44 protein-coding genes and 1 pseudogene (2 of these 45 cut by a window edge) are annotated in these 57671 nt (G+C 63.5%); 23 read left to right on the top strand and 22 right to left on the bottom strand.

All coding sequences use genetic code 11. The features are described 5' to 3' along the window. Positions 1–778: the 5' portion of an SUMF1/EgtB/PvdO family nonheme iron enzyme gene (locus RTCK_RS15785; protein ID WP_142593494.1), read on the bottom strand. It extends 131 nt beyond the left edge of the window; 778 of the gene's 909 nt are visible here — the first part of the coding sequence; its start codon is at positions 776–778; its stop codon lies beyond the left edge, outside the window. Between the two features lie 93 nt (positions 779–871). After that, positions 872–2002 (bottom strand): copper-containing nitrite reductase, encoded by a 1131-nt coding sequence (gene nirK, locus RTCK_RS15780; protein ID WP_142522526.1) that lies wholly within the window; start codon positions 2000–2002, stop codon positions 872–874. 182 nt (positions 2003–2184) lie between these two features. On the opposite strand from nirK, the gene RTCK_RS15775 reads away from it, so the two are divergent. Continuing rightward, positions 2185–3399: an NnrS family protein gene (locus RTCK_RS15775; protein WP_142593493.1), complete on the top strand. Its 1215-nt coding sequence runs from the start codon at positions 2185–2187 to the stop codon at positions 3397–3399. 62 nt (positions 3400–3461) lie between these two features. On the opposite strand, the gene RTCK_RS15770 is transcribed toward RTCK_RS15775, so the two are convergent. Genes RTCK_RS15770 through RTCK_RS15755 form a run of 4 tightly spaced genes read right to left on the bottom strand, consistent with a single transcriptional unit; the run spans position 3462 to position 5917 of the window. Continuing rightward, complete coding sequence (locus RTCK_RS15770; protein ID WP_142522528.1) at positions 3462–3752, bottom strand: metal-sulfur cluster assembly factor; 291 nt, start codon at positions 3750–3752, stop codon at positions 3462–3464. Further along, positions 3742–4275, bottom strand: a complete 534-nt coding sequence (locus RTCK_RS15765; protein WP_142522529.1) for a DUF2249 domain-containing protein — start codon at positions 4273–4275, stop codon at positions 3742–3744. The genes RTCK_RS15770 and RTCK_RS15765 overlap by 11 nt, the downstream gene beginning before the upstream one ends. A 2-nt stretch (positions 4276–4277) precedes the next feature. Further along, positions 4278–5633, bottom strand: a complete 1356-nt coding sequence (locus RTCK_RS15760; protein ID WP_142593492.1) for a hypothetical protein — start codon at positions 5631–5633, stop codon at positions 4278–4280. 11 nt (positions 5634–5644) lie between these two features. Further along, on the bottom strand, positions 5645–5917 hold the full coding sequence (locus tag RTCK_RS15755) for a DUF2249 domain-containing protein (protein WP_142522530.1): 273 nt from the start codon (positions 5915–5917) through the stop codon (positions 5645–5647). Between the two features lie 201 nt (positions 5918–6118). On the opposite strand from RTCK_RS15755, the gene hemN reads away from it, so the two are divergent. Further along, positions 6119–7471, top strand: a complete 1353-nt coding sequence (gene hemN / locus RTCK_RS15750) for an oxygen-independent coproporphyrinogen III oxidase (RefSeq protein ID WP_142593491.1) — start codon at positions 6119–6121, stop codon at positions 7469–7471. A gap of 82 nt (positions 7472–7553) precedes the next feature. Here hemN and RTCK_RS15745 read toward each other — a convergent pair whose 3' ends face one another. The 6 genes from RTCK_RS15745 to RTCK_RS15720 form a co-directional block, all read right to left on the bottom strand. Continuing rightward, the gene (locus tag RTCK_RS15745; RefSeq protein ID WP_142593490.1) at positions 7554–9452 is read right to left on the bottom strand and encodes a nitric oxide reductase activation protein NorD; all 1899 of its coding nucleotides are present in this window, start codon (positions 9450–9452) and stop codon (positions 7554–7556) included. Between the two features lie 7 nt (positions 9453–9459). Further along, positions 9460–10272: a CbbQ/NirQ/NorQ/GpvN family protein gene (locus tag RTCK_RS15740; protein ID WP_142522533.1), complete on the bottom strand. Its 813-nt coding sequence runs from the start codon at positions 10270–10272 to the stop codon at positions 9460–9462. A 60-nt stretch (positions 10273–10332) separates the two neighbouring features. Next, positions 10333–11676 carry a nitric-oxide reductase large subunit gene (locus RTCK_RS15735; protein ID WP_142593489.1) on the bottom strand — a complete coding sequence of 448 codons (1344 nt, stop codon included), beginning with the start codon at positions 11674–11676 and terminating at the stop codon, positions 10333–10335. 23 nt (positions 11677–11699) lie between these two features. Next, complete coding sequence (locus RTCK_RS15730; RefSeq protein WP_142593488.1) at positions 11700–12152, bottom strand: c-type cytochrome; 453 nt, start codon at positions 12150–12152, stop codon at positions 11700–11702. Between the two features lie 241 nt (positions 12153–12393). Then, on the bottom strand, positions 12394–12678 hold the full coding sequence (locus RTCK_RS15725) for a cytochrome C oxidase subunit IV family protein (protein WP_142593487.1): 285 nt from the start codon (positions 12676–12678) through the stop codon (positions 12394–12396). Between the two features lie 5 nt (positions 12679–12683). Continuing rightward, entirely contained in the window at positions 12684–13235 is a 552-nt protein-coding gene (locus tag RTCK_RS15720) for a cytochrome c oxidase subunit 3 (RefSeq protein WP_142593486.1), read from the bottom strand. Between the two features lie 119 nt (positions 13236–13354). On the opposite strand from RTCK_RS15720, the gene RTCK_RS15715 reads away from it, so the two are divergent. Together RTCK_RS15715 and RTCK_RS15710 are read left to right on the top strand one after the other, a co-directional pair. Beyond that, positions 13355–13510 carry a hypothetical protein gene (locus RTCK_RS15715; protein WP_172972370.1) on the top strand — a complete coding sequence of 52 codons (156 nt, stop codon included), beginning with the start codon at positions 13355–13357 and terminating at the stop codon, positions 13508–13510. Positions 13511–13537: 27 nt separating this feature from the next. Further along, positions 13538–14227, top strand: coding sequence for an NnrU family protein (locus RTCK_RS15710; protein WP_142522538.1), 690 nt, complete (start codon positions 13538–13540; stop codon positions 14225–14227). 4 nt (positions 14228–14231) lie between these two features. Here RTCK_RS15710 and RTCK_RS15705 read toward each other — a convergent pair whose 3' ends face one another. Beyond that, positions 14232–14693: an Lrp/AsnC family transcriptional regulator gene (locus RTCK_RS15705; RefSeq protein WP_142522539.1), complete on the bottom strand. Its 462-nt coding sequence runs from the start codon at positions 14691–14693 to the stop codon at positions 14232–14234. A 127-nt stretch (positions 14694–14820) separates the two neighbouring features. On the opposite strand from RTCK_RS15705, the gene putA reads away from it, so the two are divergent. Both putA and RTCK_RS15695 read left to right on the top strand, forming a co-directional pair. Beyond that, positions 14821–18522: a trifunctional transcriptional regulator/proline dehydrogenase/L-glutamate gamma-semialdehyde dehydrogenase gene (putA, locus tag RTCK_RS15700; protein ID WP_142593485.1), complete on the top strand. Its 3702-nt coding sequence runs from the start codon at positions 14821–14823 to the stop codon at positions 18520–18522. Positions 18523–18619: 97 nt separating this feature from the next. Further along, a complete protein-coding gene (locus RTCK_RS15695; protein ID WP_142593484.1) occupies positions 18620–19777 on the top strand; it encodes an iron-containing alcohol dehydrogenase in 1158 nt (385 codons plus the stop codon). 1 nt (position 19778) lies between these two features. Here the strand turns inward: RTCK_RS15695 and RTCK_RS15690 are convergent, their stop codons facing one another. The 3 genes from RTCK_RS15690 to RTCK_RS15680 all read right to left on the bottom strand — a co-directional run bounded on the left by RTCK_RS15690 (position 19779) and on the right by RTCK_RS15680 (position 23283). After that, positions 19779–20150: a YqaA family protein gene (locus RTCK_RS15690; protein WP_142593734.1), complete on the bottom strand. Its 372-nt coding sequence runs from the start codon at positions 20148–20150 to the stop codon at positions 19779–19781. A 131-nt stretch (positions 20151–20281) separates the two neighbouring features. Beyond that, positions 20282–22822, bottom strand: a complete 2541-nt coding sequence (gene secD / locus RTCK_RS15685) for a protein translocase subunit SecD (RefSeq protein ID WP_142522542.1) — start codon at positions 22820–22822, stop codon at positions 20282–20284. A gap of 83 nt (positions 22823–22905) precedes the next feature. Beyond that, positions 22906–23283: a hypothetical protein gene (locus RTCK_RS15680; protein WP_142522543.1), complete on the bottom strand. Its 378-nt coding sequence runs from the start codon at positions 23281–23283 to the stop codon at positions 22906–22908. A 243-nt stretch (positions 23284–23526) separates the two neighbouring features. Between RTCK_RS15680 and RTCK_RS15675 the strand changes: the two genes are divergently transcribed. The 9 genes and pseudogenes from RTCK_RS15675 (at position 23527) to pbpC (ending at position 40498) form a co-directional block, all read left to right on the top strand. Continuing rightward, entirely contained in the window at positions 23527–24333 is an 807-nt protein-coding gene (locus RTCK_RS15675) for an SDR family NAD(P)-dependent oxidoreductase (RefSeq protein ID WP_142593483.1), read from the top strand. A gap of 298 nt (positions 24334–24631) precedes the next feature. Further along, entirely contained in the window at positions 24632–26488 is a 1857-nt protein-coding gene (locus tag RTCK_RS15670) for a TRAP transporter large permease (RefSeq protein WP_142593733.1), read from the top strand. Positions 26489–26532: 44 nt separating this feature from the next. Next, the gene (locus RTCK_RS15665; protein ID WP_142593482.1) at positions 26533–27552 is read left to right on the top strand and encodes a TRAP transporter substrate-binding protein; all 1020 of its coding nucleotides are present in this window, start codon (positions 26533–26535) and stop codon (positions 27550–27552) included. Between the two features lie 20 nt (positions 27553–27572). Then, positions 27573–28454, top strand: a complete 882-nt coding sequence (locus RTCK_RS15660; protein ID WP_235988718.1) for an IclR family transcriptional regulator — start codon at positions 27573–27575, stop codon at positions 28452–28454. 12 nt (positions 28455–28466) lie between these two features. After that, positions 28467–29636, top strand: coding sequence for an acetyl-CoA acetyltransferase (locus RTCK_RS15655; RefSeq protein WP_142593481.1), 1170 nt, complete (start codon positions 28467–28469; stop codon positions 29634–29636). Beyond that, positions 29633–31276: pseudogene (locus RTCK_RS21065) on the top strand (acyl-CoA synthetase); the annotation flags it as partial. The gene RTCK_RS15655 and the pseudogene RTCK_RS21065, both read left to right, overlap by 4 nt. Positions 31277–32133: 857 nt before the next feature. Continuing rightward, on the top strand, positions 32134–32889 hold the full coding sequence (locus RTCK_RS15645) for an SDR family NAD(P)-dependent oxidoreductase (RefSeq protein ID WP_142593479.1): 756 nt from the start codon (positions 32134–32136) through the stop codon (positions 32887–32889). 81 nt (positions 32890–32970) lie between these two features. Next, positions 32971–38412 (top strand): alpha-2-macroglobulin family protein, encoded by a 5442-nt coding sequence (locus tag RTCK_RS15640; protein WP_142593478.1) that lies wholly within the window; start codon positions 32971–32973, stop codon positions 38410–38412. 1 nt (position 38413) lies between these two features. Next, on the top strand, positions 38414–40498 hold the full coding sequence (gene pbpC / locus RTCK_RS15635) for a penicillin-binding protein 1C (protein WP_142593477.1): 2085 nt from the start codon (positions 38414–38416) through the stop codon (positions 40496–40498). On the opposite strand, the gene RTCK_RS15630 is transcribed toward pbpC, so the two are convergent. From RTCK_RS15630 to RTCK_RS15610, 5 genes are all read right to left on the bottom strand, one after another. Further along, positions 40499–41347 (bottom strand): dipeptide ABC transporter ATP-binding protein, encoded by an 849-nt coding sequence (locus RTCK_RS15630; RefSeq protein ID WP_142593476.1) that lies wholly within the window; start codon positions 41345–41347, stop codon positions 40499–40501. Beyond that, a complete protein-coding gene (locus RTCK_RS15625; protein WP_142593475.1) occupies positions 41344–42198 on the bottom strand; it encodes an ABC transporter ATP-binding protein in 855 nt (284 codons plus the stop codon). Before RTCK_RS15625 ends, RTCK_RS15630 begins: the two co-directional genes overlap by 4 nt. Before the next feature lie 2 nt (positions 42199–42200). Beyond that, the gene (locus RTCK_RS15620) at positions 42201–43055 is read right to left on the bottom strand and encodes an ABC transporter permease subunit (RefSeq protein WP_235988743.1); all 855 of its coding nucleotides are present in this window, start codon (positions 43053–43055) and stop codon (positions 42201–42203) included. 83 nt (positions 43056–43138) lie between these two features. Further along, positions 43139–44143, bottom strand: coding sequence for an ABC transporter permease subunit (locus tag RTCK_RS15615; RefSeq protein WP_142593473.1), 1005 nt, complete (start codon positions 44141–44143; stop codon positions 43139–43141). A gap of 152 nt (positions 44144–44295) precedes the next feature. Next, positions 44296–45891, bottom strand: a complete 1596-nt coding sequence (locus RTCK_RS15610) for an ABC transporter substrate-binding protein (protein WP_142522555.1) — start codon at positions 45889–45891, stop codon at positions 44296–44298. Positions 45892–46357: 466 nt separating this feature from the next. On the opposite strand from RTCK_RS15610, the gene RTCK_RS15605 reads away from it, so the two are divergent. The 7 genes from RTCK_RS15605 (at position 46358) to RTCK_RS21060 (ending at position 54444) form a co-directional block, all read left to right on the top strand. Then, entirely contained in the window at positions 46358–47797 is a 1440-nt protein-coding gene (locus RTCK_RS15605) for a M20 family metallopeptidase (RefSeq protein ID WP_142593472.1), read from the top strand. Positions 47798–47880: 83 nt separating this feature from the next. Beyond that, positions 47881–49239: an aspartate aminotransferase family protein gene (locus RTCK_RS15600; RefSeq protein WP_142593471.1), complete on the top strand. Its 1359-nt coding sequence runs from the start codon at positions 47881–47883 to the stop codon at positions 49237–49239. 69 nt (positions 49240–49308) lie between these two features. Beyond that, positions 49309–50769, top strand: coding sequence for a cardiolipin synthase (gene cls / locus RTCK_RS15595; RefSeq protein ID WP_142593470.1), 1461 nt, complete (start codon positions 49309–49311; stop codon positions 50767–50769). A gap of 57 nt (positions 50770–50826) precedes the next feature. After that, complete coding sequence (locus RTCK_RS15590) at positions 50827–51669, top strand: endonuclease/exonuclease/phosphatase family protein (RefSeq protein ID WP_142593469.1); 843 nt, start codon at positions 50827–50829, stop codon at positions 51667–51669. A gap of 69 nt (positions 51670–51738) precedes the next feature. Further along, positions 51739–53172, top strand: coding sequence for an aldehyde dehydrogenase family protein (locus tag RTCK_RS15585; RefSeq protein WP_142593468.1), 1434 nt, complete (start codon positions 51739–51741; stop codon positions 53170–53172). A gap of 40 nt (positions 53173–53212) precedes the next feature. Continuing rightward, the gene (locus RTCK_RS15580) at positions 53213–54184 is read left to right on the top strand and encodes a threonine ammonia-lyase (protein WP_142593467.1); all 972 of its coding nucleotides are present in this window, start codon (positions 53213–53215) and stop codon (positions 54182–54184) included. A 137-nt stretch (positions 54185–54321) separates the two neighbouring features. Continuing rightward, complete coding sequence (locus tag RTCK_RS21060; protein WP_268963141.1) at positions 54322–54444, top strand: hypothetical protein; 123 nt, start codon at positions 54322–54324, stop codon at positions 54442–54444. A 48-nt stretch (positions 54445–54492) separates the two neighbouring features. Here RTCK_RS21060 and RTCK_RS15575 read toward each other — a convergent pair whose 3' ends face one another. Beyond that, complete coding sequence (locus tag RTCK_RS15575) at positions 54493–55668, bottom strand: M20 aminoacylase family protein (protein ID WP_235988717.1); 1176 nt, start codon at positions 55666–55668, stop codon at positions 54493–54495. A 316-nt stretch (positions 55669–55984) separates the two neighbouring features. Here RTCK_RS15575 and RTCK_RS15570 point away from each other — a divergent pair, with 316 nt between their 5' ends. Then, on the top strand, positions 55985–57671 hold the start of the coding sequence (locus RTCK_RS15570) for a GH36-type glycosyl hydrolase domain-containing protein (protein WP_142593466.1). Its footprint extends 6824 nt past the window's final position; 1687 of the gene's 8511 nt are visible here — the first part of the coding sequence; it begins with the start codon at positions 55985–55987; its stop codon lies beyond the right edge, outside the window.

The following is a 57671-nucleotide window of genomic DNA, read 5'->3' as shown; positions in this document are numbered from 1 at the left end:
TGAACGTGCTTATCGGCGAACGGTGCGGCCCGACAGTGACATTGACGCCGCAGATGGTCTCAACCCCCTCCTGCGAGCCGTTGGCATAGAGGTGAACCCGCCGGTGGCACGTGGTGGTCCATTCCCAGACATTGCCTCCGAAGTCGGAGAGGCCGTATTCGTTCTCTCCGAAGCTGCCGATGGGCCGGGGAGAAGGATCGCGCTTGGAGCGCGATGCCGCCTCCCGTTCGTAGTCGGCGATCCACTTCAGCGCGGGGTTCTTGTTGTCCGGATCGAGACCCGAGGCATCGTCAGGGAAGCGCTTGCCGGCGGCAAAGGCGAGATCCTGGTCCGAGGGGAGAGTCCAGTATTCCCCGGTTTTCTGCGAAAGCCAGCGGGCATATGCGAGCGCATCGTCATAGTTGACCCCCGTCACGGGAAGGGTAGCGTCGGGTGCGGCCGGTCCGGCCGAGGGAGCGCAGGCGCCTTCCATGACGCAAGCATCGTATTCCGAGACCGTCACCTGGTATTTCATCATGGTCAGGGGGTCGGTTCGCCGGACCGTGGACATGGGTGCGTCGACGGGATGAACACCGCGGATGAATTCGCCATCCGCCCGGTATTGGAAGGTACGAGGAGCAACGACGATGGTCTGGGGCTCGTAAAGAGCGGCAGTGGGGGGCGTTGCAGCGAGGAAACCGACCTGATGGGCAACCCCGACGGCGAGCGTGGCGATCAAAGCTATGGGAAGGGCAGTCTGAAGAAACGGGAAAGCCGGCTTGTTTTCTACGGCGGACATGATCGCCTCCTTGGGCGAAACCCGGGCACCTGCCCGTCAGCATGTCATGGAGAGTGGAGGCGCGGGCCGAAGCCCGCGCCTCGCGCTTCAGGCTCAGCTGCCAGTCGGCGAGACGATGGCGGTCATGAGGTCGTCGTTCCAGTCCCCCGTGACCTTGAAGTGAGCTGCTGCACCCAGTTCGAAGGCTTCGATCAGGTTGTGGTTCACGTAGGCGTAGATGCCGGGCTGCTCGAAGGTGTAGAAGGCTGCGCCAGCGGTACCGCCCGGTATGAACCAGGTTTCCTGGTCACGGTCGGGAATGTTGTTGAACTTGCCGGTTGCCCAGACATAGTCGCCGTGGCCGCCGATCAGGTGCGGACGGGTGTCGCGGTTCGCCTGCGAATGGACGATCAGCACCTTCTCGCCGACGGCGGCGGTCATTGCATTCTCGCCCGTCAAGGCACCGACTGCACCGTTGAACACGATGTGCGTCGGAGTGAGTGTCCGCATGACCTCCAGGGTGTCGGCGTAAGATTCGCCGACGCTTTCGTACTTCTTGAAGTTGCCGGCTTCATCGCGGGGTACATAAAAGTCCTGTTCCCCGACGTAGTAGACCTTGTCGTAGACAAGTTCTTTGCCCTGGCCGTCGGTCAGGCCTTCGCGCGGAAGGACCATGATCGCACCGTTCATGCCCGAGGTCACATGCCACGGAACCATGCCGGGAGGTGCGCAATGGTAGACGAAGACGCCTGCCTTGGTGGCCTTGAAGCGCAATACGGCCTTTTCGCCGGGATTGACGATGGTCAGGGCGCCGCCGCCCAGCGCACCCGTCGCCGAGTGGAAGTCGATGTTGTGCTGCAGTTCGTTGGTATCGGGGTTGATCAGCGTCAGCTCGACATAGTCGTTCTGGTGGACGACCATCATCGGTCCGGGTACCGACCCGTCAAAGGTCATCGCGTTGATCTCGGTTCCCTTGTCGTCGATGACCATCTTCTTTTCCTGGATGGTCATCGTGAACTCGACGATCTTCGGCGGGCCGTCGGCCTTCTGCGTGTGGGCATGAACGAAGGGCGGCTTGACGAGATCGACCTTGACGCGCTTCAGCGTCGAAAGATCAGTCGGGTTGGTTACGGGGGCAACTTCTTCGTTCGCCTTGGCAAAAGAAGCCTGGACGAGCGGACCGATGGCGCCGGCAATGGCAGCACCGGCCAACATCGAACGTCTGGTCAAATTAAACTGTGTCATCGTCTTTCTCCTAGACCGAGTGGCGGAGCCATCTCCGTCTCTCTGTGCTGGAAGTTAATAGTGCTTCGCAAAAGCATCTTTGACCCGGGACAAATATTGCCAGCGATTTTCCTTGCGCATTCGCAAAGACCCCCGAGCACCTGCGGAATAGACAAAGGTCAAAATACAGAAGGAGCAAAATCATGACCTTAGGTTCCGTCGATCAACCCCGGAAGGGCGGAATTCCGCGGGGATTGTCGCCAACCGCGCCGGTGCTTTTTTCCTATGGCTTCCGGCCCTTCTTCCTGGGCGCGGCTTTCTGGGCCGTCATTACGATGATCCTGTGGATCTCCAGCCTCGCCGGGCTCGCCACCGTGGCAGAAGATTACGGTCCCGCGCACTGGCATGCACACGAGATGCTCTTCGGCTACTCATCGGCGGTGCTTGCCGGCTTCCTGTTGACGGCCGTCCCGAACTGGACCGGAAGGCTACCGGTTTCAGGCTGGCCGCTCTTCTGGCTCTTCGGGGTCTGGGTCGCCGGAAGAGTGATATTCCTGGCGCCGGGCGTTGTCGGCGCGTCTGCGATGGCTGCCGTCGATAGCCTGTTTCTTCCTGTCCTGCTGCTGATCTGCGTGCGGGAAGTTGTTGCCGGGCGCAAATGGAAGGACCTGAAGGTCATCGGGGGCCTGCTTGCGCTGACGGCCGGCAATATCCTCTTCCATGTCCAGGTGCTGCAGGATCTCCATCCGGACCTCGCCATCAAGCTCGCGGTCTCCGCTTATGTCGTCCTGGTGATGATCATCGGCGGGCGGATCATTCCGAGCTTTACCCGCAACTGGATCAACAAGAGCGGCCGAACCGATTTTCCGGCGCCCTACAGCACCTTCGACAGCATTGCGATCCTCTCCGGCATCGCAGCTCTGGCGGCCTGGGTGCTCATCGGCGAGGGAGCAGTGGTTGCCCTCGTCACGGGGACCGCTTTCCTCCTGCATTCGGTGCGCCTCGCGCGCTGGCGGGGATGGACCACATTGCAGGAGCACCTGGTGACCGTCCTTCACATGGCCTACCTGTTCGTGCCGTTGGGTTTCCTGGGGATAGGACTGAGTGCGCTGAACGCCTTATCGCCAATGGCGGCGCTGCATCTTGTGACTGTTGGAACAGTAGCTTCGATGATGCTGGCCGTGATGACACGCGCGACCCGCGGTCACACCGGCCGCGTCCTTACAGCATCGAGAACGACCTCCGTCATCTATGGCGCAATCATTCTGGCGGCCGTGGTGAGGCCTCTGGCCGACATCCTGCCGGACTACGCGCAACTGTTCTACACGGTGTCCGGTGCGGCCTGGTTGTCCGCCTTCGGCCTGTTCCTGATCGAATACGGACCGATGCTTGCCAAGGTCCGGAGAAAGCTCATCTGATCCGGCGGCCGCCGCAAGGCGGCCTGCCATTCTCACGTGGAAGGCGGTATGGGAGATCGTGTTCAGGCCGTCATCATTTCCGGCCGCCAACGCGGTTCGTAGGTCAGCCGGACCTCGACCGACCGCACTCCTTGTACCTCGGTGGCGGCAAAGCGGACCGCGTCGACGAGAAAGCCGACGGCCGGACAGCCTGCCGTCGTGGTTGTCATGGTGATGCGTACCGTATCTTCTTCGTCCGCCTCGATCGCATAGATCAGGCCGAGCCCCACCACGTCGCGACCCAGTTCCGGATCGATCACATCGGCCAGCGCGTCGCGAATCCGCTGGACGAGTTCGGTGGGTTCATCGTCCATGACTGCTCTCTTCCGTCGCACCGACGCGTATCATGATCCGGTAGAAGCTGCCGGTCGTGTCGAAGTTACCGACCCATTGGTGCCCGCGTCGTGTCAGCTCTGGAAAGAGAAAGAGGGGTTCGCGGGACAGCACCGCGAATATGACCTCGCCGGGTTCCAAGCGTTCGGCCTCGGCCAGAAGCCTCACCATCGGCTCCGGCGGATCGAGTTCGGACAGGTCCAGATCCACCGACGGCTCCGGCCAGAGGTCGGGGGCATTGGCGTTGACCGAGGCATCGACGGTTGCTTGTGGCTGCTTCGGCAGGAAGCGCACCTCGAAGTCGCCGCCCCCCATCTCCTCCAGTTCATAGTCGAAGCCGCGGCGTTCCATGACGGAGAACAGCGGCTGGGGACGGAAGGGAGCGAGGAGCTTCAGACCCTGACCGGGCATGAGATCGTCGACGGCGCCCATGATCGCCGGGAAGGGCTCGCCTCCGGACAGGAGAATCGGCCGGACGTCCAGTGTCTTGTATTCGATGGCCATGATCAGCTCCGTTCGACGGGGTTTGGCAGGAAGAGCGGCGGATGCCGACGGACCTTGGAATCGGCCGGCTCGGTTGAAACATAGCAAAGATGGCGCGTGCGGGCGAGCTCGACCATCAAGCCGGCAGCTGCGATCGCCTGTCCGAGAGCAGCCACCTGGACGGGGAATGCAATGCCGGCAAGGAGAAATGCCACCGCGACGGCTACCATTGCCGCATACAGATAGAACCATCCCGAGGCGCGTCGTTCATTGACAAGATCCTGTACTCGCGGAACCGGCCTGCGTCCCAATACCGGTCCATAATATTCCAGCCAGGTCATGAAGGCGACGATCTTGTAGAGCTGCCCCAGGCCGAGCAGGGAAAGCCAGCCGAAGCCGACGAGGTAGACCAGGGTGCCGATATCGTCCTGCAGCCTGCCTGTCAGCACGAGGGTGAGATAAAGCAGGACGGAGAGCATCAGTGCCGCGACCGCCCCGGCGCTCATGATCGTGTTGAGTTCGAGCGACTTGCGCTTGCGGGTTCTATAGATGGTCAGGACGTCGTAACCGAACAGCAGCGCGGCCGCCGCGGCAAGGCCGAGCGGGAGGTGGACTGCGACTGAAGTTTCCCTGCCCAGGGCGAGGGAGAGCAGGATGGCTGCTGCCGCAGCAATGCCTGCGGCGAGGAGGGCGAGGGCTGTACGGCTGGTGGTACGCTCTGCTTCCGGTGACAGCAGGAACATCGTCATCAGACGATAGCTGACGCCAAAGGCACTGGCGCTCATCCAGCCGATCAGGCCGAAATAGGCATGCAGCGAGAGCCCGCCCGGAATAAGGGCGTGGAGCCAGCCGGTGTCGGTGAGGCCGGACAGTTCGAGCGCAAACGCAAGGCCAAGGCCCGCGGTGGCAAGCAGAGAGATGAGGCCGAGGCCCACGAAGCGTGCCGACAGCGCGACCGGCCGCGCCTGCAGCACCGTGCCTCCGATCATGACGGCGATGAGCGTGAAGCCGGTGGCCAGAAGCAAGCCGCCGATCGGCAGAAGAACAAGGCCGCCCTCCACATAGCCAGCCAGGTGAATGAAGCCGCAGCAGAGCAGCAAAAGGCCGCCGATCAGCAACACCAGCGCATGAAGCGCGAGGTGGGGCGCATGGAGCGGCTTCGATACCAGCACCGGAACAAACTGGAGCAGGGCTCCGCAGAACAGCAGCCCAAGCCAGCCGACCGCCAGGAGATGGACGATGACCAGGGTTTCAGGCGCCTCGACCGGCTTCACCGGATAGCCAAATCCGACGGCGAGAAGCGCTTGTCCTGCGAGGAGGAAGACGAGCGCTGCCGCGAAATACGACATCGTCCAGCGGGAAATCGAGGCGCCTTGCATCGGTCACTCCGTCAGTGACCGCAGCAGCAGTCGCAGCCCGAACCCTTGGCGCGGGTGATCTGGACTCGCCAGGTTTCGGGGCCCTGCTCCAGGTAGCTCCAGTCAAACTGCTCCGGATAGCGGCTTTCGAGCTGATAGTGCAGGGGACGCGGATCATGGTCGCTTGCAACGTGCATCGAGTTCCCCGGCTGGAGCGAGGTGAGCACGCCGAAAATGCGGGGGTGACGCTCTGCAGGCGGTATGACCCTGACATCGATCAGCGGAATCTCAGCGTTATTCGACATATATTCTTTCCGAAGGCCTTGTTGATCACTTGGGGGAGAAGGCCGAACTCATCCCGATCATCAACCTATCCCAGAGGATCGAGCTCCAATTTGTGGTGCGACAAACAATCCCACAGGTGGGCCGATCAGTTGACATTGCGCAAAGACCGAGCCGGCAATCGCGGCTAGTTGATCGATGGAAGTGCTAGAAGGAACAAGTCCATGTCGCAGTCCATCGTGGAAAAATACGGAGAGGCGCGGTTGCCGCGCTATACCAGCTATCCCACGGCTCCTAATTTCACCGCCGATGTCGTCCCGGGCACCTATGCAAGCTGGCTGAAGTCGATCCCGGCGAACCAGGCGACTTCGCTCTACCTCCATATCCCTTTCTGCCGGTCCATGTGCTGGTATTGCGGATGTCACACCACGATCACCGAGAAGGACAAGCCGATCCTCGACTATCTCGACGTCCTGCACCGCGAGATCGAGCTGATCGCTGCCCAACGGAACGACAGCCTGAATGTCGGGGAGATCCACTTCGGTGGAGGTACTCCGACGATCGTACAGCCCGAGGAATTCGTAGCGCTGATGCAGGCATTGCGGACGAAGTTGGGCTTCGCTGCTAAGGTCAACACGGCCGTCGAGATCGATCCCCGCCGGCTGCAGGCGGAGATGATGGAAGCACTTGGACGTTCCGGCGTCACGCGCGCAAGCCTTGGCGTGCAGAGCTTCGATCCGAAGGTGCAGAAGGCGATCAACCGAATCCAGACCGCGGAGACGACGTTAAAAGCCGTGGATGGCCTTCGCGCGAATGGCATCCACGCCATCAATTTTGACCTGATCTATGGGCTTCCCTACCAGACGGTCGAATCCTGCGTTGAAACGGTCGACACTGCCGTGCAGATGCGTCCGGATCGTTTCGCGGTTTTCGGCTACGCCCATATCCCTACCTTTAAGAAGCACCAGCGACTGATCGACGAAGCGGCGCTTCCGGATGCCCAGGGACGCCACGCACAGGCGGAGGCGATCGCGGAGAGGCTCGTGGCGGCCGGTTATCGACAGATCGGCCTGGACCACTTCGCCTTGCCTGATGACGAGCTGGCCGTTGCACAACGCGAAGGGCGTCTGCACCGGAACTTCCAGGGATATACCACCGATACCTGTGACACGCTCGTCGGCCTAGGTGCTTCGGCGATCGGCAGGCTTGGCCAAGGATACCATCAGAACGAAGTGCCGCCCGGCCTTTACGCCAACCGCGTCTCCTCCGGCGAATTGCCCACGGCCAAGACCTACGCGCTGACGTCGGAAGACCGGCTCCGGGCTGAAGTTATCGAGAGGCTGATGTGCGACTTCTCGGTCGACGTGGCTGCAATCTGCGCCGCTCGTGGTTTCGACGCGGACCTCCTGCTGAAGGATAACAAGGCGCTTGACGCGCTGGAAAGCGACGGACTGATCCGCCGGGGTGCCGGCACGGTCGAGGTGGACGACAGACATCGGTTCGTCATCCGTGCCGTCGCGGCGGCATTCGACGCCTATCTCGGCGCCTCCGAGCGGACCTACAGCAAGGCCGCCTGATCCCGAAGATCGATCCCGAACAGAAAGAGCCCGGCTGGGGGATGTCCCGCCGGGCTCTTTCGTGCGGCCGACGCCCCTTCCCCTACGTCGTCAGGCCGCGATAGATGGCCGGCAGCGCCGCCGGCAGCTTCGAGATGTCGCCGACCAGTGCAAAGCCGTTACGGCCGAACATGATCGGCAGATAGGATTGGGCATCCCGGTCCACGGTCACCGCGAAGACCTTGGTGCCGTCGCGCCGAGCCTCCTGGACTGCGCGCCGGCTGTCTTCCAGCGCGAAGCGGCCCTCATAGTGGTCGATGTCGTTCGGCTTTCCATCTGTCAGCACCAGCAGCAGCTTTGTCCGGTTCGGACGCTTCTGCAGTTCCGCTGTGGCATGGCGCAGAGCGGCGCCGAGACGGGTGTAGTAGCCCGGCTTCAACGCGCCGATCCGATTCTCGACCGCGGTGGTCATCGTCTCGTCGAATGCCTTGACGGTCTCGACACGCACCCAGGAACGACGACGCGAGGTAAAGGTCAGGATCGAATGGTCGGTGCCGCAGGCGGACAGACCCTGCGCCAGGACCAGCAGCGCTTCCTTTTCCACGTCGAGAACACGGCGGTTGTCGATCCAGGCATCGGTGGACAGCGAAACATCGACAAGAATGGTGACGGCGAGGTCAGGTATCTGCGGCCGGCTCATCAGGTGGATGCGGTCGCTGCCCTGGCCGCCTGCGATGAGATCGGTGCGGGAGCGTACGACGGCATCCATGTCGAGGTCGGCGCCGTCCAGCTGCGCCTTCAGCACCTCGTGGCGCGGCCGCAGGACCTCGAACTTGCGGCGTACCTTCTTTACCAGGCGGCGCGTCTCGTCATTCGTCTCCAACGCGTCACCCCTTTCGGAGGCCGGCGCGGCAAGCACCCGGCAGTAGCCCTTGAGATAGGTCGACTTGCGGTAATCCCATTCCGGATAGCTCAGCTCCGCTTCGATGCGGCTCATGTCCAGCATTTCCGGCGGCAGGTCGAGGTCGAAGCGGAAGCGCGAGGACGGGCGTTCGCGACGGCGCCCGAGAACCATGTCATCGAGATCGTCAGCCGCCTTGCCGTCCTCGTCATCCTTGTCGTCGGTGGGGCGATCGACATTGACCATCTCGGCCATTGCCAGGATCTTTTCGAAGCGGTTCAGAATGAAGGGACTGCGCTCCTGGCGCTTGTCGTCCACCGCCTCCCGCTCGGCCACGAAACGCTTGCCGCCTCCCGGCGTGCTTGCATCCCCGAGTGGACTGTCCATGTGCCCGTCGTTAGGCGCAGTCTCGTTCGTGTGGAAGAATTCGGGCCAGAGGGCCACGTCCATCATCGATTGATAGCCTGGAGGCGACTTTCGCGGGAAGATCGAGGCAGGAAGTGGATCGTGCAGTTCCGCCGCATGGCGCAGGATGCTGAGGATCCTGTTTTCCACCAGTTGCTCCACCGGCGGCAGCTTGCCCCGTTTCCGCTCGCTTACGATCGCCCCGCAGAGCCGGCGATAGCTCGCCCGAAGGCCAGGGAAAGCCTTCAGCACGTCGCGCACCGTCTCCTCCGCCCGCTCGATCCGGGCGAGGTCGAGGGCGAGCGGATCATCAGCCTGGATCGCACGCGACGGCGCGAGCGCCAGATAGGCGGTAAGCCAGATATAGAGGCTGCGGTTGAGCGCCCGGTCCGGGAAGAGGTCGATCTCCGTCGGCAGCATGACGCGGGCGAAGTCACGGCCTATCCGCGCCACCCGCTCCTCGCCAAGGCCCACCAACTGGCGCAGCTTCAGCCGGTGACCGGACGTCTTCTGCGCGGCAGGCACCAGCTGGCATGTGCTCTCGCCGCCGAAGCCGCGAAAGCAGGAGGCGAGCACGGGGGAGACCTCGTCGAGGGTGACGGCATATTCCGGATAGCGCGGCATGCTTCGGGTCTGCCCGACAAGGCGGTGCCACGCCTTGCCGACCGTTTCTTCCAGTTCCAGGAACTCGAACATGATAGCCTCACGGGATGATCGCGGCCGCCACTTCGCGCAGCGCCAGCCGCACATCCGCGTCGTCCGTCAGGGGCTCGATGAGGGCGGCCGAAACCGCCTCGGACGGCTTCAGGCCGCTTTCGATCAGGGATGCGCAGTAGACGAGGAGGCGGGTCGAAACACCCTCCTCAAGGTCGTGTCCCTTCATGGCGCGCAGCCGGTGGGCGAGATTGACCAACGGAGCGACATGGCGTTCCTCGAGGCCGCTTTCGGCCGAGACGATAGCGATCTCCTGCTCTTTCGGCAGAAAGTCGAATTCGATCGCCACGAAGCGCTGCTTGGTCGAGGGCTTCAGTGCCTTCAGGATGTTCTGGTAGCCGGGGTTGTAAGAGACGACGAGCATGAATTCCGGCGGAGCCTCGAGCGTTTCGCCGGTCCGTTCCAGCGGCAGGATGCGGCGGTCGTCGGTCAGCGGATGCAGCACGACGGCCACGTCCTTGCGGGCTTCCACGACCTCGTCGAGATAGCAGATGCCACCGTTACGGACGGCGCGGGTAAGCGGACCATCCACCCAGACCGTGTCGCCGCCCTTCAGGAGGTAGCGGCCGGTCAAGTCCGCGGCGGCGAGATCGTCATGGCAGGAAACGGTGGAGAGGGGCAGCCCAAGTCGAGCGGCCATGTGGCTGACGAAGCGCGTCTTGCCGCAGCCGGTTGGCCCCTTCAGGAGAAGCGGCAGCTTGCGCTTCCAGGCAAGCTCGAACAGTTCGCATTCGTTGCCCGCCGGGATGTAGTGAGGCACCTGCGCCTCGCTGGGCGCCTTGGCGGAAAGATGCAAGGTCATTGTCGGATCCTTTCAACGGAGGAGGTGGGTGCGGCCCCGGTCGTGACGGGGCCGCACCGCTTATTCGGCCGGAACCGCCGCCGAGGCGGAGGGAAGCCGCTGGCGACCCGGCACGAACAAGGCCCAGAGGAACATCAGGGCGGAGATCAGCACGAAGACACCGGAGCCCAGGCGGATCCAGTAGAACATCGCGAGCTGTTCCTGGACGTCCATGTAGCTTTCGCCCAGCACGCGCTGGAGGTGGACCTGCAGCACGCCTGCGAAGGTCAGTGCGAAGGTCATCACCGACATGGCCGTGCACATGATCCAGAAGCTGACCATGGACAGCATCTGGTTATAGGGTGCGCGACCACGGATTTCCGGCACGGCATAGGCCATGACGGCGAGATTCAGCATGACATAGGCGCCGAAGAAGGCGAGGTGGCCGTGGGCGGCGGTGACCTGCGTGCCGTGGGTGTAGAAGTTCACCGAAGACAGCGTATGCAGGAAGCCCCAGACGCCGGCGCCGAAGAAGGCCATCACCGAGCAGCCGATCGACCACAGAAGCGCCGCGCGGTTCGGATGCTTGCGGCCGGCCTTCCAGGTCATCACGAAGGTGAAGATCACCATGGTGAAGAAGGGTGCCACTTCAAGCGTGGAGAAGAGCGAGCCGATCCACTGCCAGTAGCCCGGGGCGCCGATCCAGTAGAAGTGGTGGCCGGTGCCGAGGATGCCGGAGAAGAGCGCCAGGCCGACGATGACGTAGAGCCACTTCTCGACGACCTCGCGATCGATACCGTTCAGCTTGATCATCAGGTAGGCGAGGATCGAAGCCATGATGAGCTCCCAGACGCCTTCCACCCACAGGTGCACGACGTACCACCAGTACATCTTGTCGAGTGCCAGGTTGGCCGGGTTGTAGAAGGCGAAGAGGAAGAAGATCGCCACGCCCCACAGCCCGAAGATCAGGATGTTGGTGACGACCGTCTTGCGGCCCTTCAAGACCGTCATGGTGATGTTGAACAGGAACATCAGGCAGACGACGACGATGCCCACCTTGATGATGAAGGGCTGTTCCAGGAATTCGCGGCCCTCGTGGATCTTGAACATGTAGCCGACGACGGCAACCGCTGCGGCTACAAGGAAGATCCAGAACTGCGCGATGGCGAGCTTGGGGCTATACAGTTCCGTTTCCGCCTCTTCCGGCAGGAGATAGTAGGTGGAGCCCATGAAGCCGATCAGCAGCCAGACGATCAGCGCGTTGGTGTGGATCATCCGCACGATGTTGAACGGCAGGAGCTCTGAGAGCGTGTTGGGCAGGACGTAGATCGTGCCGGCGAGGACGCCGAACAGGACCTGGGCGACGAAGAGGCCGAGCGCGCCGTAGAAATACAGCATCGCGACCTTTTGGGTTTGATATTTCATGGTGGTCTTTCCTTTCCCTCAGGTCAGCCGGCGTCGTTCGGCGGCCAGTTCTGCGTCTTGATCCGGCTCGTCCATTCCAGGAAGGCCGCCAGATCGTCGAGTTCCTGGTCGGTGAGGTTGAACTGCGGCATCTGCCGGCGGCCCTCGATGCCGGTCGGCATGGAGGCCATCCATCCCTTCAGCGTTTCGCGTGCCATCTCGGGATCATCACGACCGCCGTAGCGCACCCAGACATTGCCCAGTTCCGGAGCGAAATAGGCGCCCTCGCCGAGAAGTGAGTGGCAGTTGATACAGGAGTTCTTTTCCCAGACGTGCTTGCCGCGCGCGACGGCGTCCGTCAGCGTCGATTCGTCGGTGGAGGTGGTGCGCATGTAGTAATGGCTGTGCGCCGTCAGCCCGAGGAATATCGCGAAGAAGAACGCGGAACCGCCATAGAAGACGTTGCGCGCTCCGGTCTTTGTCAGGCGTTCTGACATTCCGAGGTCCCTTTCCTAACGCTCGTCCGGCTGATCCCAGACGAGCATGTTGCGTCGCGGCCACCGACGCGATGTCAGATCGGACTCGGTGGGCCATCCTGTGTGTGCGGTTTTTCCGGATGTGCTTCTTTGCTTTTTGGCAAATACAGGAGCGGTTGCTCCGGGAGGCGTGAGCGGAGCATGGCGAAGCGCCGGCTCCCTGGACGAGAGCCGACGAAGGCGCCTGCTGCTTCGAGAAGATTCAGCCCAGCCAGATTGAGCCGAGGGCGCGGCCGAGCGCGGCGAGGGAGAAGAGCGCGGGCCAGGTCCAGAGCGCCACCGCCATGGCGGGACGAGCATCGCGCAGTCCCATGAAATCGAGGATGATCAGTCGTGCCTTGATCACCGTCAGGACCAGAAGGGCGCCGAGGATCGCCAGAGGGATCGCCTCATGCTTCCATTGGGCGGCGACGAGGGCGCCAAACACCGCCAGCATGATGACCCAGTTGGCGCTGGCGAACAGGCGGGCGGACTGCTTTGCGGTCATGACATTCATCCGAGATAGAGAAGAGGGAACATCACCAGCCAGATGAGGTCGACGACATGCCAGATGGTGGTCGCCATCACGACGTTCGACTGCCGAGGCTTCCAGGCGATGAGGAGCAGGATCAGTCCCAGGAAGGCCACATGCGCCAGATGGAAACCGGTGATGAGGAAATAGAGCTCGAAGAAGGAACCGAAGGCGGGATCGCTGGCCGACGGGAGTTCGGCGGCATATTCCGCCAGCTTCACCGCAACGAAGCCGAATCCGAGCGCCGCCGTCGCCGCCAGATAGGCCTGCTGCAGGCGGCGGTTCGAAACGGCATGCACCGCCAGCGCCGCCGTCCAGCTGCTCGCCAGGAGGACGATGGTGTTAAAGCCGGCGATGCGGGTCGAGAGCTGGAGTTTCGCGGCGGCAAATTCGGCCGGCTGAAAGACCGAGACGACGAGGAAGCCGGCAAACAGGATGCCGAAGGTGATCAACTCGCTCCACACCAGGATCCAGAGGAGCAGGTCTCCTCCCTCGTCGACGGGCTCTACATGGGAAGCCGGGACGTCCGCCATTTGTCATCTCCAGTTTCGGTTGCAGCGAAAATGGCTTCCGGTGGCGGCTTGTTCTTTGTCAAATCGCAAAGACGGGGCGGGTTCGCTCCCTAGAATGCGCGCAAAAAGGATATTCCAAGATGACTGATGCCCAAGTCGGCCTTGCGCTCGCCACCCCGATCATCGTCGCCTTCGCGATCGCTCTCAAGAGAATGGGCGTGCTGCAGGGCTACAGTTCCTTCGCCGCCGTCCTATTTTCTGTGGCGATCGCGGCGGTGCTGTTCCTGCAACAATAACCTCCTCCCGGAGATGAGGGGCCGGTCATGACGCATTTTCTCGCGGCGTTCACCGTTTTCGTCGCGCTGCATTCCATCCCCGCGGTTCCGCGGATCCGGGGAACGCTGGTTTCGCGCCTCGGGCACGGCACCTACATCGCCCTCTACTCCGCAGTTTCGCTTCTGGCGCTGGCCTGGCTCTTCTATGCCGCCCTCAATGTCGACCATATCGAATTGTGGGCGCCTGCTGCCTGGCAGGGGCATGTCACTTTCGCCGCGGCGCCGCTTGGGCTCTTCTTCGTGCTGGCCGGGCTCCTCAGCCGCAACCCGTTCTCGACCACTGCGCGGCGGGGAGGCGGCGAGCCGGGCGCGATCGTGGCGGTGACCCGCCATCCGGTGCTGTGGGGCTTCGTCTTCTGGGCTCTCGGCCACATTCCCCCGAACGGCGATCTACGCTCGCTGCTCCTTTTCGGTGGTTTTGCCGTGTTCAGTGCCGGCAGCATGGCAATGATGGAGAAACGCAGCCGCAAGAAGCATGGTCATGTCTTCGCTGAGATGGCAGCGGACACGTCCATTGTTCCCTTTGCGGGGATCCTGCAGAAGCGGGCACGGCTGCGTTTCGACATGCCGATGCTTCTGGCCCTTGCCGCTTCCGTTGTCCTGGTCGGTTGGCTTCTGGCCGGAGGGCATGCCTGGCTTTTCGGCGGCGATCCCCTGCTCTTCATCCGCAGCCTCTAAGGCTTTAGCGTTCCTTCACCGACTGCATGGCCACGGAGGTGGAGGTGCTCGCTACATGGGGCAGGCTTGAGATCCTTTCGCCAAGGATCTCCCGGTAGCGGCGGATGTTCGGCGTGCGAACCTTCAGGAGATAGTCGAAGCGGCCCGCGATCATGTGGCACTCCTCGACCTCCCTGATCTTGCGGACGGCCTGGTTGAATTCCGCCAGCGCTTTTTCCCGGGTGTCGGAAAGGGTCACTTCCGCAAATGCCACATGCTCCAGCCCCAGCTTGTGCGGATCGAGCATTGCTCGGAAACCGAGGATGTAGCCCTCTTCGATCAGGCGTTTCAGGCGGGCTGCGCAAGGAGTCTTGGAGAGGCCGATGCGGCTTGCCAATTCCGTTACCGGAATGCGCCCGTCCTCGGAGACGATTTCCAGGATCTTCCGGTCATGCAGGTCAAGATGGCTATCCTTGGGCACATGCATAGGAAATTTCGCTCCAGAATCAGGGATAATAGGATCTTTAGCTGCGATATGCGCCTTTGAAAAGTCTGATGTCCGACCCGCTTTGCGATAACATCGGCCTTTCCGTTACCCAGTCCGGATCGCAGCCATGACCAGCCAGCCTCAACTCCATGCCGATGCGTCCTCCGTCAGAGCGCCCTTTGCCGATTTCGCGCCACCGATCCGGCCGCAGACTACGCTGCGGCAGGCGATCACCGCTGCCTATCGCCGGGCGGAACCGGAGTGCCTGCAGCCGCTTCTCGAGAATGCGACGTTGCCGGAAACCATGCGTCTCGACATCAAGGATACGGCCCGCCGGTTGATCACGGCGCTCCGCGCCAAGCATACCGGATCCGGGGTCGAAGGCCTGGTGCACGAATATTCGCTGTCGAGCCAGGAAGGCGTGGCGCTGATGTGCCTCGCGGAAGCGCTGCTGCGGATTCCCGATACGGCGACGCGGGACGCGCTTATCCGCGACAAGATCTCGGCCGGCGACTGGAAGTCGCATGTCGGCGGGGGGCGGTCGTTGTTCGTCAATGCCGCGACCTGGGGTCTGGTCGTCACCGGCAAGCTGACCGCTACCGTCAACGACCGCAGCCTCTCCGCCGCGCTGACGCGGCTCATCGCCCGTTGCGGCGAGCCGGTCATCCGCCGCGGCGTCGATATGGCGATGCGCATGATGGGTGAGCAGTTCGTCACCGGCGAGACGATCGACGAGGCGCTGAAACGCTCGCGCACACTGGAGGAGCAGGGTTTCCGCTACTCCTACGACATGCTTGGCGAAGCGGCTACCACGGCAGCGGATGCCGCGCGCTACTTCCGGGACTACGAAACGGCGATCCACGCCATCGGAAAGGCGTCCGCGAGGCGCGGGATCTACGCGGGGCCGGGCATCTCCATCAAGCTTTCTGCGCTGCATCCGCGTTATTCGAGGTCGCAGGCGGCCCGCGTGATGGACGAGCTTCTGCCGAAGGTGAAGGCCTTGGCGCTTCTCGCCAAGGGCTACGACATCGGGCTGAATATCGACGCCGAGGAGGCCGACCGGCTGGAGCTGTCGCTCGACCTTCTGGAGGAGCTGTGCCTCGATCCGGATCTCTCCGGCTGGGACGGTATCGGGTTTGTGGTGCAGGCCTACGGCAAGCGTTGCCCCTTCGTGCTCGACTTCATCATCGATCTTGCACGCCGGTCGGGCCATCGCGTCATGGTGCGGCTGGTGAAGGGCGCCTACTGGGATGCTGAAATCAAGCGTGCCCAGCTGGACGGGTTGGAGGACTATCCGGTCTTTACCCGCAAGGTCCACACGGACGTCTCCTATATCGCCTGCGCCAGGAAGCTATTGAACGCGACCGATCTCGTCTTCCCGCAGTTCGCCACGCACAACGCCCAGACGCTGTCGACCATCTACCATTTGGCGGGGCCGGATTTCCACATCGGCAAATATGAGTTCCAGTGCCTGCACGGCATGGGCGAACCCCTCTATGAGGAGGTCGTGGGCCCCGGCAAGCTCGACCGGCCCTGCCGTATCTACGCGCCCGTCGGCACGCATGAGACGCTGCTCGCCTATCTCGTGCGCAGGCTGCTGGAAAACGGTGCAAACTCCTCCTTCGTCAACCGGATTGCGGATGAATCGGTTTCGGTCGAAGAGCTGGTTGCCGATCCGGTGGCTGTCGTCCGTACCATGGCCAATCCGGGCGCCCGGCACGACCAGATTGCCCTGCCGCGGGACATCTTCGGCAACGCTCGCCCAAATTCGGCGGGGCTTGACCTTTCCAGCGAAAACACGCTTGCCGCATTGAGTGCCGAACTTCAGCGAAGCGCTGCCATGGACTGGAAGGCCGCGCCGATGGTCGCGGGTTCGTCCGCGGGTGCGGCGTCGCGTTCAGTGCTCAACCCGGCGGATCACGCGGACGTGGTCGGCCAGGTGGTCGAGGCGAGCGAACAGGAGGCCCGAGAGGCCGTCCGGTTTGCTGCTGCGGCTGCGCCGGCCTGGGCGGCCGTTGCGCCTGCCGAGCGGGCCGCAAACCTGGAGCGGGCGGCGGAGCTGATGCAGGAGCGCATGCCGATCCTGCTGGGGCTGATCATGCGCGAGGCCGGCAAGTCGCTACCCAATGCCATCGCCGAGGTGCGCGAAGCTGTTGATTTTCTCCGCTACTACGCGGAGCAGGCCCGGCGGACGTTCGGGGCAGCCCACAAGCCGCTCGGGCCGATCGTCTGCATCAGCCCCTGGAACTTTCCACTGGCGATCTTCACGGGTCAGGTGGCTGCCGCACTGGTTGCCGGCAATCCGGTGCTGGCGAAGCCTGCCGAGGAGACGCCCTTGATCGCCGCGGAAGCGGTCCGCCTGCTGCATGGCGCAGGCATTCCGGAGAGCGCGCTGCAATTCGTTCCGGGGGATGGGCGCATCGGTGCCGCGCTGGTCGGCGCCGCCGATACGGCCGGCGTGATGTTCACGGGGTCAACGGAGGTGGCACGCCTCATCCAGCGGCAGTTCGCCGACCGCCTCCTGCCGAACGGCAAGCCGATCCCCCTGATCGCCGAAACGGGCGGACAGAACGCCATGATCGTGGATTCTTCCGCACTGGCAGAGCAGGTGGTGGGTGACGTCATAGCCTCTGCCTTCGATAGCGCCGGGCAGCGTTGCTCTGCGCTGCGCGTCCTGTGCCTGCAGGAAGAAGTCGCCGACCGGACGCTCGCCATGCTCAAGGGCGCGCTGAAGGAGCTGTCGATCGGCCGCACGGATCGTCTCAGCGTCGATATTGGGCCCGTCATAACCGGCGAGGCGAAAGGGAATATCGAAGCGCATATTGACAAGATGCGCAGCCTGGGACGCAAGGTCGAACAGGTGGAATTGCCGACGGAAGCTGCAGCAGGCACCTTCGTGTCGCCGACGATCATCGAGCTGCAATCACTGAAGGACCTCGAGCGGGAAGTGTTCGGCCCCGTGCTGCACGTGATCCGCTACCGCCGCAGCGAACTCGATCGGCTGATCGACGACATCAACGCAACGGGCTACGGGCTCACCTTCGGGCTGCATACGCGGCTGGACGAGACGATCGCCCACGTGACCAGTCGCATCCGCGCCGGCAACCTCTATGTCAACCGCAACATCATCGGCGCGGTGGTGGGTGTGCAGCCGTTTGGCGGACGCGGGCTTTCGGGCACCGGACCGAAAGCCGGCGGACCGCTTTATCTCGGGCGGCTGGTCGAAAATCCGCCGGTGCCACCGCAGCACAGTTCCGTCCACACCGATCCCGTACTGCTCGACTACGTCCGTTGGTTGCAGGCAACGGGCAGGGCCGAGAAGGCGGAAGCGGCGGCCGCCATGGGCAGTGCCTCGACGCTCGGCCTGGATATCCAGCTCCCCGGGCCGGTGGGCGAGAACAATCTCTATGACCTCCACCCGCGTGGCCGTATCCTGCTTGCGCCGGAAACGGAAAGCGGCCTCCTGCATCAGCTTTCAGCCGCGCTTGCAACGGGCAATCATGTCGTTATCGACGAGGAGACAGGGCTGCGGTCGGAGCTGGATGCTCTGCCGGCTTCCGTATCCGCCCGCGTGACCTGGTCCGCCGACTGGGCAGCGAGCGGCCCTTATGCCGGTGCCCTGGTGGAGGGGGATGCGGAGCGGGTCCGCCTGGTCAACCAGCGGATCGCAGGTCTTCCTGGCCCACTGGTGCTGGTGCAGGCTGCGATGACGCAAGAACTCGAGGAACGGATCGACGCCTACTGCCTGAACTGGCTGCTTGAGGAAGTGTCCACCTCGATCAATACCGCCGCAGCCGGCGGCAATGCCAGCCTGATGGCAATCGGCTGACGCTGGATCGTCCCCACCTTGCCTTCGGCGCGCGGCGCGGCTTTGATGGCTGCGCCGGGGGGGGGAGGTCTTCCGGCATCGCACGGGAGGCATCTGCATGGAACCATTCGTCTTCGCCACCACAAACCGGATCGTTTTCCGGCCGGGAGCCGCGAACGAGATCGCCAAGATCGTCGGCCGCTGCTGCGGCGATCGCATCCTGCTGGTGACGGATGCGGGCCTGCGGCGGCTGGGTCTTTGCGATCCCGCGCTGCAGTCGCTGTCGGAGGCCGGTGTCGCGGTGACGGTGTTCGACGCGGTGGAGGCCGATCCATCGCTTGCCACGGTCGCAAAGGCGGTGGACGTCGGCAAAGCCGCCGGTGTGACCGGGGTCGTCGGCTTCGGCGGCGGCTCCTCCCTCGATGTCGCAAAGATTGCCGCCCTGCTGCTGGGCTCCGGCGAGGATATTGCCGATGCCTGGGGCGTGGGAAACGCGAAGGGGCCGCGTTTGCCGCTGGTCCTGGTGCCGACCACGGCCGGCACGGGATCGGAAGTGACGCCGGTCTCCATCATCACGGTAGAGGGTGACGAGAAGCGCGGCGTGTCGTCACCGATCCTTCTGCCCGACATGGCGATTCTGGACCCGGAACTGACACTCGGTCTGCCACCTGCAATTACCGCGGCTACCGGAATCGATGCGATGGTCCACGCGATCGAAGCCTATGCCTCGCTCAACGCCAACAACAATCTGCTGTCGCGGATCCTGGCCAGGCAGGCGCTACAGCTCCTGGGCGCCAATATAGAGCGTGCCGTCGTCCATGGGGGCGACCGGGACGCGCGGGGTGCGATGCTGCTCGGATCGATGCTGGCGGGGCAGGCTTTCGCCAATTCGCCCGTCGCGGCCGTGCATGCCCTGGCCTACCCGATCGGCGGCCGTTTCCACGTTCCGCACGGGCTTTCGAACGCCCTGGTGCTGCCTCATGTCTTGCGATTCAACGCGCCTGTGGCCGGGTCTGTATATGCGGAGATTGCCGCGGATGCCTTTCCCCATCTCGCCGGCGAGGAGGAGGGGGCTCGCTGTGCCGCCTTCATCGACTGCGTAACGGAGCTGTCGCGAAAGCTCGGCCTGCCGCAACGACTTCGCGATGTCGGCATCGGAGAGGAACATCTGGCGGCCATGGCGGGGGACGCCATGAAGCAGACGCGTCTCCTGGTGAACAATCCGCGTCCACTCCAGGAGGCAGATGCGCTGGCAATCTACCGCGCGGCCTGGTGAATCAGAGGAGGCCGTGCGTCGCGGCAGCCAGCACCACGTAGCGCGCGGCCTTGCCGATGAAGACCAGTAGCAGGAAGGCCGGCAGCGGTTCCCGCAGGACGCCGGCAAGCACGGTGATCGCGTCCCCACCCACCGGAAGCCAGCTCAGCAGAAGCGACCACTTGCCGTAGCGCCGGTACCAAACCTGCGCCTTCGCAAGCTTGTCCGGAGGAGCGGGAAACCAGCGACGGTCGCGGAAGTGCTCGATGCCGCGCCCCAAGCTCCAGTTCACCACGGCGCCGAGGGTATTGCCGATGGAGGCGATGGCCAGAAGCGCCCCTGTCGAATAATCGCCGGAAAGAATCAGCCCTATGAGGATTGCTTCCGACTGCATCGGCAGGATCGTGGCGGCGAGGAAGGCGGCCGCAAACAGCGCGGTATAGGCGGCCAATATTTCCTCCCGGATAGCTACTCATGAAAAAGGGGCGGATGCAGCACCCGCCCCTTGTCGTTCCTGTCTTGGTGTCAGGCCTTGCTCGGCCGCTCGCCTTCTTCCGCCAGCGACTCCCCCGCGGCGTCGGCCGCAGCCTTGGCGCGGCGTGTGCGCCAATCGCCAAGGAAGAGGAGAATCGGAGCGGCGATGAACACCGAGGACGAGGCCGCGATCACGATTCCGAACACCATCGGGATGGCGAAGCTTTCTACCGCGCTGCCACCCCAGATGGCCATGGGCAGCATGGCGAGGAAGGCGGTGACCGAGGTGTAAAGGCTTCGGGCCAGTGTCTCGTTGATCGAGCGGTCGATCAGTTCGCGCAGCGGCATCTTCTTGTAGAGACGCATGTTCTCGCGCATACGGTCATAGACGACCACCTTGTCGTTCACCGAGTAACCGACCAGGGTCAGCAAAGCGGCGATGGCGGTCAGGTTGAAGTCCAGGCCGGTTATGGCAAAAAAGCCGACCGTCTTCGTTACGTCGAGAACGAGCGTGGCGATCGCGCCGACCGCGAACGGCCATTCGAAGCGGACCCAGATGTAGACGAGCATGGCCAGGGAGGCGAGCACGACGGACAGGATGCCGGCAGTCGCCAGTTCATCGCTCACCTTCGGTCCGACGACTTCCGTTCGCTCCACCTTGGAGGTGGGATCGATCTTGACCACCTCGGACCGCAGCCGCTCCACCGCTTCCGTCTGAGCCTCTTCGCCGCCAGGCTGGCGTTCGACGCGCACCAGAAGGTGGTTGGCGCTGCCGAACTCCTGTAGCGCGACTTCGCCCAATCCAAGTTCACCCAGCTGGCTGCGGAAGGCGGCGAGATCGGCCTCGCCCTCGGTCACCACTTCCATCTGAATGCCGCCGCGGAAGTCGACGCCGTAGTTGAGGCCGGGCGTGAAGAACAACACGATCGAAGCCGCGGAAAGCACCAGCGATACCCCGATTCCGAAGAAGCGGGCCTTCATGAAGTTGATGCTCGTGCCGTCGGGAATGAGATTGATCGGCAGCAGCGGCTTTATGTTGATCTTCTTCAGCTTATAGCGGTTGGCGATGAACACCATCGCGACCCGAACCACGGAAACCGCCGTGAACATCGAGATCGCGATACCAATGCCCATGGTAACGGCAAAGCCGCGCACGGGGCCGGAACCGAACCAGAAGAGCAGTACGGTTGCAATCAGCGCCGTCACGTTACTGTCGACGATCGTGGAATAGGCGCGCGAGAAACCCGCGTCGATCGCGGCAAATGCGCTTTTGCCCTTGCGCGCTTCTTCCTTGATGCGCTCGTTGATCAGGACGTTGGCGTCCACTGCAAGCCCGATGCCGAGCACGATGCCGGCGATGCCCGGAAGGGTCAGCGTCGCTCCTAGCATGGTAAGACCGGCAAAGGTCAGGATGACGTTCAGGGTCAGCGCGATGTTGGCGAGAATGCCCCAGGCGCCATACAGGAAGAACATGAATGCGACGACGAGGACGAAGCCGATGACACCGGTGAAGACGCCCATTTCGATGGCGTCGGAGCCGAGATCCGCACCGACGGTACGTTCTTCGATGACGGTAAGCTTGGCGGGCAGTGCGCCTGCGCGCAGAAGTGCGGCGAGCGTATTGGCTTCCTCGACCGTGAAACCGCCGGAGATCTGGCCCGACCCACCTGTGATCGGCTGGCGGATGACGGGGGCGCTCAGGACCTTGTCGTCCAGGACGATCGCGAAGGGGCGGCCGACATTGGCCTGGGTGATCTGCGCGAAGCGGCTCGCCCCCGCCGTGTCGAAGCGGAAGTTGACGACCGGTTCGTTGGTCTGGGGGTCGAAGGCGGCGCGGGCATCGGTCAGGCGATCGCCCGACAGTTCTACACGATCCATCACCGGGAACTGTTGACCCTGCTCGTCCGAGAGCATGGTGACGCCGGGTTCGCCCTGGTTGCCGAGCAGGTGAAAGCTCATCTTGGCGGTGGAGCCGAGCAACTGCCGCAGACGGGAGGGATCCTGCTCGCCGGGGAGCTGAACCAGGACGCGATCATCGCCGACGCGCTGGATGGTGGGTTCTGCAACGCCCACCTGGTCAACGCGCTGGCGAATGATTTCCAGGCTCTGCTCGACCGCGGCGCTGCCATGGGAGGTGATGCCCGCCTCCGTGTATGCCAAGGTGATCGTATTATCTGCCGGCGTCTGGATGTTCAGGTCGGATTGCCCGACAGCGGTGCCGAAGCCGACGGGATTTGCCAGGGTCTCCAACTGGGTCACCGCCTGACCGCGCTGGGCAGGGTCGCGGAGCGTCACGGTGATGGTGGTGCCGCTGCGACGGATGCCCGCGGGATCGATTCCGTTGTCGCGGAGGACGCGGCGGCTGTCCTGCAGCAGGTTCTGGAGCCGCTCATTGACCAGATCCGCGCGATCCACTTCGAGAACGAGGTGTGATCCGCCGCGCAGATCGAGCCCGAGGGACACCCGTTCGTGCGGCAACCATGAAGGAAGCCGGTCGAGGGTCTCCTGAGGCAGCACGTTCGGCAAGGCGATCAGCGTGCCGATGAAGATGATGAAGGCGTAGGTTGCGACCACCCACGGAGAATTTCTCATGTCTTTGTTCCTGCTGAACCAACCGGCTTGTCAAACGGCCGGGGCGCTGTGTTCCCGCCCTGCGGGAAATGTCCCGCGCCTCTTTACGCCAGCAAGGGCGGCGCGCGGGGGTGAAACGGAGCCGCGGAGGTGAGCGCCGGATCGCGCGTGTTCCAGACGAGGTGAGGGCGCGATCCCCGCATGTCGGCCAGCGGCATCGTCGACCGGGGTAGAAGTCCTCCGCCCTGTTCTCCTGCCGCGGCCGGCGCCCCATCGCGCCGTGCTTCCGCGACGACGACGCGCATCTGGTCCCGCTTGGAGAGGTGCGGCGTCTCCGACGTATTCTCACCCGGAAAGGCAGCAAAATGAGGTGCGGCGCTGTCGGCGGAACCAGCAACCAGCCCGAGAAAGGCGGCCAGAAGAAGCGCGAGCGTCAGCCCGGGCCACCAGTCCTGCGGTTTTCTCTGCCGTTCAGAGGACATTGTCCGAGACGCCGGCGGAAATAGCGCCATCCGCTTCAACTCCGGAGCGTTGCGCCCCCTGTCTGCGGGAGCTTTGATGCGGCGTTCTACTGGAGAGGCAAGGCGGGGTCAATGTTGGCTCGGCGGTAGGACTTCCTCACGCCGGTTCGCTTGCCCGTGCGGATTTGAACAAAGCGTGTTCGTCATTGGACATGGACGGCGCATCGTTCTCTTCTTACGGTTCCGAAGGGGAGGATCTTCTGCATGGACAGGATGAATGGCAAGGTGGTGCTCGTCTTCGGTGCGGGCTCCGTGGGGCCGGGCTGGGGAAACGGCAAGGCAGCAGCGGTAGCCTATGCGCGCGAAGGTGGGAAGGTTGTCTGCGTCGATGTCGATCCGGAGGCTGCGCAGAACACGCTTGGGGTTATAGAGGCGGAAGGCGGCGAGGGTCTTGCCCTGGCGGCCGACGTCACCATGGCGGAGCAGATCGATGCCGTCGTGCAGCGGACTGTGGAACGGTTCGGCCGCATCGACGTGCTGCACAACAATGTCGGCATCAATGCACCCGGTGGCGCGGCCGAGGCGACGGAGGAGAGCTGGCGCCGCGTGATGGACGTCAACCTCACCAGTGCCTTCCTCACCTGCAAGGCGGTGCTGCCGGTCATGGAGCGTCAAGGGAGCGGGGCGATCGTCAACATCTCTTCGCTGGCGGCCATCCGGTGGACCGGTTATCCGTATGTTTCATATTATGCATCCAAAGCGGCCCTGAACCACTTCACGCGGGCGATCGCGATCGAATTCGCAGCGAAGGGAATTCGCGCGAACACCATCATGCCGGGGGTAATGGATACGCCGCATATCCAGAAGCAGATCAGCGGTTACTACGGCTCCGCCGAGGAGATGAAGGCAAAACGGGATGCGCTCTCACCAATGAAACGCCAAGGCGACGGCTGGGACATCGCTTGGGCCTCGGTCTTTCTTGCGTCGGACGAGGCCAAGTACATTACCGGCGTCGAACTGCCGGTTGATGGGGGGCTGCACGCGACAGTCTCCGGCAGTCTTGGTGTTTAGCAGTACTGGGAGAGGTTCCATCATATGAACCCATTTCAGCCGAAATTTCGTTATAGATAATTTTCTGCTTGCCAGCGGAGGCGGTGACAGCGAAAGTTACGACGGAAATAGCTGATGAAGGTCCAGGTAATGGACCGTTTGAGACGGCAAGAGGAGCCGTCGGCGAGCGGAGCCGGAGCGCCCATGGACGGGCCGGCATTGGTGTTGAGGAGCGCCAATCGTTCGCGCGGCCCCGCGGCGTGCAGTTATGGTGCGACGGGAGGAGATGGGCGTGACGGTAGCTGACAAGACGGCTGACATGTCGGAGGAATTCCTGCTGGGCGGGCTCGAAACGCTCGAGCCGCCGCGGGCGGGGTCGCTTTGGATGCGTCCGTTCGAGGCTGTCGCGGCTTGCCTGCTCGTGGTCATCATCGCGCTGCTCTTCACCGGCGTGGTGTCGCGTTACGTCTTCTCCTTTCCCATCATCTGGGTGGACGAGGTCGCTTCCATTTCCTTCCTGTGGCTCGCCATGCTGGGTGCGGCGCTCGCCATCGACCGCAGCGAGCATCTGCGGCTTACCCTATTCGTCAACCTGCTGCCGGAGCAGCTGAGGACGCTGGCGGAGACGTTCGGCATGCTGCTGGTGGCGCTCTTTCTGGCCGTCATGCTGCGGCCGGCATTCGAATATGCGATGGAGGAATCCTTCATCACCTCGGCCGCACTCAACATCCCGATGAGCTGGCGGGCATCCGCCCTGCCGGTCGGGGTCGGGCTCATGCTGGTGCTCGCCCTCTACCGGGGTCTGCGGGGCGCGAGCCTGCCGCACGTCGCCGTCTCCGTTGTCGCCATCGCGGCAGCCACCGGCCTGCTGTGGTTGCTGATTCCCGGCTTCAAAGAGATCGGCAACTGGAATATCCCGATCTTCCTGGTCGGCTTCGTCGCTTTCTTCCTGGTCATCGGCATCCCGATCGCCTTCTGCTTCGGGCTCGGGACATTGGCCTTCCTGACGTTCAGTACGTCGGTGCCGATCTTCGTGATGATCGGGCGGATGGACGAGGGCATGTCGAGCATCGTTCTCCTCTCGGTGCCGATCTTCGTGCTCCTTGGCTGCATTCTCGACGCCACCGGCATGGGCAAGGCGATCGTCGAGTTCCTGGCGTCGCTGCTCGGCCATGTGCGGGCCGGCATGTCCTATGTGCTGCTTGGTTCGCTCTTCCTCGTCTCCGGCATCTCCGGATCCAAGGTCTCGGACATGGCGACGGTGGCGCCGGCATTGTTTCCGGAAATGAAGCGGCGCGGCCACAAGCCGCCGGAAATGATCGCACTGCTCGCGACCGGTGCGGCGATGGCCGAAACCGTGCCGCCCTCGATCGTGCTGATCGTGCTCGGCTCGGCCGCGGGTGTTTCCATCGCTGGCCTGTTCACCTCCGGTTTCGCCATCGCCATGGTGCTCCTGCTGGTGCTTGCGGTGCTGGCGCGCTGGAAATCGCGTCGCGAGGCAATGGAGGGCGTGCGGCGTGCGCCTCTCTCGGTCATCAAGAAGACGCTGCTGGTTGCTGCTCCGGCCCTGATCCTCCCTTTCATCATCCGTACGGCGGTCGGTGAAGGCATTGCTACGGCGACGGAAGTCTCCACCATCGCCGTCCTCTATGCGTTGATTATCGGCATGGTGTTGTACGGTGGGATCAGCCGCGGGCGGCTTTACACGATGTTCGTCGAAACGGCGGCCTTGTCCGGAGCGATCCTGATGATCCTCGGCGCCGCCTCGGCCATGGCCTGGGCGCTGACCCAGACAGGTTTTGCGGCACAGCTGGTGCAGAGCGTGCAGGGGCTGCCGGGGGGCTGGCTCTCGTTCATGGGCGTCACGATCCTGATCTTCCTCGTCCTCGGCTGCGTGCTCGAAGGACTGCCGGCGATCGTGCTGATGGCGCCCATCATGTTCCCGGTGGCGCGTTCGCTCGGCATTCACGACGTGCATTATGCCATGGTCGTAGTGACGGCCATGAACATCGGCCTGATGACGCCGCCGATCGGGATCGGTTTCTACATTGCCTGCAAGATCGGCAACGTCTCGCCCGACGAGGCGATGCGGGCGATCTGGCCCTATATTGGTGCCCTGCTGATCGGCTTGCTGCTGATCGCCGCGGTGCCCTTCTTCTCGACGGCTTTCCTCTGAAAGCCGTGAGGCCGCATGCCAATGAACCAACGGAGGAGGGATTCATGAACATCAACCGCAGAACGCTGATGCTGGGGGCAGCCGCGACCGGCATCGCCACAACATTCTCAATCCGCACTCGGCCGGCCAATGCCGCCGAGTTCACCTATAAGTTTGCCAACAACCAGACGCTGACGCATCCGATGAACGTGCGCGCGAAGGAGGCTGTGGTGAAGATCCAGGAGGAGTCGGGCGGCCGCATGGCCATCAACATCTTCCCGTCCAGCCAGCTCGGCGCGGATACGGACATGCTGAACCAGGTGCGCTCCGGCGGGGTCGAGATGTTCAGCCTTTCGCCGATCATCCTGTCTACCCTAGTGCCGAACTCGTCGCTGAATGGCGTCGGCTTCGCCTTCAGCAGCTATGACGAGGTCTGGCCGGCGATGGACGGCGAGCTTGGGAAGTATGTCCGTGGCCAGATCGAGCAGAAGGGGCTGCTGACGCTCGAGAAGATCTGGGACAACGGCTTCCGCCAGATCACCTCCTCCAGGGGACCGATCGAGACGCCGGCGAACCTGGAAGGCTTCAAGATCCGCGTCCCCGTGAGCCCGCTCTGGACGTCGATGTTCACCGCCTTCGGCTCGTCGCCCACAAGCATTAACTTCGCCGAGACCTATACGGCGCTGCAGACCGGCGTCGTCGACGGCCAGGAGAATCCGCTCGCCATCATCTCGACGGCGAAGCTCTACGAAGTCCAGAAATATGTCTCCATGACCAACCACATGTGGGACGGCTTCTGGATACTGCTCAACCGCCGGGCCTGGCAGGCGCTGCCGGAGGACCTGCAGGAGATCGTCTCGAAGCACTTCAACGCTGCGGCCGAACTGCAGCGCAAGGATGTCATGGATCTCAACGCAACGGTGCGCAGCGACCTGGAAAGCAAGGGAATGGCCTTCAACGAGCCGGACGCCAAGCTTTTCCAGGACAAGCTGCGCAGCGCCGGTTTCTATGCGGACTGGAAGAGCAAGTACGGCGACGAAGCCTGGGCGATCCTCGAGAAGGCAGTGGGCAAGCAGTTGAGCTAACGGACCTGCGGAAGCGGCACATGGACCGGTTGTTGCACAACATGCATATGCAGGAAGTCGCTTCCGCTTCCGGGGCGCAGGCAGTGGAACGTGCGCTCAGGCTTCTGTCGGTGGTCGGCAGGGGGGCGGAGAACGGAATGCCTCTCGCGGAGATTGTCCGCGAGAGCAGATTGAACAAGCCTACGGCGAGACGTCTGCTGATGGCGCTCATGCGGTCGAGGCTTGTCGAGCAGGATGATCTGACCCGGCGGTACTACCTGGGGGGCGAACTCTACGTGCTCGGCATGCTGGCGTCGCGGCGGCACGGCCTGCTGGAAATGGCGGCGGAAAGCCTGCGAAGGCTGTCGGTCGTCTCGACCGATACGAGCTTCGTATCGATGCGGCGTGACGACTATGCGGTCTGCCTCCATCGGCAGGAGGGTACGCATCCGGTGCGAACCCATGCGCTGCAGACGGGCGACCAGAATCCGCTTGGGGTCGGGGCGGGTTCCCTCGCCATGCTGGCGGCCCTCTCCGATATCGAGATCGACGCGATCCTGCACAAGACCGAAGGCGTCATCGCAGAGCAGTATCCGGGCTATACGCCGGAGATCATTCGCGAGGACGTGCGACTGACCCGCGAGCGGGGATATGCGCTCAATCCGGGACGGGTGATCTCCAGTTCCTGGGGCATTGGCATGGCCATCCTGTTTCCCGATGGACGTCTTGCCGGAGCGCTGTCGATCGCGGCAATCGACAGCCGCATGGCGGAGGCGCGGCAGGCCGAGCTTGCCGCCTTGCTGTGCGAGGAAGTGGCCCGCGTCGAGGCCAAGCTGAGCGGCTTGTTCGCCTCGAACGGCGCAGGGTTGCGGAACAACAAACACGGGCTGCCGCTGGCGCAAGCCCTGCCCCGTAAGGGTTGAGAGGAAAGAGCAATGACAGCAGCACAGATCGTCGGTTGGGCCCACTCCAAGTTCGGGAAGTCGGAAGCGCCCACCACGCGCGAACTGATGGCCGAGGTCGTCAATCCGGCGCTACGCCATGCGGGTATCGACGCGAAGGATGTCGACGGCATCTTCGTCGGCGTCTTCAACAACGGCTTCACGAAGCAGGATTTCCAAGGCGCGCTGGTTGCGATGGCCGCCGATGGCTTCGATCACACCCCGGCGGTGCGCATGGAAAACGCCTGCGCCACGGGATCGGCGGCCCTTTATTCGGCGCTGGATTTCATTGCCTCGGGCCGCGGAAAGATCGCGCTCGTGGTCGGTGCGGAGAAGATGACGACACTGCCTACGAAGGAGACCGGCGACGTGCTTTTATCTGCCTCCTTCCGTGAGGAAGAGGCGGATATTGAGGGCGGCTTTGCGGGTCTGTTCGGACGGATCGCCAGCCACTATTTCCAGCGCTACGGAGACCGGTCGGCTGAACTGGCGATGATTGCCGCCAAGAACCATGCAAACGGCATGGCCAATCCCTATGCCCACATGCAGCGGGATTTTCCCTTCGACTTCTGCAACACCGTGTCCGACAAGAACCCTTATGTTGCCGCGCCGCTGCGGCGCACCGACTGCTCATTGGTATCCGATGGGGCGGCCGCCATCGTACTTGCACATCCGGATGTCGCGGCGGGCATGCATCGGGCCGTCGCCTTCAGGGCGCGCGCCCATGTCAACGACATCCTGGCCCTTTCCCGCCGGGATCCGATCGCCTTCGAAGGAGCCCGACGTGCCTGGACGAAGGCGCTGGAGGAAGCTGGACTGGCTCTCGGCGATCTCGATTTCGTCGAAACCCACGACTGCTTCACGATCGCAGAGCTCATCGAATACGAGGCCATGGGGCTCGCCAAGCCGGGGGAAGGTTACAAGGTCGTCCGTGAAGGGCTGACCGCCAAAGGCGGAAAGCTGCCGGTCAATCCGTCCGGCGGCCTGAAGTCCAAGGGTCATCCCGTCGGTGCGACCGGCGTCTCCATGCATGTCATGGCGGCGATGCAGCTTTGCGGAGAGGCCGGTGACATGCAGGTGCCGGATGCCGGGAAGGCTGGAATCTTCAACATGGGTGGCGCGGCAGTCGCCAACTACGTCTCCATTCTGGAGCGCGTGAAATGAACGCCGTGGCCTCCGTCGATGCAGCACGCCCTGCCGATCCGCGGGGCGGACTTTCGCCCCGCTCCACGCGGGTGATGAACCTGGCGCGCTTCGTCACGCAGTCGCGGCGGCGCAACCCCGACGGGATCGCGTTGGTGTGGGGTGAGCAGAGTTGGACATGGGCAGAATTCGACGCCCGCATCGACGCCTTCGCCGCGGCCCTCCAGGAAAGATACGGCGTTTCCAAGGGCGACCGGATCCTGGTGCAGTCGCAGAACTGCAACCAGATGTTCGAATCGATGTTCGCCTGCTTCCGCATCGGCGCGGTCTGGGTGCCGACGAACTTCCGGCAGACGCCGGAGGAGGTCGCCTACCTCGCCAAGGCGAGCGGCGCTACCGGCATGATCTGCAATGCGTCCTTTCCGCAGCATGCGGCGGTGGCCTTGGACGAGAACCCGCAAATAACGTTCAGCATCGCGATCGGCGATGCCGCGTTCGGTCCCTCCTACGATACACTGGTGGCCGAGTTCATGGGGCGGAACCCTGCCGAGGCCGCAGTCGATCGCGACGATCCCTGCTGGTTCTTCTTCACCTCCGGCACCACCGGCCGGCCCAAGGCAGCGGTGCTGACCCACGGCCAGATGGCCTTCGTCGTCAACAACCATCTCTGCGACCTGATGCCCGGCGTCAGCTTGGACGATGCCTCGCTGGTAGTCGCGCCCTTGTCGCACGGCGCAGGCGTGCACCAACTGACCCAAGTGGCGCATGGGGCAAAGACGATCCTGCTGCCGACGGAGAAGTTCGACATCGAGGCCGCCTGGGCACTGATCGAGAGGTGGCGCGTCTCCACCATGTTCACCGTGCCGACCATCCTCAAGATGCTGGTGGAGCATCCGGCAGTTGAGGCCTATGACCACTCGTCGCTCCGCTATGTGATCTATGCCGGTGCACCCATGTACCGGGAGGACCAGAAGCGGGCGCTGAAGGTGCTGGGCCCGGTTCTGGTGCAGTATTTCGGACTGGGGGAGGTGACGGGTGCCATCACGGTCCTGCCGCCTGCGCTGCATGAGGCGGAAGACGGCGACCACGTCAAGATCGGCACCTGCGGCTTCGAGCGGACGGGCATGCAGGTGTCCGTCCAGAACGATGCCGGCGAGGAGGTCGGTCCGAACGAAACGGGCGAAATCTGCTGCGCCGGCCCGGCCGTCTTCGCGGGCTATTACGACAATCCGGACGCCAATGAGAAGGCGTTCCGCGACGGCTGGTTCCGGACCGGCGATCTCGGCCATATGGACGAGGAAGGCTTCCTCTACATCACCGGCCGTGCATCCGACATGTACATCTCCGGCGGCTCCAACGTCTATCCCCGCGAGATCGAGGAAAAAATCCTCACCCATCCGGCAATCAGCGAAGTCGCGGTGCTCGGCATGCCCGATCCGCTCTGGGGAGAGGTCGGCGTCGCCGTATGCGTGAGCAGTCCCGGCACGTCTGTGGGAGAGGCGGAGCTTCTCTCATTCCTGGAGGGCAAGATGGCGCGCTACAAGCTGCCGAAGCGGGTCATCCTCTGGGAAGCGCTGCCGAAATCGGCTTATGGCAAGATCACCAAGAAGATGATCCGGGAGGAATTGCAGCTTCGCGGCCAGTACGGGAGTGAGCCGGCTAAGGAAATTTCAGCGCGGAGGATCGTCCATCCGGGACCGGTCGCACCCGTGCGGCGGGAAGTCGCAAGGACGGAGCTGAAGCCGGTCAGCGGCGTGCTGCAGCCGGGCGAGACGTTCATGGACGGAGTTGCCCGCGTGTTTCGCGCGGCGGGTTGCCGGGGCGGCTTCCTGACCATCGGTGCCGGTGCCTGCAATCCCTTCCGATACGTCCTGCCGGCATTGTCGCCGGATGCCGCGCATGCCGCCTGGTACAGTGAGACCTTTGCGCCTGCAGAGGGCGGGCGATTTCTTCGGGCCACCGCCATCGTCGGCGAACGGGAAGACGCGCCTTTCCTGCACTGCCACGGGATCTGGGACACGGGCGAAGGGGCATTGCGGATGGGACACATGCTGCCCTTCGACAGCGTCGTCAGCGAACCGATCCGGGTGGAGGGCGCAGGCAGCCCGACGGCGGCCTTCGTCTCACGCCCGGATATTGAAACCAATTTCACGCTGTTCTCGCCTCAGGGTGGAGGCGAAAGCGGCAAGGGCATCCTTCTGCGCCTGCGGCCGAACGAAGACGTCTGCACGGCTGTCGAGGAGGTCTGTACCGAGCTTGGCATTCAAAAGGCTCGGGTCCACGGCATCGGCAGCATCTTCGAACCCGTCTTCGAGGACGGACGGAGGGTCCCCTGCCTGGCGACGGAAATCGCCATTGAAAACGGGGTGGTCGAGAACACTGCGGATGGCATGTGGGTGCAGATCGATGCAGCCGTCGTCGATGTCTCCGGCGCGATCCACCATGGGCGCCTCCTGCGCGGAGACAACCCCGTCGGCGTCACCTTCGAACTGGTGATCGTCGCCGAAGGAGCGGGCCAGTGACGGGTACGTGCGTGGTCACCGGTGCGGCCTCCGGAATCGGACGGGCGACGGTCGAACTGCTCGCCGGTGCCGGCTGGCATGTCATCGCCGCCGACCGTGACCAAGCAGGGCTCGACCGGCTCCTGGCCGAAGCCTCCGGCGGTGTCTCCGCGATCACGACCGTGCTCCTCGATGTCACCGACGAGGAAGCGATCCGCAATCTGGCGGACCGGTGCCGCGGTGCGGAGGTGCCAATTCGGGCGCTGGTCAACAGTGCCGGTGTCGGTGCCAACACGAGGTTCTTCGAGACGACGGTGGAGCAGATGCGGCGCATCTACGACATCAACGTCGTCGGAACCTTCGCGCTGTCGCAGGCGCTGGCGCCCATCATGCGCGAGAACGGCGGAGGCTCCATCGTTCACAGTGCCTCCGTCTCCGGCATCAAGGGGAACCTCGGGCGGTCGGCCTACGGCGCGTCCAAGGGCGCCGTCGTGACGCTGACGAAGATCATGGCGGTGGAACTCGCCGATGACCGCATTCGCGTCAACGCCATAGCGCCGGGGCCGATCGAGACGCCGATGGTGAAGGAAACCCATACGCCGGCGACCCGCGAGGAATGGCACCGCACGGTGCCGCTGCGGCGATACGGAACGCCCGAGGAAGTGGCGGCGGCCATCGCCTTCCTCGTCGACGAGCGGCAATCCTCCTACGTGACGGGGCAGGTGCTCGCGGTCGACGGAGGCTTCACCGCCGCCGGTCTGATGAGTGTCTGATGGCTTGCCTATAGCCTCGTTGACATCCGCCAAACAAAACAGAAGACTGATCCGGACATCGGCAGCGTTTGGGAGGACATCATGTCTAGGCGCGCGAAATTCGGTCTTCCTCTCCTCCTTCTCTGCCTCGTGCTCGCGCCTCCGCTCACGGCCGCGGAGCGCCGTGTGGAAGTTTCCCCCGACGGCGACTATTTCGGTTTCGACCTCCGGGCGGTGCAGAACGTCTCGCAGGAGCAATGCGAGGCCGCCTGCATCGGCGACCAGGCTTGCAAGGCGTTCACCTACAACACCAAAGCCCGCTGGTGCTTCCTCAAGTCGGACTTCAACCGGCTCAACGCTTTTCCCGGCGCCGTTGCGGGGCGCATCGTCGAGGTGGCGGCGGAGCCGGACCTCGGTGTTCCGCCACGGCTCGCTTTCCTGAGCCAGGACCTGCTGCAGCAGGCGCGTGACCAGAAGGATGAGCTGGCGCTCGGCGACAATCAGCAGGGCTATGGAGCCGAAGAGCTCAAAGCCATCGCGCAGGACGAGCTGCTGGCAGGCAATCTCGAGAATGCCGTCTATAACCTCAAAGGGGCGCTGGCGCTGATGCCGGAGGACGGCTCGCTCTGGATCGAGCTGTCGCGAACCGCGGGAACCGCATTGAACGACGGCGGCATGGCGAGCGAGGCCGTCCTTGCTGCCATCAACGGCTACCAGTTGAGCCGAACCGCGACAGCCCGTGCCGATGCGCTTGCCGTGCTGGCCGCGGCTCTCGAAAAGCAGGAGAACTATCGTCCAGCCCTCACCGCCTATCGCGAGAGCCTGACGCTTGTACGGGCCCAGACGGTGCAGGTCTCTTACAACGACCTTCGCAACCGTCAGGGCTTCCGGGTTGTCGGCAACACTGTCGATGCCGACAGCGCCAACGTACGAGCCTGTGTGCAGTTTTCGGAACCGCTGGTGAAGACGACAGACTATGCTCCCTTCGTCATGGTGGGTGGCAAGGCGCCGGCAGCGCTGGAGGCAAAGGACAACCAGATCTGTATCGAGGGGCTCCAGCACGGGCAGCGACTGAAGCTGTCGTTGCGACGTGGTCTTCCCTCCTCTGTGGAGGAGGTTCTGGAGGCGCAGGTCGACCTCGACCTCTACGTGAAGGACCGCTCGCCGACCGTCCGCTTCACCGGCGATGCCTTCGTGCTGCCGGCCACGGCGCGGCGAGGCATTCCGCTTGTCTCCGTCAATGCTGAACGGGCCGACCTCAAGCTCTACCGGATCGGCGACCGGAACCTCGTCTCGCTGCTGACCAACTCGCAGTTCCTGACCCAGATGGACGGTTACAACGCCTCCCGGATCGAGCAGGAGAGCGGCGAACTGGTCTGGGAGGGCTCGATCGAGCTTGGGCAGGAGCTGAACCGCGAAGTCGTCACCAGCTTCCCCGTGGATCAGGCGCTCCCCGCGCGCAAGCCCGGCGTCTACGTGATGACGGCGGAAGCGGCCAATGCCGCCAGCCAGGACTGGAACAGCAAGGCGACGCAGTGGTTCGTCGTCTCCGATATCGGCCTTTCCACCTATGCCGGTACGGACGGCCTGCACGTCTTCGTGCGCGCGCTCGGCACCGCCAAGACGGTGGAAGGGGTCGAGCTGCAACTGCTTGCAAAGAACAACGAGGTGCTGGGCACAGCCACTACCGGTGCCGACGGGCGCGCGGTATTTTCGGCCGGTCTTACCCGTGGCACGGCCGCCATGGCTCCGGCAGTTCTGACGGCACGACATGGCGAAGAAGATTATGTCTTCCTCGACATGACGCGTGCCGGCTTCGACCTTTCCGACCGCGGCGTCACCGGCCGTCCGGCACCCGGTGCCATCGATATCCTCGCGTGGACCGAGCGCGGCATCTACCGGCCGGGGGAGACCGTGCATGCCTCCGCGCTGGCGCGCGATGTCGACGCCGATGCGATCGAGAACCTGCCGCTGACCTTCGCCTTCCTTAGGCCCGACGGGGTGGAGGAACTGCGCAAGGTGGAGACCGGTGCGGTCGGCGGCTATGCGCTGCAACTGCCGCTTCTCGAGACCGCGATGCGCGGGACGTGGACGCTACAGGTTTTCACCGATCCCAAAGGCTCGCCGATCGGGGAGACGTCGTTCCTGGTGGATGACTTTGTTCCGGATCGCATCGAGTTCGACCTCGGTAGCGAGGCGAAGAACGTGGAGGCGGGCAGCAACGTCAAGGTCGCGATCGACGGCCGCTATCTCTACGGAGCACCGGCGGCCGGCCTTTCGCTGGAAGGCGAGGTGGTTTTGAGGCCGACCGGGGAGCATGCCGGATTCCCGGGCTATCAGTTCGGGCTGACGGATGAAGAAGGGGTCGAGGCCGTCCGCGTGCCGCTTGATGCATTGCCGATGCTGGACGAGGAGGGCAAGGCCCTCATCGACGTGGCGGTGGACGAGGTTCCAACCACGACGCGCCTCGTGACCGCCGATATCGTCATCCGCATGCGCGAAGGCGGCGGACGCGCTGTGGAACGAACGCTGACGCTGCCGGTCAGGCCGGAATCGCAACGGATCGGCATCAAGCCGGAATTTTCCGGCGATCTTGCCGAAAACTCCGTTGGCAATTTCCATGTCGTCGCACTCGATCCCGACGGAAACCGCATCGCCGAAAAAGGGCTTTCGTGGAAGCTGCTGAAGATCGAGCAGGACTACCAATGGTACAGGGAGGGCAGCGCATGGCGCTACGAGCCGGTCAGCCGCAGCAGTCAGGTTTCCGATGGACGGGTGGATCTCGCAGCGGAGGGGGCACGGATATCCGTGCCGGTAACCTGGGGCCGCTACCGGCTTGAGGTGGAAAGCGGTGAGGATGGCGGGGCGGTATCCAGCGTCGAGTTCGATGCCGGCTGGTTCGTGACTGCCGCTTCGGCGGAAACGCCGGATGCGCTGGAGGTCGCCCTGGACAAGGAAAGCTACAAGGTTGGCGAGACGGCGAAGCTGAAGATCGCTTCCCGCTACGCGGGCGAACTGCTTGTCGCCGCAGGCTCGGAGGAGCTTGTCGCGGTACAGACCGAAAGCCTGCCGGAAGGCGGTGGCGAAGTTCAGATACCGGTGACGTCTGAATGGGGGGCGGGGGCCTATGTGACGGCCACCCTCTTCCGGCCCGGCGATGCACGGGAAAGCCGCATGCCGATGCGGGCCATCGGCATCGCGTGGCTCAAGGTCGACCCGGAGGAACGCGACCTGCGGGTTTCCCTGGAGGCTCCGGATCGGACGCTGCCGAGGCAGCCGCTCGACATTGGTGTGCAAGTGGCCGGTGCGAGTGCTGACGAAGAGGCCTATGTCACGGTCGCGGCCGTCGATGTCGGCATTCTCAACCTGACCAAATACGAGCCGCCGGCGCCGGACGACTGGTATTTCGGCCAGCGACGGCTCGGCCTGGAGATCCGCGATCTCTACGGCCGTCTGATCGATGGCTCGTTAGGCTCCATGGGGCGCATCCGCACCGGAGGCGATGGTGGAAGCATGGCGCTGCAGGGCGATCCTCCGACCGAAAAGCTGCTCGCCTTCTTCTCCGGGCCGGTTCGTCTCGATGATCAAGGCAAGGCGCGGGTGGCGTTCGACATTCCGCAGTTCAACGGCACGGCGCGGGTGATGGCGGTCGCCTGGTCGAAAACCGGGGTCGGGCATGCCGTCAAGGACGTGGTGATCCGCGATCCCGTTGTGCTGACGGCGAGCCTGCCACGGTTCCTGGCGCCGGGCGACGAAAGCCGCCTGCGCCTCGACATCGCCAATACTGATGGGCCGGCCGGTGAGTACCGGCTTGCGATCGACAGCAGTGAAGCACTCTCGGTGCAGGGCGACCCGGTTCGGCCGGTCCAGCTCGATGCGGCCGGAAAGGCGGAACTGACCATCCCGCTCAAGGCGATCGAACCGGGCAACGGCGAGATCGCGCTACGCCTCACCCATGACTCCGGCCTGTCGCTGGAGCAGACTTTCGCTGTCCCGGTTCGGCCGGCAACGCTGCCGATGACTGTGCGACGCGTCATTCCCCTGGCGCCCGGCAACAGCCTGACCGTGAGCGGCGACCTGCTGGCCGACAGCATCCTTCCCGGCGCGTCGGTCAGCGTCAATGTCAGCCGTTCCAGCGCCTTCGACATTCCAGCGCTGCTGATGAGCCTCGACCGGTACCCCTATGGCTGCACGGAGCAGGTGACGAGCCGGGCGCTGCCGCTACTCTACCTCAGCGAGCTTGCCGTCCAGAATGGAATGGCCGACGACGCAGCGGTTAAGGGGCGGATCCAGGATGCGATCCGCCGCATCCTCGCCAACCAGTCTTCCGCCGGTAGCTTCGGCCTCTGGGGGCCGGGCGGCGGCGATCTCTGGCTCGACGCTTACGTCACGGATTTCCTGACGCGGGCCCGGGAACAAGGGTATGACGTTCCGGAGCAGGCGCTGGTGCGGGCGTTGGACAGTCTGCAGAACACGCTCGCCTATACCACCAATGTCCGCGACCAGGGCAACGAGATCGCCTATGGGCTCTACGTGCTGGCGCGTAACCGCAAGGCCGCGATCAGCGACCTGCGCTACTACGCCGATACGATGCTGAACGAATTCCCGACGCCGCTTGCAAAAGCGCATGTCGCCGCGGCACTCGCGCTTTACGGAGATGCGCAGCGAGCGCGCAACGTCTTCGTCGAGGCGCTCGGGATGGCGGAACAATCGCAACTTCAGCAGGTGAGCCTTGCCCGTTCCGACTACGGCTCCCCGCTCAGGGACGGGGCTGCCGTTCTGGCACTGGCCTCGGAAAGCCGGCCGGTACCACCGATCGTTCCGGCTCTTGCCGGCATCGTCTCGAAGGAATGGGAGCAGAAGGACTTTTCCAGCACCCAGGAGCAGGCGTGGATGCTGCTTGCAGCCCATGCGTTGCAACTGGGCGACGAGGATCTTGTGCTCGATGTCAACGGCGCCGCCCACCGTGGCGCGCTGATGACGCGGATGGCGGGAGACGTCGTTCTCGATCATCCGCTGACGGTCGCCAATAGCGGCAATGATCCCGTGTCGGCCACGGTGACCACTGTTGCGGCGCCGAGCATGCCGCTTTCCGCAGGCGGCGACGGGTTCTCTATCGACCGGAGCTACTACACGCTTGGCGGCGAGCCCGCCAATGTCAGCGAAGCGCGTCAGAACGAACGCTATGTCGTGGTGCTGACGATCACCGAGACGAACGACTGGCCGTCGCGTATCCTCGTCCAGGACCTCCTGCCCGCCGGTTTCGAGATCGACAACCCCAGCCTGGTGGACAGCGCGCAACTCGCCAATTTCGAATGGATCGGCGAGGTGGAGCCGGCGCATACGGAGTTCCGCAACGACCGCTTCGTGGCCGCCTTCAACCGCAATACCGGCGACAATCGCGACATCAGCCTCGCTTATGTCGTTCGGGCGGTAACGCCGGGCGTCTACGACCATCCGGCGGCGCAGGTGGAGGACATGTATCGTCCGCAATTCTCCGCCCGTACCGCAGCCGGCCGGATGGAGGTCGTGGCGGCGCCATGAGATGAAAGCCTTACGACGCATCGCGCCGGGACTGACAGCGGCCGCCATTTTCGGGGCGGGGCTAGCGGTCGGCCTGGAGGCCGCGGACCGAGCCTATCCTCCGCCGCTCGAGCGGGTTGCGACGGCTTCGGTCGAGGTGCTGGATACCAATGGACTGCTGCTGCGAGCCTTCGCCACGCGCGAAGGACGCTGGCGCCTGAAGACGACGCTCCCGGACGTGGACCCGCGATTTATCAACATGCTGATTGCCTACGAGGACAGGCGCTTCTTCGATCATCCGGGTGTCGATCCGGTGGCGGCGGGGCGGGCCTTTCTGCAGATGTTGGCCAATGGACGGGTGGTGTCGGGGGCCTCGACGCTGTCCATGCAGGTGGCGCGGCTGATCGAACCGCGGGAAACGCGGTCCTTCACGGCGAAGCTGCTGCAGGCTGTGCGGGCGATCCAGATCGAGCGGCGGCTGAGCAAGCGGGAGATCCTGGAGATCTACCTGACCCACGCTCCCTATGGCGGCAATCTTGAAGGGGTACGTGCGGCGAGTCTCGCCTATTTCGGCAAGGAGCCGCGTCGGCTGAGTATAGCGGAAGCTGCCCTGCTGGTGGCGCTGCCGCAGTCGCCGGAGGCGCGTCGGCCTGATCGCCATCCTCTTGCAGCAAAGGACGCTCGGGACCGGGTGCTGTCCCGTGCGGCTGTTGCGCAGGTGACCGGGGAGGGTGAGCTTGAGCCGGCGGCAGGGGAAGCGGTGCCGGTCCGCCGCCTGCAACTGGCGGCCCATGCGGCCCATCTCGCCGAAACCGCTTTGCGCCTTCGGCCGGAGGCGGCACGTCACGTCACGACCTTGAGGCGTCCGGTGCAGCAGGCGCTGGAGGAGGTGGCGCGGGAGGTGGCGGCGCGGCTCGACCCGAAGGTATCCGTGGCGATGCTTTTGGCCGATGCCGAAACTGGCGCCATCATTGCGGAGATCGGCTCCGCCGATTATTTCGATGCCGGCCGATCAGGCTGGATCGACATGACTCGCGTCAACCGCTCGCCCGGATCGGCGCTGAAGCCGTTCATCTATGGCCTTGCCTTCGAGCAGGGACTGGTGGCCCAGGAAACCATCATCGAGGATCGCCCGGCGGATTTCTTCGGTTACCGGCCGAAGAATTTCGACATGAGCTACCAGGGCGACGTCTCCATCCGGCAGGCGCTGCAGCTGTCACTCAACGTGCCGGCAGTGCGGCTTCTCGATGCGGTCGGACCGAGCCGCCTGATGGTGCGGTTCCGCCGCGCCGAGATACGTCCCGTCCTGCCGCCGCACGAAGCGCCGGGGCTGGCGATCGGGCTCGGCGGCGTCGGCATCACGCTCAAGGACCTGGTGCAGGCGTATGCCGCACTCGCACGGAAAGGTCGGCCGGTGAGGCTTGGCAACGGGATCGGAGATGTCCCCGGCGAGATCGGCGCCGAACCGCTGCTGGAGCCGCAAGCCGCCTGGCAGGTCACCGACATCCTGTCGGATGTGCTGCCGCCGCAGGGAAGCCGCAGGCTCGCCATCGCCTACAAGACGGGGACGAGCTACGGCTATCGCGACGCCTGGGCGATCGGCTTCGACGGCCGCCATGTGCTGGGGGTGTGGGTCGGGCGGCCGGACAATGCCGCAGTGCCCGGCATTTCCGGCTACCAGACTGCGGCGCCCATACTTTTCGCCGCCTTCGCAAAATCCGGACTTGCTCCCGTTCCGCTGCCTCCGCCACCGGCCGGGGTCATGCGCCTTGGGCAGTCGGATTTGCCGATCGCCCAGCGCCGATTCTCCACCACGGCTGCCGGACTGGTCTCCGCATCCGCCCGCGAGCCGGCGCCGCAGATCGTCTATCCGCCGGAGGGGGCGAGGGTCGATCTCGGCGTGGGAACCGGTACGGAGGTGGCGCCGCTCGTGCTCAAGCTGCACGGCGGGCGCGCACCGTTCCGGTGGCTTGCCAACGGCAAGCCGCTTGAGACGATGTCGCGGCGGCGGACCGGCGAATGGTGGCCCGACGGCGCGGGCTATGCGACGCTGACGGTGATCGACGCTGCCGGCCGTGCCGCCAGCGTCAGGATCTTTGTGGAGTAGTCAGGCGGCGGTAGCCGCCTTCTTCCGGGCGATGCGGGCGCGGATCGATTCCACGTCGGCCCGCGGCGTCGCTGCAAACAGCGTCCTGGTGTATTCGTGTTTGGGATCGGAGAACACTTCCTCACGAGTGCCGTACTCCACAGCCTCGCCGAAATACATCACCATCACCTCGTCGGCGATATAGCGGACGACGGAGAGGTCGTGGCTGATGAAGACGTAGGTCAGTCCAAACTCATCCTGCAGGTCCGCCAGGAGATTCAGCACCTGCGCCTGGACCGAGAGGTCGAGCGCGGAGACCGGCTCGTCGAGCACCAGCAGCTTCGGGTTCAGCATCAGCGCCCGTGCAATGGCGATACGCTGTCGCTGGCCACCGGAGAACATGTGCGGGTAGCGGTTGTAGTGCTCCGGCCCGAGACCGACCTTCACCAGCATCTCGTTGGCGCGGTCGCGCCGCTCGGCCGAAGACATCTTCGTGTTGATCAGCAGCGGTTCGCCCAGGACGTCGCCGATCTTCTGGCGCGGGTTGAGCGAACCATAGGGGTTCTGGAAGACGATCTGCACCTTCTGGCGCATCTCGGCCGTCAGATGGCCGGGCCGGGTGTCGATCTTCTCGCCATCGATGATCAATTCGCCGGCCGTCGGCTCGTCGATGAATGTGAGCATGCGGGCGAGCGTGGACTTGCCGCAGCCGGATTCGCCGACGATCGCCAGTGTCTTGCCGCGCTCCAGCTTGAACGAAACGCCCTTCACCGCATGGATGATCTTCTTCGGCTTGAAGAGGCCGCCCGGCAGTTCGTAGTCGCGCTTGATGTCGCGGACTTCGAGCATGGTGTTGTCAGTCGTCGTCATGCGCGTGTCTCCGCGGCTTCCGGTGCACCTTCGAAGAAGGCCGAAACCGTCGTCAGGCGGTCGCCGGTGGCGTTTTCCGGAAGGGCTGCGAGCAGCGCCTTGGTGTAGTTGCTCTTGGGATTCTCGAAGAGGGAAAGCACGTCGGCCTCCTCCATCTTCTTGCCCTTGTACTGCACGACCACGCGGTCGGCGGTTTCCGCCACCACGCCCATGTCGTGGGTGATCATGATGAGGCCCATGCCGTTCTTCGCCTGCAGCGACATCAGGAGATCGAGGATCTGCTTCTGGATCGTCACGTCGAGCGCGGTGGTCGGCTCGTCGGCGATCAGGAGCTTCGGATTGCAGGCGATGGCGATGGCGATCATCACGCGCTGGCACTGCCCGCCCGACATCTGGTGCGGGAAGTGGTTGAGTCGTTCCTCCGGATTGGGCAGGCCGACCTGGCGGAAGAGTTCGATCGCGCGGGCGCGCCGGGCTTGTCTGTCCAGCCCGAGATGGATGCGCAGCACCTCCTCGATCTGGAAGCCGACGGTGAAGCAGGGATTGAGGCTGGCGATGGGCTCCTGGAAGATCATCGCGATATCCTTGCCGATCAACTTTCGGCGCTCGGCCGGGCTGATGTTCCGGATGTCGCGGCCTTCGAAGAGCATGCGGTCGGCGGTGATCTTCGCCGTCCAGGGCAGAAGGCCCATGACGGCGAGCATGGCCACGGACTTGCCCGAGCCGGATTCGCCGACAATGGCGAGCACCTCGCCCTTTTCTACCGAGAGGGAGACGCCGTCGACGGCGCGGAACCAGCCCGAAGCGGTCTCGAACTCGACGGTGAGGTTGTCGATTTGCAGCAGCGCCATGATCAGGACCTCTTCAGCTTCGGGTCGAGCGCGTCGCGCAGGCCGTCGCCCATCAGGTTGATGGCAAGCACGGTGATGAGGATCGCCAGGCCGGGGAAGGTGACGACCCACCAGGCGCGCAGGATGAATTCGCGGGCCTCGGCCAGCATCGTTCCCCATTCGGGAGCGGGCGGCTGCGCACCCATGCCGAGGAAACCGAGGGCCGCGGCGTCGAGGATGGCGTTGGAAAAGGACAGCGTCGCCTGGACGATCAGGGGCGCCGTGCAGTTCGGCAGAATGGTGCGGAACATCAGCCGCAACGGACCGGCGCCGGCCAAGCGCGCGGCGGTCACATAGTCGCGCGTCTTTTCCGCCATCACGGCTGCGCGGGTCAGGCGGACGAAATGCGGCTGCAGCACGAGCGCGATGGCGATCATGCCGTTGGTCAGGCCCGGTCCGAGGATCGCGACCAGGACCAATGCCAGCAACAGCGACGGGAAGGCCAGGATGATGTCCATCAGGCGCATGATCGCGGTATCGATCCAGCCGCGATAGTAGCCGGCGATGACGCCGATCAGGATGCCGCTGGTCAGCGACAGCGTGGTGACGAAGACGCCGATGAACAGCGAATACTGCGAGCCGTAGATCAGGCGCGAGAGAATATCGCGACCGACAGGGTCCGTGCCGAGGAGGTAGCTGGTATTTCCGCCCTCCAGCCAGGCCGGCGGCAGCAGGACCGCGTCGCGGTACTGCTGGAAGGGCGAATGCGGTGCGATCAGCGGAGCGAAGATCGCCACGAGGACGAGCGCTATGAAAACGAAGAGGCCGATCACGGCGCCGCGGTTTTCGGAGAAATAGAACCAGAACTCCTTGAACATCTGGCGCCGCAGCGCGGCACTGGAAAGGACTTCCGGGGAGCTGTCGATATCGTTGATGGTATCGGCCATGGGATTTTCTCCTTCTAGTGCCGGATACGGGGATTGATCAGGCCGTAGAGCAGATCAACGATGAGGTTCACTATCATGATGATGCCCGCGATCAGCAGCAGCCCGCCCTGAATGACCGGGTAGTCGCGGCGGAAGACGCTATCGACCATCCACTTGCCGATGCCCGGCCACGAGAAGATCGTCTCGGTGAGAATGGCACCGGCGAGCATGACGCCGATCTGCAGGCCGATCGTTGTGATCACCGGGATCATGGCATTGCGCAGCGCATGGACGCCGACGACGCGGAACGGCGACAGGCCCTTTGCGCGCGCGGTACGGACATAGTCCTCCGAGAGCACTTCGAGCATTGCCGAGCGGGTCTGGCGGGCGATGACCGCGAGCGGGATCGTTGCCAGCACGATCGAGGGCAGCGCGAGGTGGCTGAGCGCGGACATGAAGGCGCCCTTCTGGCCCGACAGCAGCGAGTCGATCAGCATGAAGCCGGTGACCTGCGGGAAGAAGTACATAAGGGAGATGCGGCCCGAAACCGGGGTCCACTGCAGGATACCGGAAAAGAGGATGATCAGCAGCAGGCCCCACCAGAAGATCGGCATTGAATAGCCGACAAGGGCGATGCCCATCAGAGACTGGTCGAAGAAGGACCCTCGCTTGATGGCGGCGATGACGCCGGCAGGAATGCCAATGATGACGGCAAGGAAGATCGCGCAGAGGGAAAGCTCGACCGTGGCGGGAAACAGCGCCAGGAACTGGTCGAGGATCGGGCTCTTCGACACGATGGATGAGCCGAAGTCGCCGGTCACCACGCCCCCCAGATAATCCAGGTACTGCACGACGAGAGGTCGGTCCAGGCCGAGCTGGGCGCTGATCTGCGCATGTCGCTCGGGCGACATCACACGTTCCCCGGAGAGAAGCGCGACAGGGTCGCCCGGCAGAAGCCGGATAAAGGAGAAAGCGATGATCGAGACCCCGATAAAGGTCGGGATCAGAACGGCGAGACGCCGCAGGAGAAAGCCAAACATTAGGAAACCTTCTGTGTCTTGAACCGCGGCAGGCATCGGACCCCGCTCGCGGCGCTTGAAGTGGTTTCACTTCATTTTTTTGAGGCGCTCATAAAGCAATTGCCGCGGGAAACGCAACGCGCCCCGCGGCAATTTCGTCATTTTAGAGGCGATTACTCGGCAATATCGACGTTTTCGAAGGTGAAATCACCAAGCGGGCTCTGGACGAAGCCGGAGACTTCCTTCCGCATCGGGACGATCGACAGCGAATGGTCGAGCGTCGCCCACGGAGCTTCGCGCTTGAAGACGACCTGCGCCTCTTCGTAGAGCCTGGTGCGCTCGGCCTGGTCGGAAGTGACCTTCGCCTTCTTCACCAGCGCATCGAACTCCTCGTTGCACCACTGGGCGCGGTTGTTGCCGCCGACGGCGTTGCAGCCCAGCAGCGTGTCGAGGAAGTTGTCCGGGTCGCCGTTGTCGCCGGTCCAGCCGAGGATGACGGCACCGTCGCGGTCCTTCGCCTTGGAGCGGTCGAGATACTCGGCCCACTCGTAGGAGACGATCTCGACGTTGACGCCGATCTTCGCGAAGTCATCCTGGATGATTTCGGCGGCGCGACGTGCGTTCAGCATGTAGGGACGAGAAACGGGCATTGCCCAGATCTTCATGGAGAGGTTCTGGACCCCGGCTTCTTCCAGCATCTTCTTGGCTGCATCGAGATCGTAGGCATCGTCCTCGACAGCATTGTTGTAGGACCACATGGTCGGCGGGATCGGGTTCTTGGCCGGGGTGGCCATGCCCTGGAAGACGGCATCGACGATCGCCGGCTTGTTGATCGCCTTGTTCAGCGCCTTGCGAACCTCGACCTTGTCGAACGGAGCCTGCGTCGTGTTGTATGCGAGGTAGGCGACGTTGAGGCCTTCCTGCTCGAGAACCGTGAGGTTCTCGTCGGCCTTCATCGACTCCACGTCGGCGGCGTTCGGGAACGGCATCAGGTGGCATTCGCCGGCCTTCAGCTTCTGGTAGCGGACGGCGGCATCGGTGGTGATGGCGAAGACCAGGTCGTCGATCTTCGGGGCGCCGCCCCAGTAGTCGGCGTTCTTCTTGTAGCGGATGACTGCATCCTGCTGGTAACCGACGAAGGAGAACGGGCCGGTGCCGACCGGCATCTGGTTCAGCTGCTCCTTCTTGCCGTCGGCTTCGAGCTTGTCAGCATATTCCTTGGAGACGATCGAAGCGAACGGCATTGCCAGGTTGGCGAGGAACGGCGCTTCCGGCCGGTTGAGCGTGATCTTGACGGTCAGATCGTCAACCTTCTCGATCGTCTTGATCAGTTCTGGGAAGCCCATGCCTGCGGCATATTCCCACGACGTGCCGGCGACATATTGGTTCCACGGATGATCGGCCTTGAGCTGACGCTCGAGCGAGAACACGACGTCGTCCGCGTTCAGGTCGCGGCTCGGAGTGAAGAAATCCGTGGTGTGGAACTTGACGCCCGGACGCAGCTTGAAGGTGTAGACGGTGCCGTCTTCGTTCACTTCATAGCTCTCGGCGAGACCGGCTTCTGCCTGCGTCGTGCCCGGCTTGAATTCCATCAGGCGGCTGTAGATCGGATGAGCGGAGGCGTCGAAGGTCGTGCCAGCAGTGTACATGCCGGGGTCGAAGCCTTCCGGCGACCCTTCGGAGCAGTAGACGAAGGTCTTGGCGCTGGCAGCGCTGGCGAAGAAGGTCGCCGACAGCAGCGCTGCGGCAAGTGTGATCTTGTGCTTCATGGGCATTCTCCCAGTTCTTGTGGCCGGCCCCGGCCGGACCCGATTGCTACGTGGTGATGATGCGCTATGGCGCATCCGTCAGTCTTTTTTGTTTCACCTCCTGTCGAGGCGGTTTCTCCTCCTCGACGATCAAGCTTAACCCCTTCGGATGCGGCCGAATATTCAGTCCGCCTCCCGTTTTGCACGTCCCGTACGAGCTTTCTTGCCATATCGGCACGAAAGGAGGAACGGTCTGCCTCGATCTGCCGACAATACGCAAGGTTTTTGCCCGTTTTAGCCGCAACCTTGGAAAATTGCGGCCGGACCGTGGCGCGGGAGCATAACGAATACGACGTGCTTGTCGAGATGCTTTGAACTTCGAGAAAACTTCGTGGAGATGCGGATCGAATGATCGGCTCGGTTTGCGGCCGGCGTGGAATACCGGTACCGTCCGTGCCCGTTGACAATGGAGCAGAGGCAACGGCGAATGACGGAAATGAAGCCAAATCATCCGATGATCTGGGACATGGTGGAGGAAAGGAAGCAACCCTTCCTCCACCTCAGCGACCGCGTATGGGCGACGCCGGAGACCTGCTACATGGAGGCGGAGTCGGCTGCGGCGCATCGTGCGGTGCTTGAGGAGCAGGGATTCAGGATCAGCGAGAACGTTGCCGGCATCCCGACGGCTTTGATTGGCGAAGCGGGAGAAGGCGGCCCGGTTGTTGCTTTTCTCGGCGAATACGACGCGCTCGCCGGCCTCAGCCAAAAGGCGGGTGTCACCCATCACGATCCCGTCATGCCCGGCGCCAACGGCCATGGCTGCGGTCACAATCTGCTCGGCTCGGCTTCCCTTCTTGCTGCCACGGCGCTGAAGGACTGGCTGGCCCAGACCGGCACCCCCGGTCGCGTGCGCTATTACGGGTGTCCGGCTGAGGAAGGTGGCGCCGCAAAGGCCTTCATGGTGCGATCCGGTGCCTTCGATGACGTCGATATCGCAATCAGCTGGCATCCCAGCAACTTCGCGGGCGTTCAGCGGGAGACGTCGCTTGCCAACTGCCGGATCGATTTCGAGTTCTTCGGCCGGGCTGCCCACGCCGCCGCCGTGCCGGAGCTCGGGCGCAGCGCCCTTGATGCGGTGGAACTGATGAATGTCGGCGTCAACTATATGCGTGAACACATGCCGTCCGACTATCGCATCCACTACGCCATCCTGGACGCTGGCGGCATCTCGCCGAATGTGGTCCAGGCCTACGCCAAGGTGCGCTATGTCGTGCGGGCAACGGAGCTCGGAGGCCTCCTGGCGCTTCTCGAAAGGGTCAGGAAGGTCGCCGAGGGTGCCGCGCTGATGACGGAAACGAGGATGAAAAGCACCATCCTCGCCGGCGTCTCGAACGTCATCGTCAACACCCCGCTGATGGATGCCATGCAGGGCATCTGGGAGAGCCTGGGCCCGCCCGATTTCGATGCCGCTGATATCGCCTTCGCAGAGGAGATCCGTGCAACGCTGACGGCTGATGACATTGCCGCCAGCTGGTATCAGGAACGGCTGGAGCAGCGCGACATCCCGCTCGCCGATTTCATCCTGCCGCCGCACAATGAAGTCCGGCAAATGGGCGGCTCGACGGATGTGGGCGACGTCAGCTGGGTCGTGCCTACCGTGCAGGCCTATGGACCGACGCTTGCGGTCGGGACGCAGCTTCACACGTGGCAGGTGGTGGCGCAGGGCAAGAGTCCGCTGGCGCACAAGGGAATGGTGGCGACCGCCAAGGTGATGGCCGCGACCGGCGTGGCAGCAATGGAGAGTGCGGAGCTGCGGGAGGCGGCCCGGGCGGACCTGAACCGGCGGCGCAAAGGGCAGCGGTATCTCAGCCCCATTCCGGACGGCGCGGAGCCGCCCGTTGCCGCCATGACCGTGAATAGGGCCTGAGACATTTGGTGCCGCTTTCGATTGCTGACGACGGGCAGGCTTCGCGCTAAGACTTGCGCATCGATTTCATCCAGGAGACGACCGTGACCGTTCAGCCCAATTCCGTAGAAGCCCGCGACCAGGCCTACCAGCTGCACTCCTATACCAATGCGCGGGCGCTGGAGCGTGACGGCGCCCTTGTCATCGACCGGGGCGAAGGCGTGTATGTCTATGACAACAACGGCAAGCGCTACATCGAGGCGATGTCCGGGCTGTGGAGCGTCGCCGTTGGGTTCGGGGAGAAGCGGCTGATTGATGCTGCCGTGCGGCAGATGTCCGCGCTGCCCTATTATCACACCTTCACCGGACGCACACATGGCCCATCCGTCGATCTGGCCGAGAAGCTGGTCCGGATGGCGCCCGTGCCGATGTCGAAGGTGTACTTCACCAACTCGGGTTCGGAAGCGAACGACACGGCAATGAAGATGGTCTGGTACCGTTCGAATGCCCTCGGCAAGCCCGAGAAGAAGAAGATCATCTCGCGCGTCAAAGGTTATCACGGCGTGACGATCGCCAGCGCCAGCCTGACGGGACTGCCGAACAACCATCGCTCCTTCGACCTGCCGCTCTCCAACGTCCTGCACACGACCTGCCCGCACTATCGAGTCTTTGCCGAGGAAGGCGAGACGGAACAGGCCTTCGTGACACGGTGCGCGAAGGACCTCGAAAACCTCATCCTGCAGGAAGGCCCGGAAACCGTGGCTGCCTTCATCGGCGAGCCCGTGATGGGGGCCGGCGGCGTCATCGTCCCGCCCGCGGGTTATTGGGAAGCGATCCAAGACGTTCTCAGGAAGTACGATATCCTGCTGATTGCGGACGAGGTGATCTGCGGCTTCGGGCGGACCGGCGAAATGTTCGGCACCACCACCTTCGGGCTGCAGCCCGACATCATTACGGTATCGAAGCAGCTCTCTTCCTCGTACCAGCCCATTTCCGCCCTGCTGATCAACGACCGCGTCTACGGGCCGCTTGCCGATGAGTCGGCAAAGATCGGCACGTTCGGCCACGGCTTCACGGCAAGCGGCCATCCGGTTGCGGCGGCCGTGGCGCTGGAGAATCTCGCGATCATCGAAGAACGCGACCTCGTCGGCAATGTCCGGGCGCTGAGTCCGCTTTTCATGAAGCGACTGAAAGCGCTCGAAAGTCATCCACTCGCCATTGAGGCGCGCGGTATTGGCCTCATTGGCGCGCTGGAACTCAAGCCTCGCGACGGTTTCGCGGCCGGCCAGTTGGGCCCGAAATTCGCAGCCCTCATGCTGGACAAGGGAGTAATCGGGCGGGCGATCGGCGACAGCATCGCGCTCTGCCCGCCGCTGATCGTCGACGAACGGCAGATCAACACGATCTTCGACACGTTCGAGGCGTCGCTGGACGCCTTCGCCAAGGAGATCGAACCTGCCTGACAGTACGGGCCGGCGTTGGCGCGCCGTCGCTGATTGCGGCCCGCAGCGGCCGGCCTATATCTTCGCCCCATGCTGACCTTCATCGAGCCGTACTGGCCTCACGTCCTGTTCCTGCTCTCGCTCCTCCTGGGGGCGACGGCAGCCATCCATGCGGCGATGACGAAGGAAGAGGTGCGATCGGCCATCGGCTGGGTCGGCATCATCATCCTTTCGCCGATCATAGGTGCACTGCTCTACTTCATTGCGGGGATCAACCGGATCCGGCGGAGCGCCATCGCAGACCGCCGGTTCCTGCTCCAGGGGCATGTGCGCGAGCACTTCGACAGCTACGACGCGACCGACGAACTGGTGGCGGAACGTTTCGGCGGCCGCTTTGCCGCGATGAAGACGCTCGGCGACCGGGTGACCAGCCATACGCTTACCACCGGCAACACGATCGGAATGCTCACGACCGGCGACGATGCCTACCGCGCGATGCTCAGAGCGATCGATGGTGCCAGGCGATCGATCCTGCTGGAGACCTACATCTTCGACCGTGACCGGATCGGGTGCCGCTTTGCCGAAGCATTGATCGCTGCGGTCAAGCGCGGGGTTGTGGTGCGGGTACTGATCGATGCTGTCGGTGCGCGGTATTCGGTACCGAGCGTACTCGGGATGCTGCGCGACGGCGGCGTAACCGTCGATGTGTTCAACGGCAATGTCATCATGGGTCTGCGTCTGCCCTATGCAAACCTCAGGACGCACCGGAAAATCATGGTCGTCGACGGAGCCGTCGCCTTTACGGGCGGTATGAACATCCGGGAAGGATTTTCCGGCCAGTTCCATGGCGATGCCTGTTCCGGCGACACGCATTTCCAAGTCAGCGGACCGGTCGTGGCGGATCTCTTCGCCGTTGCGGCCGCAGACTGGCGTTTCGCGACCGGCGAAGATCTGGACGGCGAAACCTGGCAGATCCTGCCGCCCGCGACGGATCCGGGCTCGCCCGTCGCGATCCGGGCCGTATCATCAGGCCCCGACCGCAGTGTCGAAACCAATCACAAGATGCTGATGGGCGGCTTCTCCGTCGCGCGCCGGACGATCCGCATCGTCTCCCCCTACTTCCTCCCTGATAGAGAACTGATTACCGCCCTCATCACCGCGGCGCGGCGCGGCGTGGAAGTGGACATCGTGGTTCCCCAAAGCAATAATCTGACACTGGTCGATCGCGCAATGACGGGCCAATTCGATCAGTTGCTCAAGAACTACTGCCGGATCTGGCGGGCCTCCGGCCCCTTCGACCATTCGAAGCTCCTGGTGATCGACGGGCGTTGGGCCTTCGTCGGCTCCTCCAACCTGGACCCCCGTTCGCTACGTCTCAATTTCGAGGTCGACCTGGAGGTGATGGATGTTTCTTTTGCACAGGGCTTGGAACGAAGGATCGACATCACGATTTCCTCTGCGAGGCAGGTGACGCTGGAAAGCCTGAGGAACAGGCCCTTTGCCGCCCGCCTCCTCGATCGCATCCTCTGGCTGGGATCGCCTTACTTGTGAATTCCCGTCGGATATATTCGATGGGTCGATGTTGACGGGCATACCGCACAGAGGATCATGCGGACGAAACGCGAAACACTTCCCACCAACATTCTCGCCTCCATCCGGAATCGGAAGGGACGAAGAGGGTCACCGTCGGGACCGGCCGCGCCGGACGAAAGCGACGGCGTGCTCATTGCCTCCTACAACGTCCACAAATGCGTCGGCGTCGACGGAAAGTTCGACCCTTACCGCATAAAGGAGGTCATCAAGGAGATCGGCGCCGATGTCATCGCCCTCCAGGAGGCCGATACCCGGTTCGGGGAAAGGCGCGGCTTACTGGACCTAGACTGGCTGGAGCGGGAGACGGGCCTGCTCCCCGTGCCGATGTCGAGCGCCTCGAAGGCACACGGATGGCACGGCAACGTCATCTTCTTTCGGGAAGGCCTGGTGCGCGATGTCCATCAGATCAGGCTGCCGGGGCTGGAGCCGCGCGGCGCACTCATCACGGAACTCGAAGTCAAAGGCGGTACGGCGCTCAGGGTGATCGCTGCCCATCTGGGCCTTCTGCATCGGTCGCGCCACCAGCAGACGCGGATGATCATCGACCTCCTGAGCTCCCGAGAGGAGCAGCCGACGATCCTGATGGGAGACCTGAACGAGTGGCGGCTGGGGGACCGATCTTCCCTGAACACCTTAGCCTCAGTTTTCGGATTGCCGCCGGCGGTGCCAAGCTTCCCGTCACGGCTGCCCGTCCTGGCCCTGGACCGCATCATGGCGAACCGGCCGGAGATTTTGGGGCCTGTCATGGCGCATGATACTCCGCTCGCCCGCCTTGCTTCGGATCACCTGCCCATCAAGGCCCGTATTCGTCTTCAGGCGGAAGCAGCGGGCGAAGATGCCGTGTCTCAAAACATTTAGTCATACTATTGAACGTGACGGCTCGACGTCGTAAGGCAGCACCCGACCGACGAACAAAAGGAGCTGACGATGACCATCTATCAAAACCTGATTGCCGGAGAATGGGTGGGCAGCGAGGCCTCCAACAACATCAGCCCGTCCGACACCAACGACGTCGTGGGCTCCTATGCCCAAGGCTCGGCCGATGACGCGAAGCAGGCTATCGTGGCTGCCAAGGCGGCATTTCCAAAATGGTCGCAATCCGGCATTCTGGAACGCCACGCCATTCTGAAGAAGACGGCGGACGAGATCCTGTTGCGCAAGGAAGAACTCGGCAAGCTGCTGGCCCGCGAAGAAGGCAAGACCCTTCCGGAAGCCATCGGCGAAACCATCCGCGCGGCCCAGATCTTCGATTTCTTCGCCGGCGAGGCGCTTCGCCTGACGGGTGAAGTGGTGCCGTCCGCAAGGCCCGGCATCGGCGTCGAGATCACCCGCGAGCCGCTCGGCGTCATCGGCATCATCACGCCGTGGAACTTCCCGATCGCCATCCCCGCCTGGAAGATCGCGCCGGCGCTCTGCTACGGCAACACGGTCGTCTTCAAGCCGGCCGATCTCGTTCCGGGTTGCGCCTGGGCAATCGTCGACATCCTTCATCGTGCGGGCCTGCCGAAGGGCGTCCTCAATCTCGTCATGGGCCGCGGCTCCGTCGTCGGCCAGGCAATGCTCGACAGCCCGGACCTCGCCGGTATCACCTTCACCGGCTCTACTGGCACCGGCAAGCGCGTTGCACTCGCCTCCATCGAGCATAACCGCAAGTTCCAGCTCGAAATGGGCGGCAAGAACCCGATGGTGGTTCTCGATGATGCCGACCTCAACATTGCCGTCGAAGCTGCAGCCAATTCGGGTTTCTTCTCCACCGGGCAACGCTGCACGGCCTCATCGCGCCTGATCGTCACGGAAGGCATCCACGACAGGTTCGTGGCGGCACTCACGGAGAAGCTGAAGACGCTGACGGTTGACAATGCCTTGAAGCAGGGCACCCATATCGGCCCCGTCGTTGACGAGAAACAGCTCAAGCAGGACATGGACTATATCGAAATCGGCAAGCAGGAAGGCGCCAAGCTTGCCTTCGGCGGCGAGCGGCTGGAACGGGAAACGCCCGGCTTCTACCTGCAGCCGACGCTGTTCACGGAAGCCACGAACCAGATGCGGATCTCCCGCGAGGAGATCTTTGGCCCCGTCGCGAGCGTCATCCGCGTCAAGGACTATGACGAGGCTCTTGCCGTTGCCAACGACACGCCGTTCGGCCTCTCGGCCGGCATTGCGACCACCAGCCTCAAATATGCGACCCATTTCAAGCGCAACTCCGAGGCCGGCATGGTGATGGTCAACCTGCCTACGGCGGGCGTCGATTTCCACGTTCCGTTCGGCGGGCGCAAGGCATCCTCTTTCGGTCCGCGCGAGCAGGGGAAATATGCCGCCGAGTTCTTCACTGTGGTGAAGACTGCCTATACGCTGCCCTGACGAAAGGCGGCGGTCATCGGCGCCTGACCAGGGTCTGCCAATGACGAACATCCAGATGATAGAAGCCGCACGCGACCGCTTGGCCGGTCGGGTGCGGCGAACACCCCTGCTCTCCTCTTCCTTCCTCGACGAGATTGCCGGACGGCGCGTTTTCGTGAAGGCGGAGTGCCTTCAGCACACAGGCTCCTTCAAGTTCCGCGGCGCATGGTCGGCCATTTCGGCACTTTTGCCCGAAGTCCGCACGCGCGGCGTCATTGCCTTTTCCTCCGGCAATCATGCACAGGGTGTCGCGCTCGCCGCCAGGCTGCATCGCATTCCAAGCGTCATCGTGATGCCGTCGGATGCGCCGCGCATCAAGATCGAGAATACCCGGGCCTATGGTGCGGAGGTCGTGCTCTACGACCGCTCCTCCGAGGATCGTGATGCCATCGGTGCCAGGATCTCGCAGGAGCGGGGGCTGACCCTCATCCGGCCCTTCGACGACCCGATGGTCATTGCCGGCCAGGGCACCGCCGGCCTGGAAATCGCCGAACAAGCCGCTGAAGAGGGTTTGGATACGGCCGACGTGCTCGTGCCGACGGGTGGCGGCGGCTTTGCTTCCGGCATCGCTCTTGCGCTCGACGCAAAGGCGCCCGGCCTTCGGGTGCGACCCTGCGAACCGGAAGGCTTCGACGACGTCGCAAGATCGCTTGCTGCGGGGAGAATCGAGCGCAATGCGAGCCAGTCAGGCTCGATCTGCGATGCCATCGTCACGCCGCAGCCGGGTAATCTCACCTTTCCGATCCTTTCCCGCCTGTGTGGACCCGGCATCGCCGTCACCGACGACGAAGCCCTGCGAGCGATGGCACTGGCCTTTCAGAGGCTGAAGATCGTGGTGGAGCCCGGCGGGGCGGTAGCGTTGGCGGCGGCGCTCTTTCACGGGGATAGTACCGCCGGCACGGTGATTGCCGTGATCTCGGGAGGGAATGTCGACAACGACGTCTTCGCCGAGGCGCTGAGCCTGCGCCATTGAAGCCGAGCGTCTGACAACAGCGGCACCTATCGTTCTGGGTGGAATTTTTCACTGAGTGGGGTGCAGAGTGTTTATCTCTACCGCGCCGGTGGAGGTAAGCTACATTGAAGGTAGATAGGTTGCCTCAGGAGAGAAGCATGCGGCTTGGTGTTTCCGATCAGCGGTCGCGTCGTCCGCAGTGGGCGCTTGCCGCGAACACGTCCCTCATTGCGCTCGCCTTCGCCTTCGTCACCGCCCTGACCCTGGGCGTGCTTGGGTGACGAGCGCCTGCCGCTCCTGAGCCGGCAGGCGCTCATCGGCAGAACTCGTCAGGCAGGAACTCCTGAGGAAGCCAGCCAGGCCTCGGCCAGTTCTACCCAAAGGCTCGTTCCGATGGGCAGCGCGTCGTCGTTGAAGTCGAAGCGCGGGTGATGGAGCGGCGGATCCTTCTCGGTTCGCCTGGTCCCGAGGAAGAAATAGCTGCCGGGGCGCTCCGCCACCATATAGGCGAAGTCCTCGCTTCCCATCATCGGGCGAGGGATGTCGCGGACCTTGTCTTCTCCCACGACGCGTTTCGCCACTTCCCGAACGAACTCGGTTTCGGCTGCGTGGTTGACGGTCGGCTCATAGCCTCGCTCGTAATCGATCGTGACGGACATGCCGTAACTGGCGGCCTGGCCTTCGGCGACGGTGCGGATACGCTGCTCCAGCCGGTCGCGCACATCGGCGTCGAAAGAGCGGATGGTCAGCAGCATTTCGGCCCGTTCGGGAATGACGTTGCTCGCCTGCCCGGCGTGGAAGGCACCCACGGTGACGACGGCCGAATCTACCGGATGCAGGTTGCGCGATACGACCGTCTGCAGCGCCATGATGATGCTTGCGCCGGCGACGATCGGATCGGCCGTCTCCTGCGGCTCCGCGCCGTGACCGCCGCGGCCGTTGACCGTGATGCGGCATTCGTCCACGGCGGCCATCACCGGCCCTTCGCGGACATAGATCTCCCCGAAGGGCAATCCCGGATCGTTGTGAAGGGCGAAGACGGCATCGCAGGGGAAGCGATCGAACAGGCCATCCTCGATCATCAGCCGCGCTCCGCCGAAATTCTCTTCCGCCGGCTGAAAGATCAGGTGGATCGTGCCGTCGAAGTTTCTGCGATCGGCAAGCAACTTCGCCGCTCCGAGGAGCATGGTCGTATGCCCGTCATGGCCGCAGGCATGCATCAGGCCAGGTGTCAGGCTGGCATAGGATGCGCCGGTCTCCTCCATGATCGGCAGGGCGTCCATATCGGCCCGAATGCCGATCGAGCGGCTGCCCGTGCCATTGCGCAGGGTGGCCACCAGGCCCGTCTTCGCCAGCCCCCGCGTCACCTCGTAACCCATGGCCTCCAGCTTCTCCGCGACGAAGTCCGATGTCTTGAACTCCGACAAGCCAAGTTCGGGATGCCTGTGCAGGTGGTGCCGAATGTCGACGAGTTCCGGCATGTCGTTGGGGATACGTATGGTCATCGGTCCTCTCGACTGTAAATGGGGTGGCCCGTTGCGAACCAGTTGCGGTTCCATAGCAATGCTTGGGCCTGCGGGTAAGCCTCCGGTTCGATCAAAACCGTTCAGCTATCGTTCAGCGAGGCCACCTTAGCGTTGGCGACGACCATTCGCGTATTCAGGCTGCCGCTGTTTGCAAAATCCTCGCTGCCCTCTATCTCCCTTCATCGCGGAGGCCCGTCGGGTGCCCGCGCGCTCGCATCAGCACAAGGATCAATGGCTTTTCTGGCGAAGGCCGTCTAAGTCCATTTCGACCGAAGCATAGTCAAAAGCTGAACCCATGTCCTTCAACAGTACTCCGTCCGCCCCGCCTCGTGATCCTGAAGCCAAGCAGGTCGATCACAACGATACGATCAGGGCCGCCTATCTGACGAATGCGGAGCTGCAAGAACTGGGGCATGCCTTTGGACGTCACGGCCGGCAGAGCCTTCCCGAATTCCAGCCGTTCGAATTCTTTTCCCGTCACCGGTCAAACGAGAAGGAAATCCTCCGCGTCTACCGCACGATCGCTGCGGATGTCGATGCGGGAGCGGCGATCACTCCGGCTGCGGAATGGCTGATCGACAATCATTATATCGTTGAAGAAGCAATCCAGGAGGTCCGGCGCGACTTTCCGCGTCGTTTCTATCGGCAGTTGCCCCGGGTGAGCGTCGGCGGTCACGAGATGCCGCGGGTCATGGTGCTTGCGTGGCTCTATGTCGCCCATACGCACAGCACGATTTCCAAGGAATCCCTTGCAGCCCTGGTAGAAGGTTTCCAGGAAACCGAAGCCTTGGAAATCGGTGAACTCTGGGCCCTCCCTTCGATCCTCCGTTTCGTGCTGATCGAGAACCTGCGCCGGATCGCGGTGCGTGTCGACAGCTCCCGTCGGATGAGGATCAAGGCGAACGAACTCGCCGACACGATCATCCGTCTCAACGACGAGAGCGCCAGCGCCAGCGTCCTCAAGGACCTTGAGCCGTTCGCGCGGGACAACACCTTCGCGACGCAGTTCTTCTATCGCCTCCGCAACGCCTCTCAGACCTCCAGCTTTGCGGTGTCCTGGCTCGAGGAGCGCCTACAGAAGGCCGGAACCGATGCCGAAGAAGCGATGATGGCGGAACATAACCGCCTTGCTTCGGGCAACGTCATGATGGGCAACATCATCAAGGGCCTGCGCGAGATCGACGACACCGAATGGAGCGTCTGGTTCGAGGACGTTTCTCACGTCGACCGTATCTTCCGGGAGAGAACCGACTACGAAACGCTCGATTTCGGCTCCCGCAACAGCTATCGCAGCCGTATCGAGCAACTTGCCCGCCGCTCCGAAAAAACGGAGATCGAGGTGGCGCGGATCGCCATCGAGCTGGCAGAGAAGGCCGCTCACGACGGTGGGGAGCCCGGTGAGAGCAATATCGGCGCCTTCCTCGTGGGGCGGATGAGAAAGCGGCTGGAGGCAGCCGTCGGCTACAACCCGCCCTTCCTACAGCGTGCAGTCCGCCAGGTGCGCCGTTTCCATTGGATGGCAATCGCCGTACCCGTCCTGCTGCTGACGCTGCTGGCGATGGTGGTCGTCGGCTGGTTCCTGACAAATGCAGGAATGCCGGGCCCAATTCTCATCCTGTTCCTCTTGATGTTCTCGCTGCCCGCCTCGGAAGGGGCAACTGGCCTCTTCAACACGCTGGTGACCTATTTCGTGAAGCCGGCGCGTCTCGTGGGCTTCGAGTTCAAGGACGGCATCCCCAAGGACGCGCGCACTCTCCTCGCCGTACCCTGCATGCTGACCAACCGCGACACGATCGATGAGCTCGTGAGAAACCTCGAGGTCCATTATCTTGCCAATGCGCGAGGGGAGATCTACTTCGCATTGCTCAGCGACTGGAAGGACAGCCCGGTCGAAGAAACGGCGGAAGATCTCGATCTTCTCGAATACGCCAAGCGAGAAGTGGCTGCTCTCGCCCGCAAGTATGCCTATGACGGCAAGACCC

The organism is Pseudorhizobium endolithicum (genome assembly GCF_902153245.2).
GTDB classification, from domain to species: domain Bacteria; phylum Pseudomonadota; class Alphaproteobacteria; order Rhizobiales; family Rhizobiaceae; genus Neorhizobium; species Neorhizobium endolithicum.
This window is presented reverse-complemented; position numbering and strand designations above follow the sequence as displayed.

Coding starts and splice junctions, on each gene's coding strand:
- RTCK_RS15695 (WP_142593484.1), top strand. CDS start 18,620: ATGGAACCATTCGTCTTCGCCACCACAAACCGGATCGTTTTCCGGCCG.
- RTCK_RS15605 (WP_142593472.1), top strand. CDS start 46,358: ATGACGGAAATGAAGCCAAATCATCCGATGATCTGGGACATGGTGGAG.
- RTCK_RS15615 (WP_142593473.1), bottom strand. CDS start 44,143: ATGTTTGGCTTTCTCCTGCGGCGTCTCGCCGTTCTGATCCCGACCTTT.
- RTCK_RS15760 (WP_142593492.1), bottom strand. CDS start 5,633: ATGCAAGGCGCCTCGATTTCCCGCTGGACGATGTCGTATTTCGCGGCA.
- RTCK_RS15690 (WP_142593734.1), bottom strand. CDS start 20,150: ATGCAGTCGGAAGCAATCCTCATAGGGCTGATTCTTTCCGGCGATTAT.
- putA (WP_142593485.1), top strand. CDS start 14,821: ATGACCAGCCAGCCTCAACTCCATGCCGATGCGTCCTCCGTCAGAGCG.
- RTCK_RS15610 (WP_142522555.1), bottom strand. CDS start 45,891: ATGAAGCACAAGATCACACTTGCCGCAGCGCTGCTGTCGGCGACCTTC.
- RTCK_RS15715 (WP_172972370.1), top strand. CDS start 13,355: ATGACTGATGCCCAAGTCGGCCTTGCGCTCGCCACCCCGATCATCGTC.
- RTCK_RS15665 (WP_142593482.1), top strand. CDS start 26,533: ATGAACATCAACCGCAGAACGCTGATGCTGGGGGCAGCCGCGACCGGC.
- RTCK_RS15660 (WP_235988718.1), top strand. CDS start 27,573: ATGGACCGGTTGTTGCACAACATGCATATGCAGGAAGTCGCTTCCGCT.
- RTCK_RS15675 (WP_142593483.1), top strand. CDS start 23,527: ATGGACAGGATGAATGGCAAGGTGGTGCTCGTCTTCGGTGCGGGCTCC.
- RTCK_RS15730 (WP_142593488.1), bottom strand. CDS start 12,152: ATGTCAGAACGCCTGACAAAGACCGGAGCGCGCAACGTCTTCTATGGC.
- pbpC (WP_142593477.1), top strand. CDS start 38,414: ATGAAAGCCTTACGACGCATCGCGCCGGGACTGACAGCGGCCGCCATT.
- secD (WP_142522542.1), bottom strand. CDS start 22,822: ATGAGAAATTCTCCGTGGGTGGTCGCAACCTACGCCTTCATCATCTTC.
- RTCK_RS15620 (WP_235988743.1), bottom strand. CDS start 43,055: ATGTTCAAGGAGTTCTGGTTCTATTTCTCCGAAAACCGCGGCGCCGTG.
- RTCK_RS15740 (WP_142522533.1), bottom strand. CDS start 10,272: ATGACCTTGCATCTTTCCGCCAAGGCGCCCAGCGAGGCGCAGGTGCCT.
- RTCK_RS21060 (WP_268963141.1), top strand. CDS start 54,322: ATGCGGCTTGGTGTTTCCGATCAGCGGTCGCGTCGTCCGCAGTGGGCG.
- RTCK_RS15765 (WP_142522529.1), bottom strand. CDS start 4,275: ATGGCCATCGAATACAAGACACTGGACGTCCGGCCGATTCTCCTGTCC.
- RTCK_RS15775 (WP_142593493.1), top strand. CDS start 2,185: ATGACCTTAGGTTCCGTCGATCAACCCCGGAAGGGCGGAATTCCGCGG.
- RTCK_RS15770 (WP_142522528.1), bottom strand. CDS start 3,752: ATGGACGATGAACCCACCGAACTCGTCCAGCGGATTCGCGACGCGCTG.
- RTCK_RS15670 (WP_142593733.1), top strand. CDS start 24,632: ATGTCGGAGGAATTCCTGCTGGGCGGGCTCGAAACGCTCGAGCCGCCG.
- RTCK_RS15580 (WP_142593467.1), top strand. CDS start 53,213: ATGACGAACATCCAGATGATAGAAGCCGCACGCGACCGCTTGGCCGGT.
- RTCK_RS15625 (WP_142593475.1), bottom strand. CDS start 42,198: ATGGCGCTGCTGCAAATCGACAACCTCACCGTCGAGTTCGAGACCGCT.
- cls (WP_142593470.1), top strand. CDS start 49,309: ATGCTGACCTTCATCGAGCCGTACTGGCCTCACGTCCTGTTCCTGCTC.
- hemN (WP_142593491.1), top strand. CDS start 6,119: ATGTCGCAGTCCATCGTGGAAAAATACGGAGAGGCGCGGTTGCCGCGC.
- RTCK_RS15745 (WP_142593490.1), bottom strand. CDS start 9,452: ATGTTCGAGTTCCTGGAACTGGAAGAAACGGTCGGCAAGGCGTGGCAC.
- RTCK_RS15585 (WP_142593468.1), top strand. CDS start 51,739: ATGACCATCTATCAAAACCTGATTGCCGGAGAATGGGTGGGCAGCGAG.
- RTCK_RS15630 (WP_142593476.1), bottom strand. CDS start 41,347: ATGACGACGACTGACAACACCATGCTCGAAGTCCGCGACATCAAGCGC.
- RTCK_RS15655 (WP_142593481.1), top strand. CDS start 28,467: ATGACAGCAGCACAGATCGTCGGTTGGGCCCACTCCAAGTTCGGGAAG.
- RTCK_RS15680 (WP_142522543.1), bottom strand. CDS start 23,283: ATGTCCTCTGAACGGCAGAGAAAACCGCAGGACTGGTGGCCCGGGCTG.
- RTCK_RS15725 (WP_142593487.1), bottom strand. CDS start 12,678: ATGACCGCAAAGCAGTCCGCCCGCCTGTTCGCCAGCGCCAACTGGGTC.
- RTCK_RS15720 (WP_142593486.1), bottom strand. CDS start 13,235: ATGGCGGACGTCCCGGCTTCCCATGTAGAGCCCGTCGACGAGGGAGGA.
- RTCK_RS15735 (WP_142593489.1), bottom strand. CDS start 11,676: ATGAAATATCAAACCCAAAAGGTCGCGATGCTGTATTTCTACGGCGCG.
- nirK (WP_142522526.1), bottom strand. CDS start 2,002: ATGACACAGTTTAATTTGACCAGACGTTCGATGTTGGCCGGTGCTGCC.
- RTCK_RS15575 (WP_235988717.1), bottom strand. CDS start 55,668: ATGACCATACGTATCCCCAACGACATGCCGGAACTCGTCGACATTCGG.
- RTCK_RS15640 (WP_142593478.1), top strand. CDS start 32,971: ATGTCTAGGCGCGCGAAATTCGGTCTTCCTCTCCTCCTTCTCTGCCTC.
- RTCK_RS15755 (WP_142522530.1), bottom strand. CDS start 5,917: ATGTCGAATAACGCTGAGATTCCGCTGATCGATGTCAGGGTCATACCG.
- RTCK_RS15705 (WP_142522539.1), bottom strand. CDS start 14,693: ATGCATGTGCCCAAGGATAGCCATCTTGACCTGCATGACCGGAAGATC.
- RTCK_RS15590 (WP_142593469.1), top strand. CDS start 50,827: ATGCGGACGAAACGCGAAACACTTCCCACCAACATTCTCGCCTCCATC.
- RTCK_RS15710 (WP_142522538.1), top strand. CDS start 13,538: ATGACGCATTTTCTCGCGGCGTTCACCGTTTTCGTCGCGCTGCATTCC.